The following is a 57,671-nucleotide window of genomic DNA, read 5'->3' as shown; positions in this document are numbered from 1 at the left end:
GCGGCCCGGCAGGCGTCTGAGCGACGCCGTATTCATACCATTGCTTGCTCTCGCCAGGTATGCCTGGTGCCAGGGCAAACTGGATGCCGTCGTTCTGCCACTGGTCCCCGCCTCCGGCCGGATATGCCCAGACATTGTCGGTAATCTTGGCGGTCATATAAAAATGCTCCCGGTCCCAATGCACCCACACGAGTCCACTGGCATCCGCCGGACCGGAGTAGCCGGATATCTTGTTATTTGCCTTGGACAGATCGATGAGGGCCTCATCTAAGGCTTCATCAATCGTTCCGTCCACTTGAATGGTCCGGTGAGCTACCGGGTTAAATTCAAGAGTACCGGATACGGGGATAGGTCCGAAGCCTTCCAGCCATACCGTTGCCTTAAATGTGTAGCTTTTCCCGTATTCAACGGTTCCGGCTTCCCATGAGAACGTTTCTTTCGTTGCCGGCGCGATCACTTTACCTTCATTCGTCGTTCCGGTTCGGCTGCCCATCTCCCAATCGACTTTGACTACCTTCAGCGGCTTGGCGCTAAAATGATTGCTAATGTCCGCCTTCAGGCTGCCGGAACGGGAAGCCTCGTCGTCAATCACTGGCCGTATACGAACAGCATAAGGCTCACCGATGCGAACCTGCCTGAGAACATAGCCGATTTTTTTGCCCTCCGAGTGCAAATCGCCCTGGATGCGCTTGGCCCCCAGCCGGTCCACCGCGCCGAGCTGCATCGTCCGGTTGACGGTAGCATTCGGTCCAGCTGTTAACTCCATCGTCTGGTTCTCGGAAGATAATGTAACCGTCAGCGGTTCACCTAGCGGATTGGTCAGACGGACACCGAGCTGCACCGGCTCCGTGAGTACCGCCTGGTCGCTTGACGTAACGGTAAACGTGTTATCTGGTACCATGCCTTGGATCGTTCCTTTGATGTACACCGGTTCGCCGTTCAATGTCACGTACACTTTGCCATGAAACGGCTCATACACCTTCGTGTTGCCCATGATGTCTGTAATTTCCAGCGGCTGGGTCGTAGCAATGGCCATGGCTTGGGGGCTGATCGACCACGCAACGCGTATATCCGAGTTATCCTTTCGGAATAAGTGACTATAGACACCGTCTTGTGTCGTATCCTTGGCTACGTACTCCGCCCCGGTCAGCTGCCGGGTCATCGCTGCATAGGCTGCATAAGCCGGTTTAGGCGTATGCTTGCCCTGCGCATCAGAAGCGTTGCGGATGACTCCGAAGTTGTCTTCGTTGTAATCTATTTTCGTGCCGTCATTCATGAAGTCGTACCAGAAAATCTTCTCGATTCCCGAAGCAAGTGCCAGGACGTGGCCGCGTACCAGATAGTCAGCTTGCGGCAGCTCTTCCGTCCCCCTGCCTCCGAGATGCGTAGGCCATCCGAACTCTGTAATCCAGATCGGCTTCAGCTGTCCGTTATTGTATTTACGAATCAGCTGCTTTACGTTCTCCAGCTGTTCCGTTAACCCTTCCGGTGCGGCCGGATATTGATACGGATGTATGGAGACCGCATCCATATATTGGAGTCCGCCGAGCTTAAATACGTCCTCCATCCAGGTCAGCGGTACGCCGGCCGTCGCCATACCGACTACGGTCACGTCGGGCCGCTCCGCTTTTACCGTTTCGAAGGTCTTTTTCAGCAGTGGATAGTAATAATCCGGTCTAGAATCGGCAGGACCGTTGCCGCGATCGCCGAAACCGATGTTAAACTCGTTGTATACCTCCAGCCATTTCAGCTGACTGCCGTAATGATCGAAATACGATTTGGCGTAACGGGCGAAGCCTTCCCGGCCTTCATCCGTATACGGAGTGCTGTTGTTGTCATACAGTGGATTGTTGTAGCCGGCAACAAACAGCATATTTTCCTGCTGCTCCTTCAGCTTCGTCATGTAATTGTCCGGAACCGGTGAGAAGGTATATACGCCCTTCTGCTTTTCAATCCCGTTCCACTCGATTCCATCCCTCACATTTTTCGCTCCGGAGTATTGGATGAGATCGATCAAGTCCGCGCCCCATCCAAATCCCGTTCTATGCAAGTGTGTTGCGAAGCCGAAGGGGGAGTCCTGCACCTGATTTAAATCAAAAGACGACAGCACGGCAAAAGGAGTACTCAGCACGACAGGCTGCAAGCCGGGTGCCTCCAAACTTACCTTCATGGTAAAATAACCCTTTTGCTCGAATGGGATAGAGAGCTCAAGCTCCCCGCCGCTTACCGGCGAAGCCCCTCGGGTCACCTCGCGTCCCCAAGCGTCTTCCACAAGCCAGTTCACCGTACTTCTTCCGGTACGTATTCGGAATTGCACCGGATCGGGCTGCACGAATATATTGCCTTGCTTCACTTGCAGCAGCTCATTCCCCGACGTCCGTACCGTAACGAACGGTCCGTCCGTGCTCCAGCGACCGGCGCTGTCCCCTGCCTGCACCCGGAAGGTGTAGCTTCGGTTGCTTTCGAGATCGCTTACAGCTATCGACGGGGAAGCCGCTGCAGGCAGCTCCTGCAGAAGCTCGCCGTCCTTATACACTCGATACGCCGAAACGTCCGCCCCGCCGGTTGTTTGCGGCTTCGTCCAGGTAAGGGCAAGCGACGTCTCCTGAACGCCCAGGGGTTCCACTTTGCTGCCTTGGGGCCAATAAGGTGCCTGCACATCAGAAGGGAGTGCCGAGATAAGCAAGTACGGCTTATGGATATCCTCTTTGCTTTTGAACACAGTGGCATAGCCCGGGTTGATGTCCTGGAATAAGGAGAGTGTCGCGTACCCTCCCTCGGAAGCCTGCTTGCGGATATAAGACGTGACGTCGATTTGGTTCCACCTCATGGTCCGGTTCATGTCAAACCTTCCCAGGAAATGCTCCGTCTCCGGTTTATTGTTCCAGGTTAGAGCCTGCTCGGTCCAATCGTGCCGCTCCCCTCCCGCAACCGAGGTGCTTAGTGAAGTCGGTCCGGGCTCCGTTATGGCACCGTAGATCATCAGCTTGGCGGAGCCGATATCCTCCGTCCGTACGCCGTTTAAGTCAAAACGAAGATAGGATCGCCGTGTCAGATCCGGCACGTTGTTTTTCACAAGCAAATCAACCGCTTGGCCGAAATTCCGGTCCCCGGCGGATCCCGCGTTGCCGTAGGCATCATCCGTCGGCACTTTGGTCTGTGTCGTGCTGTAGAGAGGCCCGTCAGTCGTCCAATGTCCGTCCGCATCTCCGGCCTGAATCTGGATCGTATACGGTTTACCGCTTTGTAAGCCCGTCACCGTAAACTCTCGTGAAGTCCCCGGCAGCGTCTGAAGAAGCGTGCCGTTCCGGTAAACCCGGTAGCCCGTTACCTGAGTCTGATGATCCGCCGGTGTCCACTGGAGGGTAAGATTGCTCCCGGCCGCGCCACCCCCGGTTAAGCTGCTGCCTGATGGCCATGTCGGCATTTCAGGCATTGCAGGAGCCCCTGATATGACCAGTTGCGGCTGGTACGCAGAGCTTTCCTTACTTTTGAAAGTCACTACATAACCCGGTGATGTTTCCTGAGTCAGAATCAAGGTGGCACTCCCATCGCCCTGTGCCTGCTTGCGGACGAACGAAGTCACATCCACTTCATGCCAACGTGCTGTAGGGTTGACAGTAAATTGGCCGAGCCAATATTCGGCCTCCGGCTTGCTGCCCCAATTCATCGTTGATTCGGACCAGCCGTCCTGCTCACCGCCAAGTACGGAAATGCCGACCGACGTAACCCCCGGCTCCGTGACACTGCCATAAATTCTAAGCTTGGCAGAGCCGATGGTTTCCAATGAATACGGTTTCAAATCAAACCGTAGGAAGGCTTGACGCGTCACATTGGGATCTGCTGCCTGGTACTTGACCAAGAGGTCCGCGGATGCTCCAAAATTTTGCTCGGACTTGCTGCCGGCATTGACATAGGTGTCATCCGTCGGGGACAACGTGCCTGCCTCCGCGGCGGAAACCGAGGAGCCTTCATACCCTGCGGCCGTACACAAGAGAGCGGCTGTGAGCATCGCCGCCAAAATCCTGCTGCGAGTATACCTACGCCAGCTTCGTAACCCTTTCATGCTACATTTCCTCCTCGCTATCTTGGGAATCGTGCGCTAACCTCTTTAGTTAACGCCAAATCGGAGGAGGTATCCATAGACAAGAATCGTTCGATAAGCAATAATCCCGATTGGTCGAAACTGTATATGGTGGAAAAGTGTTGATGGCCGGCTCCCGCTGAACAAAAGATAGCCCTTGGTGCCTCCTAATCGCACGTTTGCCACTATATCGCTAATCTCGGCCCAACGGCCGCCTGTAATCGCACATTTGCAATTAACAGGGCTATAGGGCGCGAAAATCCGGCTATACCTCCTGCATAATCGCACATTTGCCACTACACATGCCTATCTCGGCACACCGGGCACGTGTAATCGCATATCTGCAATTACCCGGGCCATAGAGCGCGAAAATCCGGCCATACCTCCTGCCTAATCGCAAATTTGCCACTACACATGCCTATATCGGAACACCGGGCACGTGTAATCGCATATCTGCAATTACCCGGGCCATAGAGCGCGAAAATCCGGCCATACCTCCTGCCTAATCGCAAATTTGCCACTACACTCGCCAATCTCGGCCCACCGGAAACCTGTAATCGCACATTTGCAATTAGCCGGGCCATAGCGCGCGAACCCCTTTATTCCCTATAGGTAAGAAAAAACCCGGCCACCGGCCGGGCGTGCTAAAAACATACTTTCGGCGCGTAAGGAGGCATGCTCATCGGATCCCGCCCCGTTCCACTCGCGCTCCTATGGCTACTCTACAACTCCCGCCCCTTCAACTGCAAAGCACTGTGCTTACGATAATCACCCGGCGTTACATTCATGACCTTCTTAAACATCCGGATGAACGACAAAGAATGCGTATAGCCTACCTTCATCGCAATGTCCTGAATGGGAGCCTTCGTTTCCTCCAGCAGCTCCCTCGCATGCCTTATTCGCAGAAGAGCCAAGTAATCGATGAACTTCTCGCCCATCTCATCCTTAAACAGCTGACTGACATACTTCGTGTTCAGCTGGAAGTGATCGCTGATCATTTGCAGGGATAAATTAGGATCCGCATAGCGTTCTTCGATATACGACTTGATTTCCAGGATCAAGGTATGACCGCTGCGCTTCTCGCGCATGTGATTCAGATGCTCGAACGCCTTGCGCAGCAGCTCGTAGAATTGGGACTCCACCTCGTCCAGCGTTTCGAAGGTTTCCACCGCCGCCGTGAGCCCGGGATGAATTTCCTGCTCCCACAGCCCCCGGTAGTCTTGGGCCATCTCCTTGAGGGACTGGTTGAGATCATAGCTTAAATAGTTGGCCGCAATGACGATTTCTTCCTTTGAGCTCAGGTTGAGGCGCAAATTCGCGAACACCTCCCTGAACACCGTCTCCCACTCTTCATTATTTTGCCTGAAGCAGGAAGTCAGCTTACGGATCACATCCAGATTGTCGTAAATCGTACTTTCGGACTTCGCTTTCATCTCGGAATAGAGGAAGGTCCCCGAGCCCCCAAGCACCGTCTTGTATTTCAATGCATTCATCGCGTCCTCGTAGGAAAGAGGAATTTCATTGACCTCCTCTACCCCTGAACCGAAGCCGGAGGTGACGGAAAAATGAAGATTGCTCGTCACCCACGCATTCAGCTCTTCCCCGACGGCTTTCAGAGCTTGCAAGCTCTCTGCTTCCTCGCCCGTCATTCCGAACAGAACGCCTAGGCGATCATTCGCGATCCATTCCGTCCACACCGCGATGTCATGCTTCCCTCCGATTTCATTGACCACGCTTTTCACAACAAATTTCAGCAGGCTCTGGTCCCGTTGATTATAAATACTGACAAAGTCCTGATGTTTATCAATCTCCACCACCGCTGCAATGAAGAGGGGCTTCTCGCCCCCGAAGTACAATCCGTTCAGCTCCCCGCTCCATTCGTCAGCTGAAATCGCCCTGCTGCCGGTCATCACCTCCTGGAAAAAGTATTGGCGCCGGTACAGCAAATCCTCCTGAAACTGCTGATCGTATTTATTGGACTGCTCAATTAACCGGTTCAAGGCCGTCTCTATAAAAACAAATTCATCATTCCCGCTGGAGGCCGTGAGCGTCTGGCTGCGCTGTACAGCAAACTGCCGGATTTGTTCCACGATCATCTCCACCGGCCTGTAATTACGCCTTGTTACAATGATGAGTCCAATCGCGCCAATAAGTAATGTCACCGCGGTAATGCCGAGCCAGATCCAGTGGATATGGGAAAACACGTAGAACAAGCCGCCATCGCGTAAGCCGCTGTGAATGATCCAGCCGGTATAGCCGGAAACCGCGGAATTGATCTCGGATCCCACCCGCGGAGCATTCGCGTTCAGAATGTCATTGCCGTTCTGGTCCTCCAGTCGAATGTAGCTGAATTTGGAGCTGTACATCTCCATTACGTACTTGGAGATCATATCCGCTCCCACGTTAACCACGACGAACCCCTTTTCCCCGCTCAGCAAAGGCACATTGCGAACGAGCGTGACGACGCGCCTCGGCGCTTGATCGGCGAACTCTCTATAAGAGCGGACGGGAAGCCACTTGGTCGGCGCCCCTTTCTGCAGGATCGTTTGGGCAAACTCCTGATCCCCGAATTGACTTAGCGGCATAAGGGAGTTGGTGCTGAGCACCATGCCGTCGGCCATCCGATATAAATACATCGAATCGATGAGAGGCAGGGCTCCCACGATCTCTCGGAGCTTCTCCGAAGGGACAACAAGGCTGCCGAACGTATCCGCAGGCGGCTTAAAGTAATAATCCCTTACGCCTTCGTTGAAATTCGATTCCTTCATGATCTGCTGGTTGATGAGCTCGAGCGTCCGGTCCAGCTGAACGAGCACTTGCTCCATGAACACCTCGTTCGCCCGCTGGGCCTGCTCGCGCGATACATTGTTGACGATGATAAAAAATACGATCGACAAGCTGAAAATGACAAGGAGAAAAATCGGCAAATAAGAAAACAACAGCCGTTTAAACCACTTACCCGGCATTCAATATCCCCCAATAGCTGCGTTATAACCAATTCTTTACCGAAATGTTCATTATGATCAATATACACCTTTCCGTCAATATACTTTATTATAGATCGGACGGGTATCAGAAGCTATTTGACTGCACCCACATGCGAAAAACGGCACCTTCTCGCATAAAGGTGCCGCGCTCCTATTACTTTTTCTCGTAAATATCCATGACATTCACGATCTTATCTTTGTTCTTGTTATAGTACGTGTTGTACCATTCGTCGATCTTCCCGCCGCCGGCCTTGGTCCACATGTCCTTCGCCGTTTGGGTTGCTTTCTCGGCGGTGTAGTCCTTGGTGACGATCGCCTTCGTGTACTCATCCCCCAGCTTGGAAACGCTCTGTACAATCAGATTCAAGTCGTTCGGCATCGCAGGGGCATTCAGGAAAAAGCCGGGCATAGGGGTGGCCGGATTCAAGTAAATTTTACGGGCCGTCTCCAGAATCTCTTTGTATTCTTTACCGACCGTTGTAGCTGTGTCAATCTCCATCAAACGAGGATCGCATTTGCGGGTAGCATCGGTCGAGCTGCTGATCATCGAGTAGTCAACGTTCCAATCTCTTTCCTTTTTATTTTTTTCCATGTCTATCGGTGCCGGACAGCCGCTCGCATCCAGTTTATAGTGCTCGCCCTCGACTCCCCATTTGAGCTTCTTCACCGTGTCTTCCTTGTTCAAGAAGTCAATATACTTGATGACGGATACGGGATCCTTCGCCGCAGCGTTGACAACACCCGGCGTTTGGGCTGGCGCGGAAATCGCCGGAGCAAACTGGCCGAAGGAGCTCTTGGGAAGCACAATCGGGATAACCTGAGCTTCAGGCACGTTTTTCTTCAAGGCCTCAAAGGTTGATTTCACGTCAGCCCACTGCATCGTGTAGAAGCCAATCTTTCCGTTGACAAAATCGCGCTTGGCCTTCTCCCCGTTCGCATCGGCTGCAAAATCCTTATCGATCAGGCCGTCCTGATACAATCGTTTCTTAAAATCGGTAATTGCCTCCAGCTGCTTCCATGGATAGACCATCTTTCCGTCCTCCAGCGCGTGGCCCGCACCCGGCAGTCCGAAGATCCAGTTGAAAATATTTTGGTTAAACCCGCCTCCGAGCGACATCCCGAACGTGTCCTTTTTGCCGTTGCCGTCCGGATCGTTCTCGGTAAACGCTTTAGCGACAGCAAACAATTCCTCGGTCGTTTTCGGAGCTTCCAGATTCAGCTTCTTGAGCCAGTCCGCCCTCACCAGGAATACCCAGTTGATATCCGTCTGGGTAAACGCGCCGACCTCGTAGAGCTTACCGTCATCCTGTGTCCCCAGCTTGCGCAGGATCGGATATTTGCTCAGCAGCGCCTTATATTCCACGCTGTGCTTCTCAATCAAATCGTCCAACGGCATAAGCTGCTTGGATGCGTACCAGGCATTTTTATTCAGCGGATTGTAGTCCTGGATGAAATCCGGCGCAGAGCCCGAGGCAAGAAGGACATTCAGCTTATCCTCCGGCTTGTTGCGCGGAATCGGCACGAAGGTAACCTCTGCCGGCGCATTTTTGTTAATCCATTCGGTCCAGCGGTTCTTCTCATAGTTGCCCTCTTCCGCAGGAACGCGGCCCCTGTCGTAGACCATGACGGAAATTTTCCCTTTTTTCGTGCCCGACGAATCGCCTGGGCTTCCCGCCGTTTGCCCTTTGCCCGCTTCTTGACTGCAGCCCGCTAGAACGGCCCCCGCTGCGAGTACGGAAGTAAGTGCTAACGCGATCGTTTTCTTTTTTTGTTGCATACCGATTCCTCCCTTTTGTAGTGACGAACGAAAAGCTATCTATCTTAACGCTAACCGAGTCCTCTTTTTTTTCATCACCTCCAACTATAATCAAACCGCGACCAAACATCTAGCCCTTGATGGAACCGATCATGACGCCCTTCACGAAATACTTCTGCAGGAACGGATAGACCAGAAGCATAGGTAGCAGCATGGCGATAACACCGGCCGATTGAATCGACTGTGGAGTAACCGACTGGGTCATGTCCTCGCTGAGCCTTCCTTCCGTAACCTGCTGCGACAGCTGACTGTTCATAATCATCTGTTGGACAAGAACGGTAAGATTATGCTTTTCCGACGAGTTGATATAAATCATGACGTTGAAGAACGAATTCCAATGCCCGACCGCGTAGAACAAGATCAGGGTAGCAATCACCGGCATGGACAAGGGCAGCATAATTTGCATGATCAGGCGGGTTTCGCTGCATCCGTCTATGCGGGCGGCGTCCTCCAGCTCCCCCGGGATATTCTCGAAAAAGGTCTTGAGCACCAGCAGGTTGTATACACTGACCAAGGCGGGGAGCCAAAGCGCTCCATAAGTGTTGACCAGCCCCAAGCTCTTGATCAGTAAATAGTTTGGAATCAATCCGGCCGTAAACAGCATCGTAAAGACGATCAGCAGGGTAAACGGCTTTCTCCAGTAAAAATAAGTGCGCGATAACGGGTACGCGGCGAGGATCGTAAACAATAGGTTCAAGACGGTACCCACTACCGTAATCACTACGCTGTTCTGAAAGGCTTTCACAATCTGGGTTCCTTCCACCAGCAGCTTGTAGGAATCCAGCGTAAAGCCGACCGGCCAAAGACCCACAAAGCCCGACAGGACGGCGTGCTCAGAGCTTAAGGAAAGCGATGCGATATGCAAAATAGGCAGGATGCAGCTGATGCCGAACAGACCGAGCAGCACATAATTGAAGCCGAAAAAAAGCTTTTCACCGAATGACGGTCTCATGATCTCTTCTCCTTTACCACAGGCCTTCGCCGAATTTTCGTGCGATTTTGTTTGCAAGCAGCACCAGCACCAGTCCGACCAGCGATTGGAAAAATCCCAGAGCGGTGGTAATGCTGAATTGACCGCGTCCCAGCCCCACCTCATAGCTCCAGACACTAATGACGTTCGCAATATCTCCTACCATCGGATTTTTCAGCACAAAGATTTGGTCAAAGCCGACGTCCATGACATGCTCCAAGGAAAGAATCAGCATCAGGATGATAACCGGTCGAATGCCGGGAAGCGTAATATGCCACATTTGCCTGAATTTGTTCGCTCCGTCCAGGCTCGAGGATTCGTACAAGCTCGGATCGATATTGCCGAGTGCCGCCAAATAAATGATGGCCCCGAAGCCGGCTTCCTTCCAGATGCCTGAGCCGAGAAAGACGCCCAGCCACGTCGATTTATCATACAGGAACGCAATCTTTTCTCCGCCGAAGGCCGTAATGATTTTGTTGACGATCCCCTGCTCCTGGGCAAAGATCAGCACGACAAACGATCCGATGATGACCCAGTTTAAAAAATGCGGCAAATAGACGAGCGTCTGAATCGTCCGTTTATAGAGCATCCCGCGAATTTCGTTTAACAGGATGGCCAGAAGAATCGGAAACGGGAACGAAACGAGAATGGACAGCAGGCTGATAAAAAACGTGTTTTTGATAATATCCAGCATCATGGGACTGTTGAACAACAGCCGGAAGTTATCCAGCCCTGCCCAGGGGCTGTTAAGGATGCCGTCCGCCATATTATAGTTTTTGAAGGCGATGATCAGTCCCCCCATCGGTATATATTTGAAAGTAATAAAATACAACAGGATCGGAGCAAACATCATGATGAGCGGGACATTCATTTTGAAGCGCCGCCTCCGTTGAAGTGCTTTGGCCGTGTGACCTGCAGCCGCCAATTGAACATTGTGATTCCTCATGTACTCTTCTCCTTATCCGTGTAGGATTCCATGCAGTATGCTGTCGTGGTACACCTCTCATTCAAACGCATGCTGAGGCTGAAATCCATACACAAGTTTCATTCCGGTATACGATAATCCGGTTACGGCGCGCTTTTGCTGAAATTGTATATCGACGATTTTTGAATACCGGCGGCGTCTGCAGGCATGACAAAAAGCCTGCCCCTGAAGGCAGGCCCGATAACGGGTTATGATTGAATATATTCATGAGGGGACGATCGGCGGTACACTTACCCTTCCTCGCGGTATTGCCCCGGCGTCATGCCTACCGTTTTGCGGAAGGATCGAATAAAGTTGGCGGAGTTGTTGTACTGTAATCGTTCGGCGATTTCGACAATCTTCAGATCGGACTCCTTCAGCCATTTCTTGGCCATATCGATCCGATACTGCGTTAAATACTCACCGAAATTAATGCCGGTCTCCTGGCGGAATACGCGACTCACGTAGTGAGGGTGGTAGTTGATGCGGGAAGAGCACTTCTCCAGTGTAAGCTCCGAATCGAACTCGCGATGAATCATATCGATCACCGCTTCCGAAATATGCTTGAACTGGGAATCCCGTCGATTGCCCAGCTCCTGAATGTAGGGCAGTACGAACATCGAAAGGAACCACTGCTCCATCTCCTCTACGTTCCGCAGCTTGAACAGAGACTGAATCAAGGAGGCTTCATCTTCGGCGATCCGGTCCATCGGGATGGACAATTCCTGGCCGAATTTGAGGAGGTCGACCAGCAATCGCAGCAGTGACAGCTGATAATCCTGATGCTGCGCACGGGGCTGGAACAGCTCTCCGATCAATTGCTTCAAGGCTTGCTCCGACTGTTCCGGGTCTCCTGCCCGGATTGCATCGAGGAGCGCCTGCTCCCCCTCTTGCGGATACATATACAGATTGCTCTTCTGCGGCTGCACATCCTCGATAAACAAGATCGATTCCTGCCCGAGCCCTACTCTGTATTTTAACGATGTCATCGCTTCATGCAAAGCCTGCTGTGCGTCCGCGAACGAGCTGAAGGGACGGCTGATGCCGATGCTCACCTTCATATTTAAATATTGATAAATCGCCTTTTGGATCTCATCGGACAAGGTGAAAATCTGCTCTTTAAACTCCGCCCCTTCTTCCGATGATCCGATCAGGGTCACCTGGCAATCCGATTTGACAACCGGGACGAGCCGTTGCTCGGTCAGCACAAGCTCACCGACGATATTGCTTATGGCAAACATTAGCAAATCGCGGTCCGTCTCCGCATAGCGGGTTTCCTTCAAAGTATCGATTTGAACGGCTAACACGCACATGGAAGGCCAAGGCTTCTCCAAGCCGTACAAGCTCAATTTTTCTTCGAAATCCGACGGATGGATGGCGCCGCTAAACAATTTTTGCATGAAAAATTCCTTAAGCTGCACCTGCTGCCCCTTGAGCTCATTCATAATCAGCGATTGATTCCTGATCAAATAGTCGACGCGTTCCCCGATCACCTGCAGCTCTTCCTCGCTCTTCGGCTTCTCTTCATCTTGGGAGGAAGGAATGCTGGTGAGCGCGGTATAGATCGATTGAATGGGACTGTACATCTTCTTCGACCCGAACCAAGCGAGAATCAGCGTGACCAGCAAAATCACCACACATACGAGAAGCGTCATCCAGCCGATGATTTGGTTCTGCCCGTTCACTTCCTCGTTAGAGGCGACGGAGACGTAGCTCCAGCCGTTGTAGGAAGACTTCCGGTAGGTGACGGTTACGGTCTCCCCATCCAATTCGGCGGCATATTGGCCGAATGCCTCCTTCGACTCGATGAGGGGCTTTAAGTAGGATTGCCCCGACAGGCTCGTCCCCAGTTGATTACGGTCGTGATGACCGATCACATGGAAGCCCGGATCCATTATGAAGGCGCTGCCGACCTTGCCGTTCTGAAACGTGACCAGTTCCTTCATCACATCGGATGAAAGCACAACGCAGATGATCCCTTTCGGATTGACGGCGTTAAAGGGATACTTTTTCACAAAATAGATGGACTGAAATGAATTCGTCAGGTCGTCCGGTCCGCTGGTCCAGAAGGAGCCTCCCCCCATTCGTGAGAAAGCCTCCAGCTGCGGCCTGAAATCCGGGGAGCTGTATTCGTTCACGCCGTTGCTCGTGACTATCCAATGTTTGCTTAAGCTGAACAGAAAAATATCCTTGATGCCCAGCTCGTAGGTTTGAATTTGGGATATTCCTTTATACAGCTCATGCACCATCTCATAATCCTGGTTCGTTATCTCTTTATCGAAGGCCCCGGTAACGACGGGAGACTGCAGCAGCTGCGTTGCCGAGGTATCAATCGTTCTGAGCGTCTGCTCGACACGCATCTGGGTTTGCTGCAAAAGCTGCTTATTGCCCTCGTTTACTTTCTCCTGTACGGTCCGCGTGGAATTATAGTAGGCAAAGGAACCCAGCACAATGACCGGAATGGTGCCGATCAGGATGGAAAACAACATCAGCTTCAATAAATAAGACGGGGATCGAAATCTCATAATGCCTCCAAGTCATGGTTCCCTGAGTGTACTTCAAGTTTACATAAAATCACTCCATATTGCCATACACTCCTTACGGAAAAAGAGGAAAGGGCCTTATGTCCCTTTCCTCACAACAACAAGCCTCATTACTTCGCCGCTTTGGCGTATTCCGCGTTGAATTCCTCAATGACCTTGCTTCCGCCGCTTTGCTGCCATTTCTCCACCGCTTGCTTCCAGCCGGCCTCATCGATCGAACCCATGATGAACTTCACGGCAGCATCCTCGATAATCTTGGCAAGCTCCTTGCCCTTCTCAATCTCCGTATTGGAGATAAATGGCGCTGCAGGGTTAGCCAGTGCGATGGTAACGTTGTCCTGGAACAGCTTCGTGCTCAGCTTCTCGAGCTCCGTGCCGTAGTTGACCACTTCATTTTGCAAAATCATAAACTGGTTGCCGTCCGTAATTTCCGCCTTGATCTTCGGATCCTGATTTGGCTTATAGCTGCCGTTCTCAACCGTATACTGCTTCCCTTCGATACCGTACTTCATCAGGTTCTGAATGTCCTTCTCGGATACTTTATCGAAGTAAGCAAGAATTTGCTTGAGCTCCGCTTCCGTCTTCACGCTCGTTTTCGGGATCATATACATGCCCAGATAGCCTGCGCCGGCGCGGGTTCTTTCGCCCTTCGGACCGGAAATGCGGTTGAGCAGGTTAATCTTCGCGTTCGGATCCACCTTCTTAAGGTTGTCCTCGATTCCTTTGCCGTCCAGCATATTATCGATCCAAAGCCCCGCTTGCCCTTTATTCATAACGGCCCGGCCGTCCTTGACGAGCGCGAAGTCCTGATTGATGATTTTCTCGTCGTACAGCTTCTTGTAGAACTTCAATGTATCCAGGTAGGCAGCCGTCATATGAGCCGGAACCAGCTTGCCGTCCTTCAGCTCCCACTCGTTCGGACCGCCCATGTAGACAAGCATATCTTTAAAGCCGGCGATGACATTCCCTTGCATCCCCACAGCAAGCCCGATCGTGTCCTGTTTGCCGTTCTTATCCGGGTCGCCCGTTGCGAAAGCCTTCAGAACCGTGTACAGCTCATCTACGTTCTTCGGCGCCTGTAGGCCCAGGTTCGTCAACCAATCCTGACGGATCATCAATCCGAAGCGGGCGAGATCGCGCTCACGGTACACGCCGTAAATTTTGCCGTCGATCGATACGTTCTTCAGGACGATATCCGACATCTTGCTCAGGTTCGGATAGCTTTTCAGATACGGTCCGACCTCCCAGAACATACCGGTTCGGGCGGCATTCACAATGAAGGAGGCCTTCGGCTCCAGCGCAACGAACGTTTTCGGGAGCTCGCCGGATGCAACGGTAGCGCTTAATTTGTCCGTGTAGGACGAGGAAGGCACCCACGATACCGTCAGCTTCGTATTGGTTTTTTCCTCGAGCTGCTTTAGCACCTGGCTGTCTGCGGGCATTTGCTCGGGATTATAGGTCGGCAGCATCATCGTCAGCTGAAGCGGTCCTTGATTCGCTCCGGCATTTCCGCTCCCTTGAGAAGCGGACGGCTCCTTCCCTCCGCAGGCGGTAATGACCAAGGCGGATGCGGCAAGCAACGCTCCGGCTTTGACCCATGTCTTCTGATGTCTTCTGTTCATCTGTAAATCCTCCCTTTTCTCATAAGACTATTATATCTTCAACCTTTAACCGAGCCCAGCAATACCCCTTTGGCAAAGTGCTTCTGCAAAAACGGGTATACCAGCAGGATCGGCAGCGTCGATACCACAATGACCGCCATCTTCACCGACTGCTCCGGCGGAGGGACATAATCCGCTTCCATGGCGGCGGAATCGCCTATACCGCCGGAAGCCAGAATCACGATTTGTCGTAGGAGCACTTGAATCGGCCACTTCGTATTATCATTGATATACAGCACCGCGTTGAAGAACGTATTCCAGTGACCTACCGCGTAAAATAACGAGAAGGTCGCAATGGCAGGCATAGACAGAGGCAGCACGATGCGGAAAAAGATGCCCAAGTCGTTGCAGCCGTCAATTTTGGCCGATTCCTCAAGGCCGTCCGGCAGCTGCTGAAAGAAATTCCGCATAATGATCAGGTTGAAGGCACTGATAGCGCCTGGGATCAGCAGGGACCAATAGGTATTGATCATCCCCAGCTGCTTGACGACCAGAAACGTCGGGATCATCCCGCCGCCGAACAGCATCGTGAACACGACCAGCATCAGGATCGGCTTGCGGAAATCCATATCCTTTCGGGCAAGCGGATACGCCATCAGACACGTAAAGAAAATGTTGATCAGCGTTCCTGCAAGCGTAATGTAAACGGTAACCAGCAAGCTTCTGACAAGGGTTTGCGTAGAGAAAATATACTTGTACGCATCCAGCGTGAACTCCGTCGGGAATAAGATGAATCCCCGCAGCAGCAATTCCTTCTGTGTGGCGAACGAGCCGGCGATGACATAAATAAAGGGGATGACGGTAAGCAAAGCGAACACGATCAACAGCAGCATGTTCAAGCTATCGAATATTCGGCTACCCCAGCTTGGCTTGAGCGGCATGGCCTTTCAACGCTCCTTTTCTAGTAAATACCTTCTTCTCCGAATTTCTTGGCTAAATAATTGGACACAACGACCAGGATCAGCCCGATTACCGATTTAAACAAACCGACCGCCGTACTGAAGCTGTATTGTCCTTGGCTGATCCCGACCGAGTAGACATACGTATCGAATACTTCTCCGACCTCGCGGTTCATCGCGTTCAGCATCAGGAAGATTTGCTCGAAGCCCGTATCTAGAAAATGCCCCAGCCTAAGGATCAACAAGATGACGATCGTGCTGCGAATGGCCGGCAGTGTAATATGCCACAGCTGGCGGAGCCGATTCGCCCCATCCATGCGTGCCGCTTCATACAGCTGCGGGTCAACGCCCGCCAGCGCCGCCAGGAAGATGATCGTGCCCCAGCCGGTTTCCTTCCATATCACTTCAGCGGTAATGATCGTCCGGAACCATTCGTTGCTGACAAGGAAATTGATTTTTTCCCCGCCGAAACGGACAAGCAGTTCATTCACAATGCCGCCTTCCGTCGTTAAGAAGATATAAGCTATCCCGACGACGACGACCCATGACATAAAGTGAGGAATATAAACCAGCGTTTGAACGATGCGCTTCATGAACTCCTGCCTCAGCTCATTGAGCATCAGCGCGATCACGATCGGCAGCGGAAAGAAAAACAAAATATTGTAGGTGGCTAGAATCAACGTATTCCGAAACAGAACGATAAAGTTCGAATCGCCAAATAGACGCTCGAAGTGCTTAAGTCCTACAAACGGACTGTCCCAGAAGCCCAGAAACGGCTGGTAGTCTTTAAATGCGATGAAGATTCCGTACATCGGCCAGTACTTGAAAATAAGAAAGTACAAGAGGCCAGGGAGGACCATGAAATAAAGCCAACGGTTCCGCGCCAGCCTGCCCATCATTGTCGACGGCCTGACATTCGATGACCTAACGGCCCGCGCTTTCATACTTGTTTGCATGCTGCTTCCTTCCTTTCATTTCTCCATAAATCCATTCTGCTTACCTGCTAAGGGCTTGTGAAACTGTAGCTTCATCATACCGGGGGTCATCGATTGCCGTCGATAGTCCCTGCTTGTTCAGATCGCCGGCCTCCTGCCGCTTTTGCCGCGATGCGCCTGCGATTGTCATTTGTTGCACTCGTTGTCACTGGTTGCTTTTTCGTTGTCGGAACGCCAAAAAAGCCGCTTCCCGGGGAAGCGGCTCCTGCTCTTAGTACGGCAGACCAACGTTATCTTGGCGGCCATTTCAACACTGTTCTTCCATCTCCTGCCTTAGCAAATCGATCCCCTCTTCAACCCAATCCTGGTTTCCCGTTTGGATTCCCTCCAGCACATAACGGAGCTGATCAAAGGTAACCCATAGCGAAACCTTCCTGATACAGGCATCCGGGTCGGCTACACCTTTATAAATCATCACTTGGCGTACAAACGTCTCCCCGCCATCCTCCAGCAGGTACACATAGTCATAATCCCTATCGCACACGACAGCGTCGCCAAAATCGATAATTCCTGTCAGGTCGCCGGTATTCGGATCGATGAGAAAATGATCCGGAGACAGGTCGCCATGAATTAAAGCGGGAACATAACGGAAGTAGTCCGGGTTACCCAAATATGCTTCAAATCGACCCGCAATGTACCCCTTCAAGGCTTCGTCGAGCCTCGGGAATACCTGTTCCTGCACATCGGTCCATAAGTTAATATAATCCGTCTTCATACAGCGTTCAGGAACGCCTGCCTCCCTTGCCCACTCCACCGGAAAAGAGCTTACCTCCTCCATGAACACGGCAATTTGAGCGGCCAATCTGTTCTGCGCTTCATCGGAAAGGGACGGAAGCTCATCCTCTCCGAGCAGCTGTCCGGGCAGTTTACGATAACCCACGAAGGGCAGTTCATTGTCTTGCTTTCCGACATGCACGAATTCCGGAATGGCTGCCGATACATGGGGGATTAATCGCGGCAACAGCTGAATCTCCTTCCCTAGCTCATCTGCTGCCTGCAGGCTTTTCGGAAATCGGAAAACCCACTCATCATTGATAAGCAGAGCAGTGCTCCTCATGCCTTCGCCCAGCCATTCCATCGTACGGATCTCTACCTCCGGAAAGCAGTTCCTGATGACCCTTCCAAACTCCCTATCCTGATCACGTATCATTGCTTCACCTCGTTTGGAGTATAATGGTTTTCTTTATTTCCTGCTCCGATCTGAAATTTACACAAGCGCTTCCTTCAAATACTGCTCCAGCTGATCGAACGTGCCGCCGAAGCCCATCTTCATGGACTCGAACATGCCTTCGTAGAATGCACGTTCTTCTTCGGTCGCCTGGAGAGGACCTCCCCGCAGCGTTAACAGCGTACGACCTTCCATCTCTGTAAGCGTCAACGTATTAAGAATTTCGAGCGGGTAAATCTCACTGAAGGGCGAACGTACGACGTCCCCCGCTTCGTTAGAAAAAGCATTAATAAAGACAATCCTCTCAGGAGCTTTCACCTCACGGTATTCGAAGCGTCCCCACATCACCTGTCCTTCGGCAGAGCTCATCTTGTAGTGAAAATGTCCCCCCGGCTTTACTTCCAAATGAGCTACGGTAAGCTCAAAGCCTCTAGGACCCCACCAATGCTTCAAATGCTCGGCTTCCGTCCAAACCTTAAACACCAATTCACGAGGCGCTTGGATTTCGCGGATGATGACCAGTTGCCCGTTCTCTTGCGTCGTCTGATTGATTGCCATGATTCTCCTCCTCATGCTATTTATCGATCACAATTGAATATATCATTCAGGGAATATTCCCGTCAACGTATATTGATATTTCAGTTCCCAAAACGAAGAAGGCCGCCATAAAGGCGGCCTTTAGCAAAGCTATATGCGATAATGGGTTATTTCGCGTTCTGACTTGTGGAGTAAGCGGCGTTGTATTCTTCCGTAATTTTGTCTCCGCCTTCCTTACGCCATCTCTCCACCTCTTTCTTGAACCCCTGCTCGTCCAGACTGCCAAGCATAAACCGGTAAGTCGCGTCCTTGATGATCTCTTGAAGCTTAGCCGACCGCTCCGTGTAGGTCGCGGAAAACAGCGGAGCGGTAGGATCATGAATTAAAAATTTCTCATTGTCCTTTACTAGCCCCTCTGCCTTTAGCTGGATCGGATTGCTATAGAATTGCTCCAGAAGCTTAATGGTGCTCGGACCTCCGATGCGAAGCGAATTGTAAGGCTTCACTTCCTTATCGATAAGCTTATTATCCTCAACCCTGGAAACCTTGGACCCTTCCACCAGCTTATAGTGAGTATTCTCTACGCCGTAAACGAGCAGATTTGCAAGCTCCGGGCTCATTAATTTATCATAGAACGCCAGTATGTCCTTTAGCTCCTTCTCAGTCTTCACAGATGATTTCGGGAATAAGACCACCGCTCCATAGCCCGGAAGCGCCCAGATGCCTTCGCCTTTCGGCCCTTTGATGCGGTTCAGTACGTCAAGCTGAGCCTTTGGATTCACTCCGGCAATCTTATCCTGAAGGCTGACTACATCCTGCATGGATCCGATATAAACCCCGGCTTTTCCCGAGATAAACAGGTTTTGTTGATCCGTCTTGCTGGTTACAGGGAAATCCTGATTGATGATGCCTTCTTTGTGAAGCTTCTGGATGTACTTCATTGTATCGATGTAAGCAGGGAACATGAAGTCAGGCTGCAGCTTGCCATCCTGCACTCCCCAATTGTTAGGCGTTCCATGGTAGGAAGCGAGCGTCTTGAACGCACCGTACACGAAGTCATTGCGGTCCGTTAAACCGATGGTGTCGTTTTTCCCGTTCTTATCCGGATCGTTTTCCTTAAACTGCTTCATCATGCTGTAGAGCTCTTCCAGCGTCTCCGGAGCTTTAATTCCTAATTGATCGGCCCAATCCTTCCGGTAAACGACTCCCTGGCGCGAGATAGGCGATTCCTGGTACAGGGAGTAAATTTTCCCGTTCACCGCCGTATTCTTCAGTACCTCCGGCTTCAACTGGTTCAGGTTCGGATAATCCTTCAGCAGGGGACCGACTTCCCAGAACTGGCCGTCAATAATAGCCTCGCGGAAGTTGCTGATTTGAGCGTATACCACCTGCGGCAAGGAGCCGGTAGCAAACGCTGCATAGAGCTTATCGTTATAAGTACCGTCGGGTACCCATTGGATGTCCAGCTGCGTGTTCGTTTTTTCCTCCAGTAATTTTTCAATTTTGTCGGACGGCACCTCCGGGTTGTGAAGATTGATCATGATGCTGATGCTTCCGGTGCCCGCGTCGTTTCCGGCTGTGTTATCGCTTCCGTTGGTTCTTCCCGGAGCTTGCGCGCAGCCCGCTGCTAAGGATAGTACCAGTACGGGAACGAGGACGGTTTTACTGAATCTGTTTCTCATGCCTTGACCTCCTGGTTATGTCATAGTCGTCTTGTTCGTCTTGCCCCATCACTTTACCAGCAACCTCCCCATGCCTCAATGCCCACTATTTATATGCCGTTTTTATTAAGAACGGCGGCCCGCAGGCTTCCCTAATCGCATTTCTGCCACTGCAGAGGCTTATTCCAGCTTTCTGGACATCAATAATCGCATATTTGCCACTATAGGGTCCCCCAGGGTTGAAAAAGCTGCCTTCGAGCACGCCTAATAGCAATTCTGCCACTACAGACGCTCATTCCAGCTATCTGGACATCAATAATCGCATATTTGCCACTATAGGGTCCCCCAGGGTTGAAAAGGCTGCCTTCGAGCACGCCTAATAGCAATTCTGCCACTACAGACGCTCATTCCGGCTTTCTGGACATCAATAATCGCATATTTGCCACTATAGGGTCCCCCAGGGTTGAAAAAGCTGCCTTCGAGCACGCCTAATCGCACTTCTGCCACTACAGTCGCCCATTCCAGCTTTCTGGACATCAATAATCGCACATTTGCCACTATAGGGTCCCTGACGCTGGAAAAAGCCCCCTTCGATCACCCTCATTCAAAGAAAAAGGACCAGTCCCGAAGAACTAGTCCCTTCTCGCACGGTATTCACCTGGGGTCATACCCACCAATTGCTTAAAGCGCCGGATAAAGCTGGATACGTTATAGTAGCCGACCTGCTCCGCGATGGTCTTCAGCGGCCAATCCTGCTCAGTAAGCAGCTGCTTCGCAGCTTCCATTCTCAAGCTGGTCGTATAATCCAATAACGTCTCCCCGGTGTGGTCCTTAAAATATTGGCTTAAATTCGGGAGCGCCATTTGGAAATGCAAAGCCATGCTCTGAAAGGTAAACTCGCACTCCCGGTAATGATCCCGAATGTATTCCTTCATCTGCTCCACCGAACGTTGAACCGATCCCGTACCTTCCTCCTGTACGCTCCTAAAGGCGGCGCACAAGTCGAAGCACATGGATTTGATCAGCTGCTCAAAATCATCGATCGTATCCAGCTGCTCCAGGGAAAAAACGTCGGGGTACCCGCTTGAACCTTGGTCCTGCAGCTCCAGCTCATTCCAGGACCTGTTGACAGTTCGGATGATGTCCAAACAGAGACTCCGAGCGACAATAAGCGGCGGCTGCTTCTCCCTTATAAATTGCAGCATCGCAGATAGACAGGCTTCCACCTTGGCTCCGTTCCCCGTTCGAATGGACTGTGCCAAGCTCTCCATGTCATCAAGCGGATACTCTTCCAAATGGCGGTTGGACGGAATGTCTTTATACTCAATGACCCGGTCGACCCCATGCAGGAAGCGGTAGCCGATGGCTGTATTGGCTTCCAGGTACGACCGGGGAATTTCCGGCAAAGTACTTTCGTTCCCTGCCCCCAGCGTGACGGCGTCTTGGGAGACGGCACGCAGAGACTCCCTAAATTCGCGGACTATGGCAGTAAATACGTGGTCCTCCATGTCATCCGTTGCCATAAGAAATATATATTTATTTTGCTCTACATGCTCGGTACCCAACCCTTGCCACTGCTTCGGCAATAAATCCTCAATTCTTTGAAACGTCAAATCCGAATCCCGTTCCTGAATCCTCGAAGCAAGCTGAACGATGACCACCCGGAAGCGCGTTCCGTGAATCGGCAGCCCCATCTCTTCGCCGTAAAGCCGCAGCTCCTCCGAGGAAGTGAAGTCCCCCTTAATCAAGGAGAGGACCAGCTGCTTTCGTGCTGCAGCGTCACGACTTCTTACCTGCTCGTCCAGCTTCCGGTTCTGAAGGGACAGAGAGCTGATGGCATATCGCACGGTTTCCAGCTCGTTCATCGGCTCAACAGCCGAAAGCATTTGCTCCGTTTCCCTTTTCAGCAGGCGAATCGGCCAGTAATTCCAGCGCATGCCTAAGAATACAATGACACAGCCAATGAATAAGACGGCGGCAACCCCATAAATAAAGATCGTTTGGGCCTGCTCCACCTTGCCGAGCACATTCGTAACAGGCAGCAGGGTAACGTATTTCCAGCCGGTTTGCTTCGATTGCATAATAAAAAGATACTGCTCTTCCTTACCCAGTGTAATCCTTTGGGAGGATTGCCCTGAATGCGCGAGGGATAGAGCACTGATGCTGTCCGGAGTGAGCTCAGCCGTATTTCCTACCCCGGCGATGACCCGGTTATCCTGGTCAAGAACCCAGGTGGAGCCCCCGGTGGAGCTGTAGCTCTCGAGCAGCTGTTCGACGGATTTCTCTTTAATTAAGTAAACAACGGTCGCATAAGGCTTATTCTCGTAAGGAAGCACAGGAACCACAATTCGCAGATAACGGTCCTGTCCGCGCAGATCCTGGGCGGGGGGCTTAACCAGCTGCTTGGATAAGGTGCTGAGATCCTTGATCAGCTGCTCCTTAGGCCAATCCGCAAACTGATATATATCCCCGGCGAGCAGCGAAAGCGAATACACGCTGCTATTGGAATAAACCGAGGCTTCTCCGTGATAATACAACCATATTTCATGGACAAACGGATTGATTTTTTGATACTTCTTGATTTCTCTAACAATCCCCCAAGCCTTATACCCGTGTTCCTCGGAAACCCTATATTGGGAAAGGCGATTATCTTCGATCATCAATTGGTAGGTGGTATCCTCCACTCGCTTCAGCTGCTCATCCATAGCATACCTGACTTTATCAAGCGTGTTCAGGTTGCCTAGGATGGCTTCGTTCTGCAGCTTGTTAACGAACACATTGTAGACCAGGAAGGTCATCACAGTAATCGGTACGAGCAGAATCAGCAAATAAGTAAGCAGATAGCTGACAAAAACCCGGTAAGCTCTCGCCTTCCCCACAGGGCTCCTCCTCTCACGGACAGGGTACGAACGGAATGCAGGGCTGGATACCCAGGTTGTATCCAGCCCATGCTGTCATTATTTTCGGTTTTGGTATCGGTCGTAGGCTGCCTGTTGAATTTTTACAGCCTCCTCAATACCCATCTTCTTTAAGGTAGCGACAAATTTGTCGTAGTTCTCAACCGGCTCCGTACCCATGATGAATTTGATCCACATTTCCTTCACATAGGTATTCACCTCGCTCATGATGCTGCCGAGCCGCTGGCTTTCCTCACCGTTAAGAGATAACGGAGGAACCAAGAGGGACCGATCGGCCTTGAACCAGGTATCATTGGCCTCAACCGCTTCGGGATACCGTAATTCGAAGGCTGCCCAGGCATGATAATCCATCACCTTGACCATCCCGGAGGTCGGCAATGCATATTTCTTGACCGCTTCCGTCGGTTCGAAGCCGTCCGGATTTTTGAACACTTCATCCGTGAAGATCTTCTTCCCGTTCTCCACCTTATAGCTTTTCCCCTCGATGCCCCAGTTCTGAAGATCGCTGCCCTCCGAACCGATCATGAAATCCAGCAGCTTGATCGCCGCAACCGGGTCCTTCGCTTGGGAGCTGATGAACGCGCCGTCCAGCGGAACATTCTGAACCATTTGCGAGTGATTGCTGTAGGATTTACCGGCTGGCCCGATAGGCGGAGCCACTCCGATTAGCTTGAAGTCCGGCAGATTTCCTTTCATCTGATCCTTGAAGGTATTGATTCCACTTATCACTCCACCATAGGCACCGATCGTATTTTTAGCAAATTTGGCCTCGAACGCTTTCCGGTCCGTCGCAGCAAATTCGGAATCAATCAGTCCTTCTTTAAACCATTTGTTTAAGGTGGAAACATAGCTTTTGAACTCCGGCTCGATCGGTCCGAAGGTTACCTTGCCCGTTTTGGCATGGAGGTGGAAACGATCGGCTAGGATCCCCCAGCTCGTCGCAAAGGAGCTAATACTGCCCAGACCGTCACCGCGGTCGCCCAGAGGAATCTCGTCATTCATCCCGTTCCCGTTCGGGTCCTTCTCTTTGAAGGCTTTAAGAACAGTATACCATTCATCGATGGTCGTTGGCGCCTTCAGCCCGACTTTTTTCAGCCAATCCTCTCTGACCATTTGTCCGGAATAGGAGACCCGGTGAAGATCGATATCGATTTGCGGGAATTTCGCGATCGTCCCGTCATCCAGAACGACCTGCTTACGGATCTCTGGATGATCGTTCAACAATTTTTTATAATTCGGAGCGTGTTTGTCAATCAGATCGTTGAGCTTAATGGCAACGCCATCCTGCACCAGCTTGGCAATGCCCCCCGGGTAATTGTTTGGGGCGTACACAATGTCGGGATACGTGCCCGAAGCCAGCATAATGTTGAATTGCGAACCGTCGCCGGGCTGCTGGAATTTAATCTTCGTATTCGTTCGCTTTTGGATTTCCTTGAAGGCCTCGATGTCCTCAAAGCCCTTCACCGCTTTGGCCGTCAGGTTCGTATTCATGAAAAAGGTCAGCTCCGCCGGACCTGCGTTCGTTCCGGTGCCATTACCCGACTGTGTGTTCGTACCCTCCGCACCGCCGGAGCACCCTGCAATCGCCCCGATGCCAAAAGTGAGCGTTACCAAAAGACCCGTTGCTTGTTTTTTGTTCATAGGGAAACTTCCTCTCTTTCACCGTATAAATGGAATAGGGAAACCAGATCGGGCATTATCCTTTCAAAGCGCCAATCATGACTCCTTTGGTAAAATGCTTCTGGATGAGCGGATACACAACCAAAATCGGAAGCGTTGCGACAATGATGGTGGCATACTTCACGACCTCCCCCAGGAATGGATCGCTTGCCGTCGATAAATTGGTTGTCTCCGTGGTGCTGTTCTGAATCAAAATCTCACGCAGCACCAGCTGCAGAGGGAACAGCTCCCGATCCCGCAGATAGATCAAGGCATTCGCCCACGCATTCCAATGGGCCACCCCGTAGAACAAGACCATAACGGCCAGAAGCGGAACCGATAGCGGCATGATGACCTTCCAGAACACCGTCCAGTCGGAGGCACCGTCAATTTTGGCGGCTTCCTCCAGTTCATAGGGAATGGATTGGAAGGAGGTACGCATAATGATCAAGTTCCAGGTAGCAATTAACCCGGGAACAATAAGGGACCACCTGGTGTCGAGCATCCCTAAATTTTTCACCAGCATGTATTCGGGAATGAGACCTCCGCTGAAAAACATCGTAAATACGATCATCATCATCATGTATTTTTTCCAATACAGATCCTTTCGGGAAAGCACAAAGGCAAAGAGTGCGGTGAAAAATACGTTCAGCACCGTTCCGATGGTAACATAAATCATCGTATTTTTATATCCGATGCCGATCATTGGATTTTTCAAAACCAGCTTATAGCCTTCCAGAAAAAAGCCCATCGGCTTCCATAAGATCCCCGTTTGTTTAACAAGCTCGGACGGCGTGCTTAAGGAAGCAAATAGCACAAAGAGAAAAGGATACAAGGTCACTAGCATTAGGAAACTGAGAAGCACATAATTGCACGCATCAAAGATTTTATCACCCAAGCTTCTTTTTATCATGGTTGCAATCCCCTTGATTGGCCAAATTTGCGGATACCCGGAAGCGCTCAGAATATCTTTGTAACCGTTTGCACATATTCGTTAAAAGCACGAAATTCCCGCTCGCACCATCACCCTAACCGTACCAGCCTGAACAGAGTGGCACAATGCACAATATTTATATGCCGAATTTATCAAGGCAGGGTTAGGGTGAGAGCGGCATGCCGCTCCCACCTAAGGTTGTTTACTGCACATGCCGTAACACTCGAACGGATTGACCGGCCACTAGGTGCAGGGTAATGCTGGAATTCCCGTTATTGCGGTATGGATAAGCCTTCTGATCTTGGTCTAGTACCGTCACCGGCTCCTGTGTCCTGATGACGCAATCTCCATCATGTGCGGCCCTGAACACGGCTTCCTTCAGCTTCCCGTCACCCCAATGGATATCGACCGTGTATCCGCCTCGAGCCTTGATCCCGCGGATGCTGCCCTCCGTCCAGCGATCCGGCAGCGCAGGGAGCAGATGAAGCTCGCCTCTATGACTTTGCAGCAGCATCTCTGCGATAGCTGCGCTTCCTCCGAAATTACCGTCGATTTGGAACGGAGGATGGTTGTCGAACAGGTTAGGCAGCGTAGATTTCGTGAGCAGCTTACACAGATGCTCATAGGCCTCGTTCCCGTTCTCCAAACGAGCCCAGAAATTAATGATCCAAGCCCGGCTCCACCCGGTATGACCTCCGCCGTTTGCCAGCCTGCGCCGAAGCGTCGTCTCTGCTGCCTCAGCCAGCTCCGGCGTTTCATATCGGTTGATCTGCGTTCCGGGGTGCAGAGCGAACAAGTGAGAGATATGGCGGTGTCCCGGATCGGCCTCCTCGTAATCATCAAGCCACTCCTGGATTTGCCCGTGCTTCCCGATCTTCGTGGCCGGAAGCCTGAGCAGAATGCTCTCAAGCTCGTCGCGAAACGTCTCATCCTTCCCCAGCAGCTTCGACGCCTCGATGCAGCCGAGAAACAGCTCCGTAATGATCTGGCTGTCCATGGCCGGACCGTAACACAGGGTGCCCGACTCGCCATTAGGCAGCCGATACCGGTTCTCTGGAGAAACGGATGGAGCCGTCACAAGGTGCCCGTCAGGCGCTTCCGTTAGGAAATCGACGAAGAACAGCGCCGCTTCCTTCATAGCTTCATAAGCGGAGGCTAAGAAGCTGCGATCCTGTGTAAACAGGTAATGCTCCCACAGGTGCAGGCACAGCCAGGCGGCCCCCATTGTCCAGTACGTTGCCGGCGGATAAATATCCTGCGGTGACGTATCCGCCCAAATGTCCGTATTATGATGGGCGACGAAGCCGCGGCAGCCGTACATCACCGATGCCGTACGGCGCCCCCGCTCCCGCATGCGCTCGATTAACTCGAACAACGGCTCGTGGCACTCCGATAAATGGCAGCTCTCGGCTAACCAATAATTCATTTGCGTATTGATATTGATCGTATATTTACTGTCCCAAGGCGGCTTCATTTCGTCATTCCATATGCCTTGCAGATTGGCCGGAAGCGAGCCCGGACGGCTGCTGGCAATGAGCAGATACCTGCCGAACTGATAATAAAGCGCCAGCAGCTCATGATCCTCTTCTCCAAGCTTCATTCGCTCGATCCGCTCGGGTGTCGGCAGCTCGTTACACGCTTCAGCAGATGCCGTCGGCCCGGACAAATCAAGGGAGACCCGGCGGAATAAAGCCTGATGATCATCCACGTGTCTTTGCAGCAGCTCCAGGTACGAGTAGGCGGACGCGGCCTCTAACGCTATTCTGCATGCTTTCTCCGGTTCTTCAGCTCGGAACGTCGTTGCCGCGGCGATACGGAAGGTAATATCCCTTGCACCGGACACCACGATGTGCTCTCCGATCGTCTCGACCTTCCCCGTATCCGACGAAGCCTGCACCATGAGAGCATAATCCGTTCCGTCCGTTCCATAACAGCTGTTCAGCATCACGATCGTATCGGTTCCTCTTTTGCCTACCTTGTCAACATACTTGCCCTTCTTGCGGTCAAGCCTAGCATAGAGAGAGATGCCATCAGGAGAGTCGGTTTCCAAACGGAAGCTTAGAATCCCGTCCGGATTACTGATAAAGGCCTCCCTCCGGTACTTATGCCCATTAATCTCGTAAGACGTTAAGGCAACGGCACGGTCCAAATCCAGCTCCCGGCGATACTGCTGCACCTCTCCCTCGTGCCCGTCGATGAACAGGAGCAGATCCCCGGCCGTCATATAATGGCGCTGGCTGCAGGGAGTTCCCGAGAACGCGGTCTCCGCCAGCCGGTGCGCCTCACGAAGCCGGCCTTCAAAGAGCAGCTCGCGGATCGCCGGAAGATTCGCCAGAGCATCCGGATTGTCCCTGTTCTGGGGTCCTCCGTACCAAACACTGTCTTCGTTCAATTGAATTCTTTCCTTGCTTAGCTGGCCGAACACCATGGCTCCCAGTCTGCCGTTACCCAAGGGGAGCGCTTCATTCCAATCTGCGGCAGGCTCTTTAAACCAAATTTTGTTCTTCATTGCTTTCACACCTTTGCTAATGAAATACGTGTCATGTCCTTCTACCAGAGACTGGTTTCATTCACTTTCCGGCTAATCCGGTTGGCAATGATCAGCAGCAGGAAGTTCACCGCGGAATTGAACAGCCCTACAGCGGTACTGTAGCTGTAATTCGCCTCCAATATGCCTCTGCGGTACACGAAGCTCGAAATTACATCCGCCGTTTCGTAGGTTTGTGAATTGTAGAGCAGAATGATTTTCTCAAAGCCTACATTCATCATGCCCCCGATTTGCAGGATAAGCAAAATGACAATGGTCGGCATAATGCCCGGTATGGTCACGTGGAGCATTTGCTTCCAGCGCCCGGCGCCGTCCACCGTAGCGGCATCGTATAGCTGTGTGTCGATGGAGGTCAGCGCAGCCAAATAAATGATCGAGCCCCAGCCGATTCCCTGCCAAATGCCTGAGCCGATAAAGATCGTACGGAAAAAGTCAGGGTTCAGCAGAAGATTTTGGCGTTCCATTCCAAACCAGGTCAGAATGGTCGTCAGCAGGCCGGCTTTTTGCGAAAAGTCAACCAGCATCCCGCAAATCACAACCATCGATACAAAGTGAGGCAGGTATGTAACCGTTTGCACTAATCGCTTAAAGACAGTTCTCCGTACTTCGTTCAACAGTAGCGCCAGTATGATCGGTGCCGGGAAGGCGAAGAGCAATTCATACACATTGATCAGCAGCGTGTTTCGCAAAATCCTCCAGAAATAATGGCTGCCGAAAAAGTCCTCGAAATGCTTAAACCCTACCCAAGGGCTTCCCCATATCCCTTTTGACGGCAAATAATTTTTGAAAGCAATGATCGCTCCGTACATGGGGACATACTTAAAAATAATGTAATACGCAATCCCCGCGAGCGCCAAAAGATAAAGATATTTGTTTTTGACGAAATCTTTTCTGACCGTCGCTATCCATCCCGTACCCGTCTGTGTACCCCCGACACCGCGAGCCGTAGCCATTGCTTTGACCATGGATTGCCCCATCCTTTCTTTACGGATTGCACCTGCTTCCCTAGCTCCCTGTATCCCTACGGTATCAGGAAGGAAGCGATTTCACAATGTACATTATTTATGTGCGAATTTTATTCGGGAACAATGCAGGACAAAAATAACCCACCCTAGTGAGGAACCAGGCGGTGGGTTACATTGGGGGTCCTATTAGGCTGCTAAAGGGTTACTTCCACCCGTCACACTGGGGAAGATTACAGCTGAACCACTTTGGTAGCGATATTTGTGCAAAATTCCCTGTCGTGCTCCACAAAGAGAATCGTAGGGGCATACTCGAGAAGCAGCTCTTCAATCTGCATCCTGGAAATGATATCGATAAAGTTCAGCGGCTCATCCCACACCAGCAAGTGAGCCTTCTCGCAAAGACTTCGGGCAATCAGCACCTTCTTCTTCTGGCCGCCGCTGAAGGCGGACATATCCTTTTCAAATTGAATTCTGGAAAAATCCAGCTTTCGCAAAATGGATTTAAACAGACTCTCCTCGATCCCGTGGCTTCTTGCATAGTCGGTCAAGCTGCCCTGCAGATGCGAGGTATCCTGCGATACATAGCTCAGCTTCAGCTGACTTCCTTTCCGAAAGGTGCCGGTATAGTTCATCTCCTCACCGCAGATGAGCTTCAGAATGCTCGATTTGCCCGAGCCATTTTTCCCGGAAAGCGCAATTCGCTCCCCTTGCCCGATCGTAAAGCTTACATCGGAGCAAACCTTTTTCTCTCCGTAATACATCGAAACCCGCTCCAGCTCGACTAGCTGATGCTTATGATACGGAAGCTGGGTGAGCTTTAAGCTTTCTGAGGCTTCTATATTTTTCAATAGCTTCGACTTTTCCTCCAGAGCGGATTGCTGCCGCTGCTCAATCGACTTCGAGCGCTTCATCATTTTCGCAGCCTTGTGGCCGATATAGCCTTTGTCTACCTTGGAGCCGGAATTGGTTGTGCCGTTTTTCGTTTTCTCCACCTCGTGCGACCAGCTGCTCGTTCGTTTCGCCGCTTCCGACAACCGTCTGATATCTTTGCGAAGCTTCTCGTTCTCCCCCAGCTCGAAGTGATCCTGACGCTGTTTATTTTCCCACCAATCAGAGAAATTCCCCTTTTGTATTTCAATATTGGTCCTGTTGATGGACAGGATATGATCTACACAGTTGTCCAGAAAGGCCCTGTCGTGGGAAACGAGAATAAAGCCGCGTTTGGTCTTCAGATAATCACTGACCAGCCTTCGGCCGTCCATATCCAGATGGTTGGTCGGCTCATCGATTAACAGAAACCGATTTTCCTTAAGAAACAAGGCGGCAAGCATGACCTTCGTTTGCTCCCCGTTGGACAACGATGCAAAAGGCCGGTACAAAACGTCCTCGGCTACCTGCAGCAAGGAAAGCTCCCGCAGCAGCTCCCAGTGTTGGTAGTCCGTAAGCATGTCGCCCACCACATCCAGCGTATGCTGCTCCTTGTTCGGGACAGGAAAAGGAAAATACTCGAACCGGACGCCGGCCGATATGGTGCCGCTGTACTCATACTTACCTAGCAGCAGGTTCAGAAACGTCGTTTTGCCTCTGCCGTTCCTTCCCGTAAACCCCAGCTTCCAATCGGTATCGATGTGAAAGCTGACCTTTTCGAATATAGTATCATAGCTGCCTTCATAGGCGAACGTCAGGTTCGTAACCTTAATTAATGACATAATCCCAGCCTCCTGTATTCAAAAAAATAAGAGCCGCAAGAAAGTTACTTCTCGCAGCTCAAAGAAATACAGCAAATCCAGCCCGAAACAAAGGGAGGATGAGGATATATCGCTTGAGTGAAAGGATACAGTAACTTTCTTGCGCAGCACAAATAAAACAATGGGCGAAAAATCGCTTTTTTGTTTTAATCGATTAGCAAGAAAGCTCCATTATCCTAATCACTCCGTTCATCATTCGTCGCACACTCAATTAACCCCATTGTATAGCCCCCCTCAGGTGGGAGAAAGGGAAAGTTTCATTATACACAAGTGTTCTTCTGCAACCGATGATCACGACACCGAAGGATCAGGCTGCACCATGCCGCGGTTCCCGAATTCCCGAATATGGACTTGTACGGAAATGTCGACGGATAATCCGCTGTATACGCTGTCCCAGTCCTCCTTTACCTCCTTCCATGTACGAGGGTAGTGGATGCTAAGCTGCTTGCCGAACCCAGCAATATCCGCCCCCAATTCCTTTTGCGTCTTATTCAGCAGTGCCTTGACGGCTTGTTGAATGGTGTCTGCAGCGGCCTTCTCCGATTGCTTAATGAACCGGCTGTCGAAGGCATTGCCTTGTAACCGCCAATCCTCGCGCATTCTGCCTTCCGTTTGTACCGAAACAACAAAAGAGATCTGCTTACCTTGAACCACCGGGATCAGGTTGGCACGGATTTTGCGAAGCTCATAGATGAACTGTTGTTCACTTTCCGGATCGAAGACCTTTACAATCGCGGATTTTTTGTTGTTGTTCGGCAGAATGAAGTTCAGTCCTCTCGTCTCCTCCTCGGTTAAGGACCCGATCACTTTCCCGGTGGTCCCTTTGACTGCGACAGCTCCGGATAATACGGCTTCACGATTGGCGTTCAACTCGCTTCTCTGCACGTAAAAGCTTGTCTTGGACGTTAGTTTGGAGGAAACCTCACCAAGGGTGGTTTTAGGCGGAAGCTCTAAGAGCTGTTCGGATCGATCCGCTATTTCGGACAGCTTATACGCGGGATTCATATCGAGAGGACTGGTTACCTTCAGCATTTCGCCGGCTTTCCCCTTGGATACCACCAGCTTCACGGATCTTCTGGATTCGGGGTTACGGAGCAAGTAATCCGTCATTTGCTTCAACGGAACCGATCGCCCCAGCTCCTCGCTAATCACAATAACCTTCAAATGCTCATATGTCGGGAAACGTATGCTGCTTTTGACCAGCCCTCGAACATTTTCGCTTACCAGGTCTCCCGTGTTTTGAAGATTCACCCACTTCTCCGATTTTACATCACTTTTCTCACCGGAGGTTTTCGGCAAGGCAAAGGTATGCAGTGTGGAAATTTGATTGCTTTGTTTGTCGAAGGCTACACCCAGGACAATCCCCAATTCATCGATTTCCTTACGGTCCCAGCAGCCTAGCAGCATCATCATTAGTAAACAAGGAATGCCCGCTTTAAGGATGCGCAATGCCGATCCTCCTTACCATGGCTATGATCAAGCAAACGACAGGAACGGCTCCCCCGATTAGGAGGTCAAAGTACGCAACGGAGGATCCGAGCTTGAATACGGCATTCATATGTTCCGAAGCCGCCGCTACCATGTATATGAACGGAAGCATAGCGAACATAAACAGACGGTAATCCAGATTGGAGAGCGAACTCATCCCCAAGCAGCCAAGATAGAAATTAGGGACAAACGAGGTATAGTTTGCGATGACCCACATCACGGATATCAATATTTCGAACCGGTTGAAAAAAGCCCCGGGAAGATCGATGGATTTAGCCAGAGACATCAAAGGCCAGGTCAAGCTTCTTACCTCATCGAACGATAATACCCCGTAAGAGACAAAAACAATAAGCGCGTATAGGACAACAACCATGCTAATCCCCAAGGCTGCCGCTTTCACTGCCTTTTTCGGCTCTGCCATAAACGCGGGGATAACCAACATCACCTCGAAGCCGGTAAAGGAAAGCGAAGTGCTCTTTACCCCCGAGATGACGGGAGCAATGCCCTCCCCCATAACAGGACGGAGGTAGTCCAGATTGAAGTCCTGCATCGAGAGAAGGAGGACAGAGACCAACGAAAGCAGAATGACGATAAATACGATTTCACAAAATCGCGCAATCGGTTCTATTCCCCCGCCGACCAAGTAAATGCCGATCCATAAAAATATAAGCATGATCAATTCGATCGGCGTATTGTTAAGTAAATAAAAGCGAATCAATTCCCCCATCGCCCGAATTTGCCAAGCAGAGATCATCAGGAAATACACGCTTAGTAAAAGGGCGAGAAGGGTCCCGGCAGGCTTTCCAAGAATATGGCGGCTGTACTGAAAAAATGTCTCCCCCGGGAATCGCAAGCTGAGACGTGTTACTACATACCCCGCTAAAAGAGCAATCATTCCACCCAGGATGATGGAAATCCATGCATCCGGCGTTCCGGTCGCATTGCCCGCATCCCTCGGCAAAGTGGTTACGCCGGCTCCAATAATCGTATTCACGACAATCATCATCGCTTGGATGGAAGTAACGGTTCTTTTCGCCGGCTCGCTCATCTGCGGACTCCTTTCATTAGACGTTTATTTATGCTTTTTTTTATTGAAGGGCGTCCCGATTTTCAAAAATGGCATTGGCATACGTACTAAGGAATCCTTCCATTCCACCGGCTTCATCGGACCGAAGGGCAGGGTGTAAGGTACACCGAAGCTCTTTAATTTGACAAGATGAGCGGTAATAAAAATACCAAACAGAACAATCCCGTAGATGCCGAAGATGCCAGCGGAAATCATAGAGAAAAATCGGAGCAGCCGGATGCTGATTCCCATCTCATATTGGGCGATGGCGAAGGAGGACATCGCGGTCAGCGCAACAATGATCACCATAACCGGACTGACGATTCCGGCTTGAACGGCAGCTTGACCGATTACTAAGCCTCCGACAATGCCGACGGCCTGGCCGATCGGTTTAGGTAATCGGAGTCCTGCTTCGCGAAGAATTTCAATGGTGATTTCCATCATGAGCGCTTCAAACAGGGATGGAAAAGGAACCCCTTCCCGGCCGGAAGCAATGGATATCGCCAGCTTCGTCGGAATGAGTCCGTGATTATAGGAAATCATCGCTATGTAAATAGAAGGAAGGAACAAGGCGATGCCTGCGGCCAAATACCGCAATAACCGTACGAATGTGCCCGGCAGCCAGCGTTCATAGTAATCATCCGGTGCAGACATAAACGTGGGAAGGGTTACCGGTACGATGAGCGCCATGGGTGTGCCGTCGGTTAATATGGCGATACGTCCTTCCATAAGAGCGCCTACTACACGATCGGGACGCTCTGTGGTCTGCATTTGAGGAAAAAAGGATAAGTAATTATCTTCCATTATCTGCTCAATGTAGCCTGATTCCAACACGTTATCGATTTCTATTGAATCCAATCTCCGTTTCACTTCATTGAGTATTGCTTCGTCGCATAGATCTTTCATGAATACAAGCGATACCTCTGTCAATGAGCGCCTCCCGATGGTATAGGGGATGACGGACAATTGGTGATCTTTAATACGCTTCCGGAGCAATCCGATATTCGGGCTTAGGTTTTCAACAAAGCCCTCATGCGCTCCCCGTATAACCGCCTCCGTCACCGGTTCATCAATGGATCGTCCCTTTTCTTTCGGTGTGGACAGGATCGCGACCCGGTCGGTGCCATCGATGAGCAATATGGTATTCCCGGTTACGATTTCACGAACGCACTGCTCTATATTCGTAACAATGTTGGTATGTGCAGCTTGAATCACATGCTGCAATAAATATTGTTTGGTTTGTTCGGCAGAAGCCTCTGCTTCATCCCGAGCCCCCCTTATTTTACCAGCCTCCATAATCGGCCTGATAATATGGTCCTGTAGTGAGGAATGGTTGACCAATCCCTCTATATAAACGACTGCGATATTCCTTCGGCCTTCGTCAACAGACAAGCTTCGGAACCTCACGTCCGAGCTGTGACCTATGACTTCTTTTAAGATAAGCAGATTGTCTTCCAGCGCCGGGCGGACCGGTTGATCGATGATAGATTTGCCCTTCGCCCCACCGTCAACACGCTTATTTCTGCCTTTCCGCCGCCTCTTCCTTTGATTCGTCAGCCAATAACATACATAGGAAAGCCCGAACGGAACGATAAAAGCCAGGGTGGCGCCAATCCATAATTGTAAGTTGAGGATCGAACTTGATATCTGTTGCAGCATCCGGCAAGTGTCCTTCCTGACGAATATTCTGGATTACTATTTCCAAAACCACAAAATGTATTCCTTTTTCTTCCTTGAACGTCAAAAAGGCGCGGCAACAAGGCCACGCCCGACTTTTGATTTTCTATTAATAACCAAGCTCAAGTCCCGCCAGGATAAACGATGAGACTGCTTTAGGGTCGTCCTGTACAATAGGCTCCCCGATGTAGTAGGCGAAGGAGCCGTCTCGATAAGGCGAACCCCCGAGGCCGGCCACGCTGTTGCATTGTATGAGATGCACTTGGCCTTGTTCATCCGCTTTCACCATTTGTCGAAGCAAGCCTTCATACCCTCTGCGTGCGGCATCGCTTGCTCCACCCGTCAAGTAACCGAGCCGCCTGCCCTTGGCCAATGCGTAGGCGAACATCGAGGTACCCGATGATTCCAAATAATTACCTTCCCGGCCGGGCTGATCAAGCACTTGGGGCCATATCCCGGTCTCGACGTCCTGTACGCGGACAAGTGCATCGGCCATCCGAAGCAGCAGTCCGATCAACAGCCCCCGCTTCGGATGATCCGCCGGAAAATGCTCCAGCGAATCGACCACGGCCATAGCGTACCAGCCCATCGCCCGGCTCCACACATGAGGGGATCTTCCTGTAAGTTTGTCAGCCCAGCGCTGTTCCGAGGAGGCATCCCAGCCGTGATGCAGCAGGCCGCTCTCCGGATTGCGGGTTTTCTTCTCTACCAGGATAAGCTGTTCCGCCGCAGTGTCGAACCAAATGCCTTCCCCTGTCAACCTCCCATATAGCGCCATGACGGGAGAAGCCATATACAAGCCGTCCAGCCACATTTGGAATGGATACCCTTTCTTATGCCAGAAGCCGCCTTCCTCCGTACGGGGATGCCCCTTCAGCTGAGTGATGAGCAGCTCAATCGCCTTCCGGTACTTGGCTTCTCCTGTTCTCTCCCATAGGAGAAACAGCAGCTTGCCCTGATTAATCTGATCCAAATTGTAATCCTCAAGCGCATAGGTCCTGATGCCGCCGTCCTCCTGAACATACAGATCCATGATTTCGCGAATGTAGTCGAAATAGGCTTCGTTACCGGTTCTCTTATAACACTCCTCGAGCGCCTTCAAGAAACAGCCGTTTTCGTAATGCCAGCGCTTCGTCAAATTTCCGATGCCGCCCGCTTGCCGATAGCGGTGCATGAATTGTTCGGCCCAATGCAGCGGGCTGTTGAGCTGATCTGTTCCCATGCTTCTCCTGCCTCCATTATTCAATCGTGCCCCCTGCCGATGTTCTTTTATTCCGTCGGGGAAGTTCGAATAATCACAAAAATATGCTAAAATAAGCATTGTGATTAAAGAATTTTGCCAATTTTATTGTTCATTGTTGCTCTAAGATTCAGGGGGACTTAGCAGATGAATGACCTTATCGAAAAAAAATATATGATTGGCGACGGTTCGTTTGCCATACAGCGGATGCGCCGCTACGGCTTCTCCGCCATGCAGCGCCCTCATTCGCATTCGTTCTATGAGCTGTACTGCTTGCTCGAAGGGGAACGGGTGTACTTTATGAACGGCAAGGTGCATACCGCACAAAAAGGCGACATCGTCATCGTCGTCCCCCACGACCTCCATTCCACCGCCAGCTCGCAGGTGGAGCAGTTCGAACGGGTGTTGATCCATTTCACGCCGGAATTTCTTCATGAAGCGGACGGTGACATCCTGCGAATGAATCCCTTCCTGGAATCCACGCTGCTGCGGATTCCCCCCAAGGAGCAGCCGGAGCTTGAGCGTCTCCTGCTGCAAATGGTCGGGGAATGCAAGGAAGAGCAGCCCCTGCACGATGCCTATGTGCGCCATCTGCTTCTGGAGCTGCTGATCCGGCTGCACCGGATCAACGCGGACATTCCTGTATCGCCGGCCCCGAGCCATCCGATGCACCAGAAGGTGTCCGAAATTACGGCGTATATCCAAACCAACTACCGTGAGGCACTCACGCTAGAGCAATTGGCGAAGCAATTCTTCATCAGCCCGGCCTATTTAAGCCGCATCTTCCTGAAGCTGACCGGCTTCCATATCAGCGAGTATATTCGGGTGGTCCGAATCCGCGAAGCGCAGAAGCTGCTTAGGACGACCCGTCAGAAGGTGCACGCCGTTGCCGAGCAGGTCGGCTTCGAGCATATTTCTCATTTCAACAAAACGTTCAAGAAGGTGACTGGGGTTTCTCCCCTGCACTACAGACAAGATCATCGTTATTAGCTCAAGCGAACTACTTTGCCATCCACCTCGGGAGCTGTAGAAACAGCCCTGTGCGTAGGCAGCGTCTGCGGATCGCGGCATTCGATTTGGGCAGAGCTGCTGCCGGATACCGCAAGCATCCGATTGTCCGCGGCTCCTCCCGCTCCCCCTAAGCGGACGAGCTCGACCTCACGGCTTTGGTGCAGCTTCACCAAAGGGCCTTCCGTCGTGAAGAGGCTCACGTCCTCCAACGCCAGCTTCGTAACGTTGTGGCACACGATGCCTTCCTTTGCCGTAGCGGTGTAGTTCTGCAGTGTTACCCCTTCCAGAGGCATTTCCGCAAGCCCGTTCACGAGGAACGCCTTCTCCGCCCCGGTGCAGTCCACATCCTGGATGTGAATGTTACGGAAAACCGGGGTCTCAACCGTAACCGGAAAGCTCTCTTCCCTGGCCGTTCCCGATCCTTCCACTCCTTCGTAAAAAAGGTGGAAGGAGATCGCTTCGCCGACAATATCCGTCATACGGATCCGCTCGATGAAGATCTCCTCAACGACACCCCCGCGTCCTCTGGCGCTCTTGAAGCGAAGTCCGATATCTGTCCCCATGAACGTGCAATCGCTGATGTGTACGCGGCGCACTCCCCCGGACATCTCGCTGCCGATGACGAAGCCTCCGTGCCCATGGTATACGGTGCAATCCTTGATCGTAATGTATTCACTCGGAATGCCCAGCGCGCGGCCGGCCTCGTCCTTGCCCGATTTCATGCAGATCGCATCGTCGCCCACGTCGAATGAGCATGCTTCCACATGAGCATAACGGCAGGAATCGAGATCTAGCCCGTCGCCGTTTTGCGCATACCACGGATTACGCACGGTTACATTCCGGATCGTCACATGCTCCGATGCCCATGGATGCAGATTCCAAGCCGCTGAATTCTGGAAGGTCGGTCCGTCCAGCAAAATATGCTTGCATCTCCGAAAGCTCAATAGATTCGGCCTCAAGTAGTCGCGGTAGGGTAGAAAATCCGCCGTTTCCGACTTTTCTTCCCGAAGCAGCTGTTCCACGCGGGACGCTCCCTCCAACGCCGCTTCAGTCGGCCACCACATTTCTTGCGCTTCATCAACAATGCCGCCGGAGCGAACGAGACGGGCCCACTGCTTATCCGTCATCTTCCAGCGCTTCACCGGCCGCCAAGCATCTCCACCGGCGTCGAACACGCCTTTACCCGTAATGGCGATATGCTCCTCGCCTTCAGCGTCCAGCGGAGACTGGCAGCGGATCGACGGCTTCCCTTCAAATGTCGATCGAATAAGCGGATAATCCGCGAACCGTTTGCTGAACAGCACCGTTGCGCCCGCCTCCGTGTGAAGCTCCAGCCGGCTCGTCAGCTTCAGAGGACCGGTCAGCCACAGCCCGGGAGGGATCACAACCCTGCCTCCTCCGGCTTGGGCGCACGCTTCGATGGCTTGGCGGAAGGCTTGCGTATTGTCCGTTCGGCCATCCCCGACGGCACCGAAGTCCGTTAACCTTACGGAACGGTCCGGAATTTCCGGAAGCAGCACCTCCGGCATGGTCCACTGTCGTTCCGTTCTTGATTTCTGCGATTTCATGGCATGGCATTCCCTTCTCATCCGTCGAATTCTTTTTCTCTTCATCATTATAGAGCAAGAATCTGCTAATTGAATGGGATTATTTTTGACCTTTTTCATTAAAACTTAAATATTGTTGTCATAGTTTATCTGAATGCGGAACGTTCTCTGCAGATCCTTTGCTATATACTTCAATAGGTACATTTAACAACGAGAGGATTTCTGCGTTTACTCTTTATACAACATCTTGAGACCATCTGCCACATTTTCAGCTAATGTAGCCTTTTAAAGTTGAATTCTCACAAATCACGTTCTGAACCTCGATTGGGTTCGTCGATTTCTGCACTTTAAGATGATTTCATAACGTTACAAGGAGCATTACCGGCCCGATATAAGCGCCGGACGCCTGTAACGCGATTTTTTCATCTTACGGTGGCAGATGAACGCATATTGGGTACAGTAAGGTGATTTCATACACTAACTATGCATCAAACCTAACACGGATATGGAGCTTTAAAACTAACTTAAAATGTAATTTATAGTTTTTAATTTCATGGACAAAAAAGAAAAAGGCCCTTACTGTAGAGAATGACGCGTTATCCATCATTTCTCCAAGTAAGGAGCCAACCCATGGATAACAATAAAGCGATTCGAGTCATTTGTCAATGTTTAAAAGTATTGGATATCTCGGGCTTCCGATCAACCTTCGATGATCATCGGACCAGAAAATTTTTCACAGGCACGGCCATCGAGCTGCACGTCATCTCTCAACTGTTACAACTAGCATCCTACGATGTCATCCCCATTCAACTGAGAGCCCACCCAGAGCTACAAAAGGCGATCGGACTGGAGTCCATAAGTGCTTCTCAGTTATCCCGAAAGACAGAATCGATTTGCACGGGTTCGCTTGAGTCGTTGTTTTACCACCTCATTTCCCAAATTGATCGAAAAACGGGGCATAAAACAGGGATTACGCCAAGTATTGGGCGATTACATCTAATCGACGCGACGGATATTTCACTTCCGTCACTTCTAGGGTGCTGGGCTCGCTGCGGTTCAAAGAAAACAGCAGTTCGACTTCATGTCCGACTTGTTGTGGCTGATCCGGACACTGTGTTTCCAAACAAGGTGATTGCCTCAACCTCGAACGTTCAGGAAAACAAGGTCGTTCAGGAGCTAACGTTGGATGACGATGTAACCTACGTCATGGACCGGGGCTACGAGAAGTGCGAGCACTTTGAAAAATGGGTATCCGACGGAATCCGGTTTGTGGTTCGTGTAAGAGACCGGCTCACACTGTACCCGGTCGAAGGAACCGGGCGCGAAGTTCCCAAGTCTCCAGGTAATCACCAGATCCTGCGAGATGTGGATGTGCTTTCAAACAAGACTACCATGCCCCTTCGTCTGGTGGAGTTTGTAGATGAGCACGAAAGACGGTACCGCATCCTAACGTCTCGGTGGGATCTGACAGCAACAGAAGTGGCGCTCATTTACAAAAATCGGTGGAAAATTGAGATCTTCTTTAAATGGGTAAAGCAACACTTAAATCTGGTACGTATCCACGGCAAGGCTCCCCATGCGGTATGGAATCAATTATTTATGTCACTCATTGCTTTCGCTCTTAGCTTGCTTGTAAAACTCGAATTGCAAACTGATAAGAGCCAGTGGGAGATACTAAAGACAATGAGAATTTATCTTTTTCATCCATGGGAGCAGTTTTTGCAAGAGCTGTTCAAACCGCCCACAAAAGTATCCAAGGGACGACAGAAAGTGGAGGGTAAGAGCGGACGGAAGTACGAACCCCAGAAAGGGATCAAACGCTGGAACTAAAACCAGAATAACCATTTAATGGTAATACGCGTCATAACAGATGCAGATTCGACTTTTAGCTTCTATGGTAAAATACATCATGTAAATTTATGTTAATTTCTGTGGATAACTCATGTAACTTGTTTCAATTCGTTGCATGTTAGGTTGTGTGCATCGTTAGTGGATTTCATAACGTTACAAGGAGCGTTACCGGGACGTTTTAAGCACCAGACGCATTGTAACGCGATTTTTTCATCTTACGGTGGCAGATGAACACATTTTTGGTACAGTAAGGTGATTTCATAACGTTACAGGGAGCATTACCGGGCCGTGTTAAGCGCCAGACGCTCTGTAACGCGATCTATCTGCCACAGGTATCCAATTTCGAGCTGTACATTTAGTTCGAGATCGACAAAGGCCCGTTTTTTGCGCCTTCGTGTTGCCCATGCCATTTGATAACCTTAACTTCGAGAATGTGGGGAGGTACTCCTTTTTTGTATGCCGAAAAAGCCTTATTCCACAAGGGCTTTCTAATTATGAAATTGACTTCTTTAGCAGCTTTGCATCCTTAGTTGATCCGGCGATTTTGGAATAAAAAGACTCCGGATTCGCTTAAATCGGCTCCGGAGTCTTAATTAACTGTACTTTTTATTGCTTTTTAAAGATTCTGTACATGATGGCAGCCGTTTCAGCTCTGGTGGCATTGGCTTGCGGATGAAGAAGATCTCCATCTCCGCTCACGATGCCTTCCTTCACCATAGTGCCGATGTCTACAACCGCATAGGAAGCAACACCCGATTTATCACCAAACTTCTGAATATCTTCAGCACCGCCCTGATGCGCACTCATCCCGGCAATTTTTAGCGCTCTTGCACTGAGAACCATCAAGTCCTGACGAGAGATATATTCCTTAGGATGGAAAACATTCGCGCCGGTTCCATTTGCGATCCCGAGTTGTTTGGCAATGCCCAACGCCTCGTAGTAATAATCGGATGGGCTGACATCACTGAAGTTGTCACTGAAGTCAGCGGATATTCCCAATGTCTTCACCAGAAGCAGCAGGAAGTCCGCCCTTGTAATCTTTTCCGAAGGGTTGAATGCAGTTTCAGAAGCCCCGTTGATGATTCCTTTAGAAGCCAACACTTCAATCGGAACTTGTGCCCATGGATATACACCCGCATCGTCGAAGGTCTTAAAGTCATAAGATATAGCATATTGACTGAAATGGGTCGTAGTAAAGGTTACTGTTCCCGCTGCGGCATTGTATTTGGCATTCGGAACCTTGACGGCTTTCCCGGCGCCATCGATATACCAGATTACAATATGCTCGTTAATCTTTATTTCCTCGGGTTTGGGTGTGTACTTGACAGACACCTTAACGGCTGCATCCTTATTTGCCCAGCTTATGAGCTTACCGTCCACTTTCAGATTCAATTCTACTATCGGCCTGTCGCCTATCGCATCTCTCAATTTCGGGTCTGCTATTGAAGATTTGTCAACCGCTGCAATCGGAACGGAAATGACCGTACCGGCAGCAGCCGAAGAAGCTTTGACCATATTGCCGGGTAATTCCACGCTTCCTATAGGGGTATTTACTTTGATAATCTGCTTTTTATCCCCTTGTACCAGCACGCTTGCCGGTAAAGTCGGCTCGTAAGCTTTGGCACCGTCTACTTTGTCCAGATTGATTGTAATGGTTTTGACACCCTTAGTGTCAGTCGCTGCATTGGCAAAGGCGGAATCGATTACCGCTGCTGCGATTTCCGCTTTCGCTGTAGTAGTGGAACGATCCAGCTTAGGAATCACGGTAATCGATGCTTGGTTAGCCGTCGTTGTGGAACCGTTATTGCCTCTGCCGTTGTTCCCGCCGCCGTTGTTCCCGCCGCCGTTGTCGCCGCCGCCGTTGTTCCCGCCGCCGTTGTTCCCGCCGCCGTTGTTGCCGCCGCCGTTGTTCCCGCCGCCGTTGTCGCCGCCGCCGTTATTCCCGCCGCCGTTGTCGCCGCCGCCGTTGTTCCCGCCGCCGTTGTCGCCGCCGCCGTTGTTCCCGCCGCCGTTGTTCCCGCCGCCGTTGTCGCCGCCGCCGTTGTTCCCGCCGCCGTTGTTCCCGCCGCCGTTGTCGCCGCCGCCGTTGTTCCCGCCGCCGTTGTCGCCGCCGCCGTTGTTCCCGCCGCCGTTGTCGCCGCCGCCGTTGTTCCCGCCGCCGTTGTTCCCGCCGCCGTTGTTCCCGCCGCCGTTGTCGCCGCCGCCGTTGTTCCCGCCGCCGTTGTCGCCGCCGCCGTTGTTCCCGCCGCCGTTGTCGCCGCCGCCGTTGTCGCCGCCGCCGTTGTTCCCGCCGCCGTTGTTGCCTTCACCGACCTGCAAGCTCAATCTCACCGTTTCGCTGCTGCCGTTCACTTTACCGATAGCGGTAAACTGACCGGATACGTCCGTTGATGGAACATGTGTCCATTGTACGCCGACTTCTCTATTGGCTCCGTCATCAAAAATGGCAACGACGGAGCTTGGCAATACTACCGATGCGCCCTTTGCAACAGCAATGGCCTTCATCGGTCGGAACCCGACGATGCTCTCTTCTTTGACGATACTGAAGTCCTGAAGATTCACCTTATTGCTGTTTGTGGAACCAACAAATCCGGTATAATCCCCTTTAGGCAATAAGGTAATAAACGTAGCCGCTCCGCCCGTAAGGCTCGCTTGATCCGCAAATACAAGCGAGTTCGTCTGCTTTTGCAGGATGACTATGGTTACCGGATCATTGGATGCCGCCGTATCCGTTACTTTAAATTCGGCTTTATTATTTTCAATCGTTTGCTGAACGGTTAGAGCTGAAGCGGCGAATCCTTTTATAGTGCTTGCATTGACCATCATTGCCGAGAACAGCAGCACCGCTATGAAAGCTCGAAAATACTTTAAACTCATCTTACTCATATGCTCGCCCCTAACTTAGATTCCGCACCGGTCTCCTAGTTACCCCAGTCCGACTAATGAACCGTAATTTCATTTGAAATTTTCATTCCACCTGTCATTTTGTTGACCACGAAAGCTTTGATCTTGAGTCCCTCCAAATGCATCGGGGTGCTGAAGCCCGCTTTCACCGTTTTGGTTTGTCCCGCGCTAAACGGCGACTCTACATAGGAAGTACCCAGTACGTTATCGTTCGCGTCACAAAGCTGAATGGCAATGACAGCAGTTTGATTCGCGCTGGAATTTTTATTTACCGTAACTGCGGCTACCGCATTCAATCCAGGCGTAAGACCGGCGACAGGTTTGCCCGAAATATCGGTGATCTTTACATCGCTTACAGTAAAGGAATTCGTAAGCCGAATAACTGAGAACTTCGCCGTATTGTAATACACATTGGCAATGGACGGCTGAGTCGCATCGACCGCAAATCCGATATAGGCTTCTTTCCCCATGGCAAAGGCCTTCCTCGCAAGCTCCTTCCAGGCGATCCCGTCCGTGGAGGTGTACGCAATTACCGTGTTGTCGACCCGCTCGATTTTCAGCCAGATCGGTAAGTTGTGATCCGTTAAAGCCGGCAGGTAGTCCTGAGGATAGGCGGCGCCATCCAATGTTTTTACCGCTTCACCCTTATTCATTCTCGTTGAAAAATATGTCGCATAATAGGTATCGTCTTTGTCGCCGTTCATATTCTCGTCCCTGTCCGCCTTGACGATGGATGAACTGATGAATGCCTCGGCCGCATCGGGCTCCAGACTTTCCCGGATCATGAGTCCGGAAATCGCATTGTTATCCAAGAGCGCGATCGAATCAAGTCGGGCCGTTAAAGCTGCATTGCCGCTGATAGGCTGATAAACGAAGTGGAGGCTGTCCTTGGTTCCTGTAATCTTCCCGGATCCCTTAACGGTCAAAACACCGGAGGCATCCAAGCTTCCGCTTCCTTGTACGGGAGTGCTCCCGATGTCCGCTGAATTCCACGGAGCCGTAACCTCAGGACCATTCACATGAATCGGCATAGAGGTGCTCTGCGTCGCATTTCCTTTGTTATCGTAAGCTCTTGCTGAGATATAATAGGTACCTTCTTCAGCTTGCTCCCAAATATAGCTATACGGAGCTTCCAAGTCTTCTCCGAGCTTAGCGTCATTCTTATAAAATTCTACCTTAGTAATTCCATCGGCATCGGAGGCAACTACATCCACTTGTATGGGGCCGCCTGCACCATACAAAGCGTTATAGGTTGGGGTTGTCACCTTCACGACCGGATTCTCCGGTGCATAAGACCAATCCACCAAGCTGTTCAGATAAATTTCCAAATTGCTGTAGCCGCTGGCCGTGATGGCTTTGCCGTCAGAAGCATCGTTCTTGTTCAAGCCATGCGACTCCTCCCAGGCATCGGGCATTCCGTCATGATCCGTGTCATCCGGAATGGCTCCTGTTCGCAATTCCGGGTAACCGCCGACCTCATATTCCCGATTAATGATTCTTCCTGTTCCATCGATTACATCCTGAATGATTCTGGCATCGGACGCATCCCGCTTGGGCAGGACCGCGCCTACTTGACGTATCACATGGTTATAAGCTGCTTGAGGATCCTCCACATTCAACAAATTGTACCCATTGTCTTGAAAGGGGGCATTGGAAATCACTGTGGATGCACTTTGGTCTTGAATTCCCTTTCGATTGTCAGCACTCGCCTCGGGATTGCCAAACATGAAATTACCGTTGATATAAAATTCCCCGTCGCCAGGGTTTATGATTCTTCCCTTCACGGAACTATCTGTGGAAGGACCCGGTTTGTAGTAATTATTGACTACATTGGATTTAAGCCCGATCGTTCCTCCATACGTGTTATTAAAGCCCCAGTTATAGATCACATTGTTAGCCATCGTTACAGTGCCTGGGGTCGTACCGTTTCCGAGCCTTGGCATCCGGCTCGTATGGTTAACAAACATATTGTGATGGAAGCTTGTCGCATTTCCTCCCCAGATACCGCCGTATCCATGTTTTCCCTTAATGTGACCGGATACCGTCAGGCTCTCGCTGATCAAGCTCCACTGAACCGTCATATTGTTGTTCTCGTAGAAGGACAGTGTTTCGTCCGTAGACCAGCTTGCAGATACGTGGTCAATCATCAAGTAATTGGAGCCTCTGCCGCCAAGGGAATCCGGTTCGCTATGAATATTCGCCGAACCGGGTCTAAAACGCAGGTAGCGAATGATGATGTTATTCGCATTGCTTACATCCGTATTGTATCCGGCCACTGCAATCCCGTCCCCCGGGGCGGTTTGCCCCGCGACGGTAATATTTTTTCTGCCCGAAAAGCTTAATGAGCTCGATAAGTGAATGGTTCCCGAAACACGAAACACAACCATTCGGTTATCGCTGCTTATGGCATCTCTTAACGACCCCGGACCGGAGTCATTCAAGTTGGTAACTTCATACACATCATAGCCGCGGCCGCCGCTGGCATACATGCCTCCGCCTTCGGCGCCGGGAAATGCCGGGATGGTAGAAGGGGCTCCTGCACCCTCGGCTTTGACCGTTACATCAGGAGCCAGTGATGAAAAGCCCACTAGAGCGCACATCACAGCGAATACAAATTTCTTCCTCATGGTAAGCTATCCTCCTAGTTTGGTCCTACTTCAACACGATCACATCAGATACAGGATTCATATCCATGAAGCTGTCCCATATGAAAGCTTTTACTGTATATCCGCTCACATCATCCGGCAGCTTTATACGTGCAGCGAACTGTTCTGTTTCCCCGTTCGATAAAGTCTCGGCCGTATACACAAACTTCATCAGGTTGTTATGCTCGTCGTATAGGCCAAGAACCATGACCGCATCCTTCGTAGAAGCAATGTAATTTTCAACCTGAGCCTTGACAACAATGTCCTTACCTGACGCCAATTCGGTAACTACTTGACCGTTCACATCATAGAAGGTAAGGTTTGCCGCTTTATAGGTATAAGTTACATGATACTTCTTCGTGGCTTCATTCCCGTAAGTATCCACCGCTTTGATTTCGATGTCATTCACGCCCGGCACCAGAATCAAAGTGACGTTGAAAGCTCCGTTCTTGCTAAGGGATAAGCTTGTTTTCTCTCCATCCAGCTTTACCGGTACGCCGTTATTACTGATGGTTAAGACGCTTTGTTTGTCTACGGCTCCGCTAAGAGGCAGCACAGCGCTGAATACCTGACCTGCCGGCTCAGCGGAAGTCATGGTGATGACCGGCGGCACTAATGCGGAAGCGGTAGGAACAGTGCTTACCACTTGGGACGGAATACTTTCCCCGCTTGCATTGCTTGCAGTTACGACAAAATAGTACGTCTTCTCATTTTCCAGACCGCTGATCTGGGCCTGATATACAGAACCGGTAACCGTTTGTACCTCCGTAAATGGACCTTGCGCACTTGTGCTCTGTTTTACCGTATAGGACGTCGCTGTAGCAAGAGGTTTCCAAGTAACGAGCGCACTCTTATCATATGGCTTTACTGCAACGCTTTTCGGTGCGATCGGCTTCCCCTCATTCGAATCAAAAGCGACTGTTCCGTCAGCCATGACAATGGTTACATCTTCAAAAGTCCCCGTAACGGACCTGGTTGTATTCGCTGAGGTCGCCATCAAACCTACGTAGAGCTCTTTTGGATTTCCGCTGGCATCCAGACCTAATCTTGTGGCCGTAGCGCTGATGATTTTCAACGTGTCGGATGCTACCGGATTCTCAGGAATGGGTGCAGAACTAACAATCGCTGTGATCTTATCCCCAACCTTGGTTAGCTTCAAATAGGCCGTACCTTGAAGAATAATGGTTTCATTGGAGCCGTTTGATTGTCCGCTGTATCTATACATTTTTCTTGCGTTCGATGTACTGCTGAATTGCCCGAAGAGCGAATAGTGATAGCTGTTGGCATCCAGGCTCTCTCTGACGGTTAACCCCAAGTTGCCGTAAGACGCAGATCCGGAGCCTACCAAATTCGCTTTTGCACTGATGGAATAATCCCCCTTGAGCTTAACGGCCTTCAAGTAGAACTGGTCCAATCCGGTTGCGTTTTTATCAATCCCTTTTCCTGACCCTGTTAGAGTAAATACATTGGTATCGTCATCAAAGCTTGATGAACCCGTTATGGTCGGACTACCGATATCGGCGCCGATGAAGTCCTCCGGCTTGATTTTTCCATTGGATCCCGGTGTTGCTCCCGGCGTAATGTTGACCACGTTCGAATTGGCGCTTTCACCGTAGCTATTGGACGCGGTTACAACAAATTCATATGCCGTTCCATTGATCAAGCCTGAGTAAGTGTAAGAAGTTACCGTCGGACTGTTCAACGTATATACCATGTTGTACACTGTACTTCCCGCTGGCTTGCCCTTTACCGTGAAGTATGTTGCGCCCGTTACGGTGCTCCACGTAATGTTAGCTGTGCCGTTACCGGCGGTTGCCGCGATCGTCGGTGCCGCAGGGACACCTGCAGCAACAGCCGTTGTGGTTGCTTGAACTACCGCACTCACCGCCGTATTGCCCGCTGTGCTCGCGGCCGTTACATGAAAGCTGTAAGCCGTAGACGGAGCAAGTCCCCCAACCGCGTATTTCGTTTCTGTTGTAGTGCCGATCTTCTGACCATTCTGATGGACGGCATAAATCACAGAGCCAAGCGTACTGGCGGAAGGCTGCCAGCTAAGGTCGATCTGGGTTGAGGATTGCGAGTCAACCTGCACATTAGGTGCCGTCACACTTCCAGGTGTGAAGTACTTCGGCGTCCAGTCGCTGCCCAAATAATAAGTGACATCCGTAACAGCGGCTTCGCCTGTGAGCACCTTTCCCCTTCTTGCCGAGGTGTCCGCCGGAACCCCGTTATAGGTGGTGTTATATTCGTAAAAGCCAGCATTTTCAGGGGTAGAGCTGCTCATGGACGTCCACCCTTCAGGTGTAATAAGTGAGCTGTCCTGAAGCTTCGAGTCCAAAAATTTCACCTTTGCCTCTTGTCCCCAAGGTCTTCCGAAATAGCCGGAGGTCTGCATTTTGCCGCTGGTCGCCGTTATGACGGAATCTCGGAACAAATATCCGTAGGCGGTTGCCGCAGAAGGCTTGGCAGCGGTAATGTAACCCCCCGAGGCTTGATCGCTGTACCCGGCGAAGTTCAAGATGCAGTTATCGAATACGACATTGCCGTCACCGAAAATATAATCCGTATTTCCCTCGATAAAGCAATCCTTAAAATATTGATTGGTTGCCGAGTTTCCGGTGTACAGCGTATCCTGATTGGAAAGAAATTTGCTTTTGTAAAATTCAACATTATCGGCCTCGATTCCGATCGCTGCAGCTCTTTCGGTAGCTGCCCTCGAAGTCGCGTCAAGGCCCATCTTTCTTACGGTAAGATTGGTCGGTGTGCTGATTTTGGTAACCTCGACTCCGTCATCGAGCTCTTCCTGAGTCACGTATTTATTGAACGAATTTTCAAAGGTAATGCTTTCCGCGCGAAACCCTTTCGCTTCTTTCGCCAGAAAAACGGTAGCTCCCCACTTGAAATTTCCGGGAAAGCCTTTGGCATATTTGTCAAAAGCTCGATCCTCGTTGTAGGTACCGTCGGGCCCGACACTGTAGTAATCATATCCGACGCCGTAGTACCACGTGATTTTCACTTCCTGGTTCGGATCTGTGTTGACAAAGCTGATATAGGGAGTTTTCACGATCAGCTGCTCTCGGTAGACACCCGGGGCAATATGGATCGTGATTCTTTGCGCTTCACTGGTAGGGTTCATCCGGGCTGCAGTTGAGAGCGCTTCCTTTACCGTCGCGAAGTTATTCGCCTTGGAGCTGTCTCCTACATACAAATCGGCAATTCTTGGAAGTGCGGTAGGAGGTGTGGTCGTCGAGAATTTGACATCCTTCGTTACGCTGCTTCCATTCACCACAACATGCCCGATCGTTGAATAGGTAGGGTCTGAGGAAACCGCCGTGATGGCGTAGGCACCGTCTCGAAGAGTGACCGTGTATCCACCATCCACCCCGTTCCCAGAGCCGGTAACGATACCGGTATAGCCATAGCCGTCACTCACATTTGTAAATTTGATGCTGGAAACGGTTACGGTTGACGGCAGCCCTACAAATATCCCCGATGCCGTGTAGACCGCCTTTTGGGCTACTGTGATATTTTGTGTTATGTTCACAGTTGTATTGACACTGCTTCCGCTTATCAGCTCATAATCGTTGACACCGGAAAGCATTGCTGTATATGCTACGCCTGCCCTGACATCCGCGGTATACGTCATATCGGTTTTATTGACTGCAGCCTCAACGACCGGGGCAAGGCTTCCTTCCGGCGGGTTTAACGTGATTTTGAAGTTGTTCAAGCTGTACCCGCTGTCGAACCCGAAAATGTTTCCGCTTACATTTGCCATAGCGGTTTGGGCAACGTCCAAGTTTTTATTGTCGATCCCGTTCGCAATATCCGCCGTTGAGGCGGTCAATATCTTCGTTGTGTCGGAAATCGAGTACTCTGAGCTGACGCCTTGAAGAACGGCAGTGTAGGAATAACCCGCATGAAGAATTGCATCATATGTACCGTCCGGGTTTAGCGTGGCCTTGAGGACATCTCTAGTTAAATTGTTTTGGAATACAAGCGAATGCCCTGTAAGCGCATACCCGTTCAAATTCAGATTACCGCTTACTTTCACACCGGGCGTTCTGGTAATTCTAGCGACATTCGGTTTAACGCTTCCTGTGGACTCTGTAAAATAGATTTTTAAGGTCCCGGACTCTTGAGCCAAATACGTAACCTTTTTTCCGTCCTGATCCACTGTGTCCGTATTTTTTCTAGTAGTTACGTTTGCCGCGTTGGTCAAATCAAAATTTACTTTGGTGGTGCCGGTACCATTCGTGACGAATCCATAAAGAGTAATGGTATCCCCGGCAGCCACATTGTCGATCCTCATATACTTGGCTGTGTCGTCCCCGTTACCGCCGGAGTAAATGGAGCCTTTGGAGACATATCCGTCACTAAAGGTCTTGCTGGTGGGGTTGCCGTAGGATAACGCACCGTTCACATTCCCGTCATAATAGTAAAGTCTGTTATGAGTTCCCGATGTGAACAGGGTTAATTCGCCGAAAGGAGCATTGGCTTTAAACACTCCCTTTGCAGGCGACCCGCCCGCTGAAACATAGTCGGTTAAGCCATTGAGCATGCTGACTGTAATGTGGTTTACGTAGGCTTCCCCCGCTTCCGGTACTCCGCCGAAATCCCACACGTCGAAGCCTCTGGTATTGGCCGTGCTGCCGGCCAGTACATGGACGCTGCTCGCGCCAAAAAGCGTAGTCATCAGCATGATAAGCACAAGGAGTCTGCTTATGTTGCGTTGGTATCGATTGTACATTCGATTCTCTCCTATAATCATTTGGTAAAACACAAGTACCTCTTTTCGATTCCTGTAACTGCAGCCTGCCAGATCGAAGCTTTTTGTTCCGCCTCCTTTCCTTACCTTAGCGTATTAACTTGCCGTTCAGTTCTCATTATGGCGCTGAGGACTATTGCAATCTATACGTCGCAGATAACCTGTTGCGTGGAAACCGCTGTTGAAATGTAACCGCTTAAAAAAGTTTCCTGCCGCATATCGCTTGTTTCCCTCAGGCATATGACATGACATATAGAAGAAAACCGTCTTACCTAGCTCATTGCTTGCTAAGACGGTTCTCCTGTTCCAAACGATGTTACTTCTTCGTTTTCAAATAAGCCGCTTTGTATTCCTCCATCATTTTGTCTCCGCCGGCTTTTTTCCATTTGTCGATTTCCGCTTTCCAGCCGGCTTCATCCAACTTGCCCATGATGAACTTCGTTTCCGCATCCGTAATCATTTGCTCCAGCTCCTTGCCACGCTCCGTGAACATAGCCGAATCCAAGGTAAGAGCCGGATTGCTTACAACATACTTATCATTATCGCTGACCGTCTTTTTGTTCTTCTGGAACAGCTCGGTTTCTTTCATCGGTTTATCCATATTATAATTGTCGCCGCGTTGAAGCATGGTGTCGCGGTAAGGCTTCACTTCCTTGGCATCGGCGTCTTTATCCAGCGGAAGGGTGAATTCCCCTTCGATCTTGTAGTGCTTGCCTTCGATACCTTTGTTTAAGAGGTAGACCATCTCTTTATCCAGCAGCTTATCGAGGAACGTCAGGATCTTCTTCATTTCCGCTTCGGTCTTTACCGTCGATTTGGGAATAGCCAGAATTCCTGCATTGCCGCTCTCAGCCGGTACGCGAATGCCTGCTTTTCCTTCCAGAGGAGCTACGTCCATCTGGGCGGTAGGGACCACCTTCACCAGGTTGGTCAGCATGCTCTGAGCGTTACCGCCCGAGATCCGCAGGGCCACGCGTCCGGATTCATACGCTTTATCATTCGTCGTAGCATCCACAACGGCAAAATCCTGATTGATCAGCTTCTCATCATAAAGCCGTTTGAACAGCTTCAAGGTGCTGAAAAACTCATCGGTCATAAATTCCGGGGTGAAATTGCCCTGGGCATCGACCTTCCATTTGTTCGGACCGCCCTGAGCAACACTGAGACGAGTCAAGGTTGAGGCCGTACCTTGGTTATAGTTTTTGTCCAGCAGGTAGCCGTACGTGTCATTCTTGCCGTTCTTATCCGGATCGTTCTCCGCTACATACTTCATCACATTGTACCAATCGTCAAGCGTCTTCGGCACCTTCAGACCCGCCGCATCCAACCAATCCTTGCGGTAATGGACTACAGCACGGCCCAAATCGCGGTAGATCGGAACGCCGTACAGCTTGCCTTCCACCAGAATGTTGTCATAGAACGTTTGGGGCTGGGCGGCCAGGTTTTTATAATTTTTGAGATGGGGGCCGATTTCCCAGAACTGGTCGGATTTCATTGCATTGATGATAGTAGGAACGTAGTTAACCTTCATGAGCTTTGGAAGCTCGCCTGAAGCCATCATGATATTGATCTTCTCGTCATAGGCCGAGGTAGGAATCCATTGGTATTCCAGATTGGTGTTCGTGTATTTGGCGATGCCCTGTTCCATGGGATTGCCTTTAGGCGGAATTTCTCCAACCTGATTAACGACGATCGACAGATCAAGCGGCTTCGTATCCTCAACCGGCGATGGAGCGCTTCCGCTGCCTGCCTTGTCGCCGCCGGAGCTGCAGGCGGACAGCACGGTCGTTGCCAGCAGGACGCCACCCATGATTACTGCTGCTTTTTTCTTCATCTTTTGTACCCCTCCAAGAATGTTAAAGTTTCTATGTGATCTCCATACGAACAGGAGCCTGTTCAAGCACCTGATCCAACAGGAGGTTCATAGCCTTACGGCAAAGGCTGCAAGCAGCCGCTTACCCTTTCACGGACCCCAGCATGACTCCCTTGGCAAAATGCTTCTGAAGAAACGGGTAAACGAGCAGGATCGGGACGGTTGCGAATACGATGACCGCCATCCGGATGGTAAGCGGCTGAATATCCGCGCTGTCGATTGTGTTGTCCCCAATGCTGCTTGAGGCCAGGATGACAATTTCTCTGAGCAGCACTTGAATCGGCCATTTGGTGTTGTCGCTAATATATAGAATAGCGTTGAAAAATTGGTTCCAGTGTCCCACGGCATAGAACAGCCCGAAGGTCGCCATGGCCGGCAGCGATAGCGGGAGCACGATCCGGAACAGTACACCCACATCGTTACAACCGTCGATTCGGGCCGAATCCTCGAGTCCGTCCGGAATTTGCTGGAAGAAATTTTTCAGAACAATCAGGTTGAAGGCACTGATCGCACTTGGAATCATCAGAGACCAGAGCGTATTCGTCAGATGGAGCGCCTTAACAACGAAATAAGTCGGAATCAGCCCGCCGCCGAACAGCATCGTAAACAAGACGCCAAGGAGAATCGTCTGGCGGCCTCTTAGGTGAGACTTCGCCAATGGATAGGCCATCAGCGAGGTAAAGAGCAGGTTAATGAGCGTACCGAGCACTGTGATATAAATGGAAACCATCATACTTCGGAACAGCGTATCCGTTGAAAAAATGTACCTATAGGACGCAAGAGACCATTCCTTCGGCCACAGGATCAAGCCCCCTCTGGCTACCTCGGCGGGACTTGTGAAGGATACGGCCAACACGTACACGAAGGGTAACACGCAAATGAGCGCAGTAAGCAGCAGCAAAGTATAATTGATGATGTCGAAAATGCGATTGCCTATTGTTTTATCTTGAATCATTTCGGAGCCTCCATCCTTAGAACGAGATAGGCATTAATAAATGCCCTCTTCCCCAAACTTCTTTGCCAGCCAGTTCGAACCCAGCACCAGAATAAGACCAATGACCGATTTGAAGAGACCGACCGCCGCACTGTAGCTGTACTGGGCCTGGGTCAAGCCCTTGGTGTAGACATAGGTATCGAACACTTCCCCTACTTCCCGGTTGGTCGGAGTAAGCATCAGGAAGATGTGCTCGAAGCCGGAATCCAAGAAGTTCCCCAAGCGCAGGATAAACAAGATAATGATCGTGCTGCGAATCGCAGGAAGCGTGATGTGCCACAGCTGGCGCCAACGTCCGGCACCGTCGATCCGGGCCGCTTCGTATTGCTGTAAGTCCACTCCCGCTAATGCAGCCAGGAAGATGACCGTGCCCCAGCCTACCTCTTTCCAGATGGATTGGGTGATGATCATGGTCCGGAACCATTCCGCCTCCAGCAGGAAAGCGATTTTCTTGCCTGTCAGTTGATACAGCAGCTCGTTGAGGATCCCGTTCTCCGTCGTAAAGAGGATGTAGAAGATCCCCACGACAACCACCCACGATACAAAGTGAGGGATGTAAACCAAGGTCTGTACGAAGCTTTTGAACTTGGCTTGCCTTACTTCATTCAGCATGAGCGACAGGATAATAGGCAGCGGGAAGAAAAAGAGTAAGTTGTACACCGCCAAAATGATCGTATTGCGGAACAGCATGCCAAACTGAGGTTCCGAGAAAAATCGTTCAAAATGCTTGAAGCCTACCCACGGGCTTTCCAAAAATCCGAGATGCGGCCTGTAATCCTGGAATGCCATGGACACCCCGTACATAGGCACATATTTGAAAATGATAAAATAAAGTACTCCCGGCAGCAGCATTAAGTACAGCCACTTGTCCCGAATGAGATCCCTCAGCAGGATCCCGAACTTGCCTTGCTTTGCAAGGGAGGCGGGTTTTCCTGCCGGGGCATACAGATCTTGCTTCATCTCCGTGTTCCTCCTACATTAAGTTCTCTATGGTTTCTGCCTCTCATTATCAGGTCATTCTCCAATGTCCGGCTATACCGCTCATATAACCAAGTGCGCTTTGCGGCTTGAAGTACCCCTGTATAACCCCGGGGCAACCAAGGGATATGCTTGATAGAACAATTTGTGTGACTAATTCCTACTGTTGAAGGGTATGAGCTCTAACCCATCGTCCTCGTGTCTACAGCACATTTCTGCAAAAGAGCAGCTTTTTCCATAATTTTCAACAAGGTTCGAAGGGATTTCTGCTTAAGTACAACATTTCAAGGCCATAGGCCTCGTTTTCCGCCGGTGAGCTCTCTTAAAGATGCCGATTCTCACAAATCTCCGTCTGACTCCCGCTTGAGACCGTTGATTTCTGCACTTTAGCAGCTTTGCATCCCCTGTCGGACGCGCGACGACCTTCTCATAGGCATTACCAAATAGAAAAAAAGCGGAGCAGCAAGTAACCCTTGCTTTCCGCTTTCGTTATGCATCCGGTCCTATCTTCCGTCACCGCCGCGACGTAACTTCCACTGTTTTTGATACGCTTCCTCGTATTCCCGTATCATCCGTTCGCCGCCGGCCTGCTTCCACTTCTCCAGCTCGGTCTTCCAGCCGGCCTCGTCGATTTTGCCCATAATAAACTTAGTCTCCGCATCCGTAATGAGGATATCGAGTTCCTTTCCCCGCTCGGTGAACGTTTCCGAATCCAAAATGAGTGCCGGGTTCGGAACGATATAAGAGGTGTACTCTTTCCCGATTCGCTGATTTTTGCGGAACAGGTCAGGCTGTACGCTCGGTTTGATCGCTGCTTCCTCTTCCCCAAGTGAAGGCAGCATATCCCGGTAAGGCTTCACCTCCCTGAGATCCAAGGTACGATCCAAAACCTCCGTATACTCCCCCTTATCGATCCAATGCCGGTTCTCCACTCCTTTGAGAATAACGGTTTGCATGGACGGCTCCATGAGCTTATCGAGAAAATGCAAAATTTTTCTCACCTCGGCCTCCGTCTTCACCGTGTCCTTAGGAATAGCCAGAAATCCGGCATTACCCGGTTCACCGGGAAGCCGGATTCCATTCGGACCGGCCAGCGGGGCAACGTCAACTGTAGCGTTCGGAACGATCTTGACCAGCTTGTCCTGCCATGTCTGGACATTCCCACCGGAAATTTGAATGCCGGCTCGGCCCGAATCATAGATCCTGCCCGTTTCGATCGTATCCACTACCGCAAAATCCGAATTGATAAGGTTCTCTTGATATAGCCGTCGGAACATCTTCATGGTTTCAAGGAAAGGCTCCGTCATAAACTCCGGTGTGAACCGCCCGTTCTCCGCCTTCCACTTGTTCGGTCCGCCCTGGGAAACGGAAATCCGGGTCAGAATCGAGCTGACATCCTGGTTGTAACGCTTCTCCAGCACCATTCCATACGTATCGTCCTTCCCATTTCCGTCAGGATCCTCCAGAGTTAAGGCACGAACGACCCGATACCAGTCGTCCAGTGTAACCGGTACCTTCAAGCCCAGACGCTCGAGCCAATCCTTCCTATATTGGATGACGGCACGTCCGAGGTTCCGAAAGACCGGAATCCCGTAAATCTTGCCCCCGACGGAAATGTTCTCATAATATCTCTTGTCCACTGCCGACAGATGGGGATAGTCCTTCAGGAAAGGCCCAAGCTCCCAGAACTGCCCAGCCTTCAAGGTGGCAATGTAAGTTGGGGAATACGCCAGCTTGATCAGCTTCGGAAGCTCACCGGAAGCTATCATCAATTTCACCTTTTCGTCATAGGCGGACAGAGGAATCCATTGGATCTGAAGGCTTGTATTCGTATAGGCTTCAATAACCTGCTCCACCGCATTATTTTTGGGAGGAAGCTCACCGGTCAAGCTCGCCCCAATGGACAAATAAAACGGCTCATCGGCAAGCGGCTTCGCTTCCTCGCCCCCGACTCCTCCGCATGCCGTAAGGGTGCCGGACACAAGCAGGCTGCTTAACAAAATAGCGGAATACGTCTTCATTCTGTACTCCCCTTCATGATCTTTTCCCGGTGCTGCCCAGGGGTAATCTGATACATCTTCTTATAGCTTCGAATAAAGGAGCTTATATTTTTGTACTGCAGCTTTTCGCCGATTTCAGAAATTTTCAGGTCGGTCGTCTCCAGCATGACCTTGGCCATCTTCATCCGGTAGTCCGATAAGTAGTCACTGAAGGGAATCCCGATCTCTCGCTTAAAGATACGGCTTAAATAGACCGGATGGTAGTTTAATAGCTGGGAGCAGGATTCCAGAGTCATCTCCTGATCGTAGTGCTCCTGTATCATTTTTACCAATTTATCGGCAATCTTAATGTACTGGGTTTCGGATTTTTCGGACAGCACCTGAATCAACGGAGTAAACAATTTGGATTCAAACCAGTGAATAATCTCCTCGCGTGTCTGGAGCTGCAGCAGTCCTTCCACCGTTCCCTCGTCCTCCAGTACCTTTTTCAGCGAAATGCCTTGATCCTGTACGATTTGGAGTATTCGGGATACTAGCTGCAGCAGAAGCGTTTGATGCTCATACAGATAGCCGTC

Annotated in this window: 34 protein-coding genes (2 of these 34 running past the window's edge); 2 read left to right on the top strand and 32 right to left on the bottom strand. The window is 50.9% G+C overall.

Annotated elements, in window-relative coordinates; all coding sequences use genetic code 11:
* From QMO62_RS02115 to QMO62_RS02005, 23 genes are all read right to left on the bottom strand, one after another.
* Nucleotides 1–4,066 carry the 5' portion of a CBM96 family carbohydrate-binding protein gene (locus QMO62_RS02115; protein ID WP_284638377.1) on the bottom strand. It extends 1,292 nt beyond the left edge of the window, so the window shows 4,066 of its 5,358 coding nt (coding positions 1–4,066); the start codon lies at nucleotides 4,064–4,066; its stop codon lies beyond the left edge, outside the window.
* A 740-nt stretch (nucleotides 4,067–4,806) separates the two neighbouring features.
* Nucleotides 4,807–7,050 carry a helix-turn-helix transcriptional regulator gene (locus QMO62_RS02110; RefSeq protein ID WP_284638375.1) on the bottom strand — a complete coding sequence of 748 codons (2,244 nt, stop codon included), beginning with the start codon at nucleotides 7,048–7,050 and terminating at the stop codon, nucleotides 4,807–4,809.
* A gap of 175 nt (nucleotides 7,051–7,225) precedes the next feature.
* On the bottom strand, nucleotides 7,226–8,848 hold the full coding sequence (locus QMO62_RS02105; RefSeq protein WP_284638373.1) for a type 2 periplasmic-binding domain-containing protein: 1,623 nt from the start codon (nucleotides 8,846–8,848) through the stop codon (nucleotides 7,226–7,228).
* Between the two features lie 109 nt (nucleotides 8,849–8,957).
* Entirely contained in the window at nucleotides 8,958–9,839 is an 882-nt protein-coding gene (locus tag QMO62_RS02100) for a carbohydrate ABC transporter permease (protein ID WP_284638371.1), read from the bottom strand.
* 13 nt (nucleotides 9,840–9,852) lie between these two features.
* Nucleotides 9,853–10,803, bottom strand: coding sequence for an ABC transporter permease (locus QMO62_RS02095; protein WP_284638369.1), 951 nt, complete (start codon nucleotides 10,801–10,803; stop codon nucleotides 9,853–9,855).
* A gap of 269 nt (nucleotides 10,804–11,072) precedes the next feature.
* Nucleotides 11,073–13,346 (bottom strand): helix-turn-helix domain-containing protein, encoded by a 2,274-nt coding sequence (locus tag QMO62_RS02090; RefSeq protein WP_284638367.1) that lies wholly within the window; start codon nucleotides 13,344–13,346, stop codon nucleotides 11,073–11,075.
* Nucleotides 13,347–13,474: 128 nt separating this feature from the next.
* Nucleotides 13,475–14,986 (bottom strand): extracellular solute-binding protein, encoded by a 1,512-nt coding sequence (locus tag QMO62_RS02085; protein ID WP_284638366.1) that lies wholly within the window; start codon nucleotides 14,984–14,986, stop codon nucleotides 13,475–13,477.
* Nucleotides 14,987–15,024: 38 nt separating this feature from the next.
* On the bottom strand, nucleotides 15,025–15,906 hold the full coding sequence (locus QMO62_RS02080) for a carbohydrate ABC transporter permease (RefSeq protein ID WP_284638364.1): 882 nt from the start codon (nucleotides 15,904–15,906) through the stop codon (nucleotides 15,025–15,027).
* 20 nt (nucleotides 15,907–15,926) lie between these two features.
* Entirely contained in the window at nucleotides 15,927–16,823 is an 897-nt protein-coding gene (locus QMO62_RS02075; protein ID WP_284644833.1) for an ABC transporter permease, read from the bottom strand.
* Nucleotides 16,824–16,920: 97 nt separating this feature from the next.
* Nucleotides 16,921–17,049, bottom strand: a complete 129-nt coding sequence (locus QMO62_RS02070; protein WP_284638362.1) for a hypothetical protein — start codon at nucleotides 17,047–17,049, stop codon at nucleotides 16,921–16,923.
* Between the two features lie 117 nt (nucleotides 17,050–17,166).
* The gene (locus tag QMO62_RS02065; RefSeq protein ID WP_372516699.1) at nucleotides 17,167–18,066 is read right to left on the bottom strand and encodes a phosphotransferase; all 900 of its coding nucleotides are present in this window, start codon (nucleotides 18,064–18,066) and stop codon (nucleotides 17,167–17,169) included.
* A gap of 60 nt (nucleotides 18,067–18,126) precedes the next feature.
* On the bottom strand, nucleotides 18,127–18,645 hold the full coding sequence (locus tag QMO62_RS02060; protein WP_284638359.1) for an SRPBCC family protein: 519 nt from the start codon (nucleotides 18,643–18,645) through the stop codon (nucleotides 18,127–18,129).
* Between the two features lie 146 nt (nucleotides 18,646–18,791).
* The gene (locus QMO62_RS02055; RefSeq protein WP_284638357.1) at nucleotides 18,792–20,306 is read right to left on the bottom strand and encodes an extracellular solute-binding protein; all 1,515 of its coding nucleotides are present in this window, start codon (nucleotides 20,304–20,306) and stop codon (nucleotides 18,792–18,794) included.
* A gap of 611 nt (nucleotides 20,307–20,917) precedes the next feature.
* The gene (locus QMO62_RS02050) at nucleotides 20,918–23,164 is read right to left on the bottom strand and encodes a helix-turn-helix domain-containing protein (protein WP_284638355.1); all 2,247 of its coding nucleotides are present in this window, start codon (nucleotides 23,162–23,164) and stop codon (nucleotides 20,918–20,920) included.
* Between the two features lie 78 nt (nucleotides 23,165–23,242).
* A complete protein-coding gene (locus tag QMO62_RS02045; RefSeq protein ID WP_284638353.1) occupies nucleotides 23,243–24,844 on the bottom strand; it encodes an extracellular solute-binding protein in 1,602 nt (533 codons plus the stop codon).
* Nucleotides 24,845–24,899: 55 nt separating this feature from the next.
* Complete coding sequence (locus QMO62_RS02040) at nucleotides 24,900–25,775, bottom strand: carbohydrate ABC transporter permease (protein WP_284638351.1); 876 nt, start codon at nucleotides 25,773–25,775, stop codon at nucleotides 24,900–24,902.
* 223 nt (nucleotides 25,776–25,998) lie between these two features.
* Nucleotides 25,999–28,305 (bottom strand): glycoside hydrolase family 95 protein, encoded by a 2,307-nt coding sequence (locus tag QMO62_RS02035; protein ID WP_284638348.1) that lies wholly within the window; start codon nucleotides 28,303–28,305, stop codon nucleotides 25,999–26,001.
* Between the two features lie 41 nt (nucleotides 28,306–28,346).
* Entirely contained in the window at nucleotides 28,347–29,297 is a 951-nt protein-coding gene (locus QMO62_RS02030; RefSeq protein ID WP_284644832.1) for an ABC transporter permease, read from the bottom strand.
* A 242-nt stretch (nucleotides 29,298–29,539) separates the two neighbouring features.
* Nucleotides 29,540–31,018: an Lsa family ABC-F type ribosomal protection protein gene (locus tag QMO62_RS02025; protein ID WP_284638346.1), complete on the bottom strand. Its 1,479-nt coding sequence runs from the start codon at nucleotides 31,016–31,018 to the stop codon at nucleotides 29,540–29,542.
* A gap of 330 nt (nucleotides 31,019–31,348) precedes the next feature.
* Complete coding sequence (locus QMO62_RS02020; protein ID WP_284638344.1) at nucleotides 31,349–32,506, bottom strand: Ger(x)C family spore germination protein; 1,158 nt, start codon at nucleotides 32,504–32,506, stop codon at nucleotides 31,349–31,351.
* Nucleotides 32,493–33,593: a GerAB/ArcD/ProY family transporter gene (locus QMO62_RS02015; protein ID WP_284638342.1), complete on the bottom strand. Its 1,101-nt coding sequence runs from the start codon at nucleotides 33,591–33,593 to the stop codon at nucleotides 32,493–32,495. Before QMO62_RS02015 ends, QMO62_RS02020 begins: the two co-directional genes overlap by 14 nt.
* A 24-nt stretch (nucleotides 33,594–33,617) precedes the next feature.
* Nucleotides 33,618–35,270, bottom strand: a complete 1,653-nt coding sequence (locus QMO62_RS02010; protein WP_284638340.1) for a spore germination protein — start codon at nucleotides 35,268–35,270, stop codon at nucleotides 33,618–33,620.
* A gap of 127 nt (nucleotides 35,271–35,397) precedes the next feature.
* Nucleotides 35,398–36,510, bottom strand: a complete 1,113-nt coding sequence (locus tag QMO62_RS02005; protein ID WP_284638338.1) for a glycoside hydrolase family 88/105 protein — start codon at nucleotides 36,508–36,510, stop codon at nucleotides 35,398–35,400.
* A gap of 165 nt (nucleotides 36,511–36,675) precedes the next feature.
* On the opposite strand from QMO62_RS02005, the gene QMO62_RS02000 reads away from it, so the two are divergent.
* Nucleotides 36,676–37,518, top strand: a complete 843-nt coding sequence (locus QMO62_RS02000; protein WP_284638336.1) for an AraC family transcriptional regulator — start codon at nucleotides 36,676–36,678, stop codon at nucleotides 37,516–37,518.
* Here QMO62_RS02000 and QMO62_RS01995 read toward each other — a convergent pair.
* Nucleotides 37,515–39,107 carry a glycoside hydrolase family 28 protein gene (locus QMO62_RS01995; RefSeq protein WP_284638334.1) on the bottom strand — a complete coding sequence of 531 codons (1,593 nt, stop codon included), beginning with the start codon at nucleotides 39,105–39,107 and terminating at the stop codon, nucleotides 37,515–37,517. The genes QMO62_RS02000 and QMO62_RS01995 overlap by 4 nt on opposite strands.
* 609 nt (nucleotides 39,108–39,716) lie before the next feature.
* Between QMO62_RS01995 and QMO62_RS01990 the strand changes: the two genes are divergently transcribed.
* Nucleotides 39,717–40,916 (top strand): IS4 family transposase, encoded by a 1,200-nt coding sequence (locus QMO62_RS01990; protein ID WP_284638332.1) that lies wholly within the window; start codon nucleotides 39,717–39,719, stop codon nucleotides 40,914–40,916.
* A 627-nt stretch (nucleotides 40,917–41,543) separates the two neighbouring features.
* Here QMO62_RS01990 and QMO62_RS01985 read toward each other — a convergent pair.
* From QMO62_RS01985 to QMO62_RS01950, 8 genes are all read right to left on the bottom strand, one after another.
* Complete coding sequence (locus QMO62_RS01985; RefSeq protein ID WP_284638331.1) at nucleotides 41,544–43,823, bottom strand: S-layer homology domain-containing protein; 2,280 nt, start codon at nucleotides 43,821–43,823, stop codon at nucleotides 41,544–41,546.
* A 53-nt stretch (nucleotides 43,824–43,876) separates the two neighbouring features.
* Nucleotides 43,877–46,468 (bottom strand): Ig-like domain-containing protein, encoded by a 2,592-nt coding sequence (locus QMO62_RS01980; RefSeq protein ID WP_284638329.1) that lies wholly within the window; start codon nucleotides 46,466–46,468, stop codon nucleotides 43,877–43,879.
* Between the two features lie 25 nt (nucleotides 46,469–46,493).
* Nucleotides 46,494–51,233 carry a pectinesterase family protein gene (locus tag QMO62_RS01975; RefSeq protein WP_284638327.1) on the bottom strand — a complete coding sequence of 1,580 codons (4,740 nt, stop codon included), beginning with the start codon at nucleotides 51,231–51,233 and terminating at the stop codon, nucleotides 46,494–46,496.
* A gap of 334 nt (nucleotides 51,234–51,567) precedes the next feature.
* The gene (locus QMO62_RS01970) at nucleotides 51,568–53,085 is read right to left on the bottom strand and encodes an extracellular solute-binding protein (protein ID WP_284638325.1); all 1,518 of its coding nucleotides are present in this window, start codon (nucleotides 53,083–53,085) and stop codon (nucleotides 51,568–51,570) included.
* A 121-nt stretch (nucleotides 53,086–53,206) separates the two neighbouring features.
* Entirely contained in the window at nucleotides 53,207–54,079 is an 873-nt protein-coding gene (locus QMO62_RS01965; RefSeq protein ID WP_284638323.1) for a carbohydrate ABC transporter permease, read from the bottom strand.
* A gap of 33 nt (nucleotides 54,080–54,112) precedes the next feature.
* Nucleotides 54,113–55,078 carry an ABC transporter permease gene (locus tag QMO62_RS01960; protein ID WP_284638321.1) on the bottom strand — a complete coding sequence of 322 codons (966 nt, stop codon included), beginning with the start codon at nucleotides 55,076–55,078 and terminating at the stop codon, nucleotides 54,113–54,115.
* Between the two features lie 521 nt (nucleotides 55,079–55,599).
* Nucleotides 55,600–57,117: an extracellular solute-binding protein gene (locus tag QMO62_RS01955; RefSeq protein ID WP_284638319.1), complete on the bottom strand. Its 1,518-nt coding sequence runs from the start codon at nucleotides 57,115–57,117 to the stop codon at nucleotides 55,600–55,602.
* Nucleotides 57,114–57,671, bottom strand: the final stretch of a protein-coding gene (locus tag QMO62_RS01950) for a helix-turn-helix domain-containing protein (protein WP_284638317.1). Its footprint extends 1,767 nt past the window's final position; the window shows 558 of its 2,325 coding nt (coding positions 1,768–2,325); its start codon lies beyond the right edge, outside the window; it ends in the stop codon at nucleotides 57,114–57,116. The genes QMO62_RS01955 and QMO62_RS01950 overlap by 4 nt, the downstream gene beginning before the upstream one ends.

The sequence above is a fragment of the Paenibacillus silviterrae genome (assembly GCF_030167925.1).
Taxonomy (GTDB): domain Bacteria; phylum Bacillota; class Bacilli; order Paenibacillales; family NBRC-103111; genus Paenibacillus_G; species Paenibacillus_G silviterrae.
This window is presented reverse-complemented; position numbering and strand designations above follow the sequence as displayed.

Bases quoted from the DNA above. Each gene is read 5' to 3' on its own strand.
- QMO62_RS02110 (WP_284638375.1), bottom strand. From the start codon at position 7,050: ATGCCGGGTAAGTGGTTTAAACGGCTGTTGTTTTCTTATTTGCCGATT.
- QMO62_RS02105 (WP_284638373.1), bottom strand. From the start codon at position 8,848: ATGCAACAAAAAAAGAAAACGATCGCGTTAGCACTTACTTCCGTACTC.
- QMO62_RS02100 (WP_284638371.1), bottom strand. From the start codon at position 9,839: ATGAGACCGTCATTCGGTGAAAAGCTTTTTTTCGGCTTCAATTATGTG.
- QMO62_RS02095 (WP_284638369.1), bottom strand. From the start codon at position 10,803: ATGAGGAATCACAATGTTCAATTGGCGGCTGCAGGTCACACGGCCAAA.
- QMO62_RS02090 (WP_284638367.1), bottom strand. From the start codon at position 13,346: ATGAGATTTCGATCCCCGTCTTATTTATTGAAGCTGATGTTGTTTTCC.
- QMO62_RS02085 (WP_284638366.1), bottom strand. From the start codon at position 14,986: ATGAACAGAAGACATCAGAAGACATGGGTCAAAGCCGGAGCGTTGCTT.
- QMO62_RS02080 (WP_284638364.1), bottom strand. From the start codon at position 15,906: ATGCCGCTCAAGCCAAGCTGGGGTAGCCGAATATTCGATAGCTTGAAC.
- QMO62_RS02075 (WP_284644833.1), bottom strand. From the start codon at position 16,823: ATGATGGGCAGGCTGGCGCGGAACCGTTGGCTTTATTTCATGGTCCTC.
- QMO62_RS02070 (WP_284638362.1), bottom strand. From the start codon at position 17,049: ATGACAATCGCAGGCGCATCGCGGCAAAAGCGGCAGGAGGCCGGCGAT.
- QMO62_RS02060 (WP_284638359.1), bottom strand. From the start codon at position 18,645: ATGGCAATCAATCAGACGACGCAAGAGAACGGGCAACTGGTCATCATC.
- QMO62_RS02055 (WP_284638357.1), bottom strand. From the start codon at position 20,306: ATGAGAAACAGATTCAGTAAAACCGTCCTCGTTCCCGTACTGGTACTA.
- QMO62_RS02045 (WP_284638353.1), bottom strand. From the start codon at position 24,844: ATGAACAAAAAACAAGCAACGGGTCTTTTGGTAACGCTCACTTTTGGC.
- QMO62_RS02040 (WP_284638351.1), bottom strand. From the start codon at position 25,775: ATGATAAAAAGAAGCTTGGGTGATAAAATCTTTGATGCGTGCAATTAT.
- QMO62_RS02035 (WP_284638348.1), bottom strand. From the start codon at position 28,305: ATGAAGAACAAAATTTGGTTTAAAGAGCCTGCCGCAGATTGGAATGAA.
- QMO62_RS02030 (WP_284644832.1), bottom strand. From the start codon at position 29,297: ATGGCTACGGCTCGCGGTGTCGGGGGTACACAGACGGGTACGGGATGG.
- QMO62_RS02025 (WP_284638346.1), bottom strand. From the start codon at position 31,018: ATGTCATTAATTAAGGTTACGAACCTGACGTTCGCCTATGAAGGCAGC.
- QMO62_RS02015 (WP_284638342.1), bottom strand. From the start codon at position 33,593: ATGAGCGAGCCGGCGAAAAGAACCGTTACTTCCATCCAAGCGATGATG.
- QMO62_RS02010 (WP_284638340.1), bottom strand. From the start codon at position 35,270: ATGCTGCAACAGATATCAAGTTCGATCCTCAACTTACAATTATGGATT.
- QMO62_RS02005 (WP_284638338.1), bottom strand. From the start codon at position 36,510: ATGGGAACAGATCAGCTCAACAGCCCGCTGCATTGGGCCGAACAATTC.
- QMO62_RS02000 (WP_284638336.1), top strand. From the start codon at position 36,676: ATGAATGACCTTATCGAAAAAAAATATATGATTGGCGACGGTTCGTTT.
- QMO62_RS01995 (WP_284638334.1), bottom strand. From the start codon at position 39,107: ATGAAATCGCAGAAATCAAGAACGGAACGACAGTGGACCATGCCGGAG.
- QMO62_RS01990 (WP_284638332.1), top strand. From the start codon at position 39,717: ATGGATAACAATAAAGCGATTCGAGTCATTTGTCAATGTTTAAAAGTA.
- QMO62_RS01985 (WP_284638331.1), bottom strand. From the start codon at position 43,823: ATGAGTAAGATGAGTTTAAAGTATTTTCGAGCTTTCATAGCGGTGCTG.
- QMO62_RS01980 (WP_284638329.1), bottom strand. From the start codon at position 46,468: ATGAGGAAGAAATTTGTATTCGCTGTGATGTGCGCTCTAGTGGGCTTT.
- QMO62_RS01975 (WP_284638327.1), bottom strand. From the start codon at position 51,233: ATGTACAATCGATACCAACGCAACATAAGCAGACTCCTTGTGCTTATC.
- QMO62_RS01970 (WP_284638325.1), bottom strand. From the start codon at position 53,085: ATGAAGAAAAAAGCAGCAGTAATCATGGGTGGCGTCCTGCTGGCAACG.
- QMO62_RS01965 (WP_284638323.1), bottom strand. From the start codon at position 54,079: ATGATTCAAGATAAAACAATAGGCAATCGCATTTTCGACATCATCAAT.
- QMO62_RS01960 (WP_284638321.1), bottom strand. From the start codon at position 55,078: ATGAAGCAAGATCTGTATGCCCCGGCAGGAAAACCCGCCTCCCTTGCA.
- QMO62_RS01955 (WP_284638319.1), bottom strand. From the start codon at position 57,117: ATGAAGACGTATTCCGCTATTTTGTTAAGCAGCCTGCTTGTGTCCGGC.